This is a genomic window from Microbacterium karelineae, from assembly GCF_009745985.1.
Classification (GTDB): domain Bacteria; phylum Actinomycetota; class Actinomycetes; order Actinomycetales; family Microbacteriaceae; genus Microbacterium; species Microbacterium karelineae.
Genome location: NZ_WFIX01000177.1, coordinates 222,043 through 278,117, shown reverse-complemented (window position 1 = coordinate 278,117; position 56,075 = coordinate 222,043). Strand labels below are relative to the sequence as shown.

Sequence of the window (56,075 nt, the reverse complement as noted above, 5' to 3'; positions counted from 1 at the left end):
TTCCGGCGCGATCACCGGCGGCTCGTCGCGATCGCCGAGCACCGGCGGCAGCCCGCCTCGGTCGCCCGGCCCGTAGATCGGCACCGGCGCCGACGGATCCGTGATCCCGTTCCACATGCCGTTGATGATCAGCGACCCGAACTCCGACAGGTGATCGGAGTGCATGTGGGTGAGGAAAACGCCCGCCAGGCCCGAGAGGGGGCGCGCGGCGGGCCCGGTGGAGGTGCTCAGCTGCGCGGCCGCGACCTGGCCGAGGGCGCCGTGTCCGAGGTCGACGAGGTAGAACGCGTCGCCCACCACGACCGCTGAGGAGATCCCGGCGCGGTCGCCGTAGACGGTGGGACCGCCGGCGGTGCCGAGGAGGACGAGCGTCGCGCCGTCGTCGCGGGGGCGTCTGGTGGGTCGGGTCGCCGGCTGCGCGGCCGCGCCGGTGGTGGCCGCGGTCGCGAGACCGGCCAGGGTCGTGACGCCGGCGGCCTTCATGAGCTGCCGGCGCGAGAGACCGGCGGGGGTCGGAGCATGATCGTGCATGGCTGTTCCTCTCGTCATTGAGATCGAGCCGCGTTCACGGCTGCGGGGGTCAGCGTGTCGGGTGCGGACCATTCTCAGGGAACCTGAGAATGAAATCAAGGTTCGTCGCGGGATTCGTCACCGTGTGAACGCGCTGCGGCCCGTGAGGGCGCGCCCGACGATCAGGGTGTTGATCTCGCGCGTCCCCTCGAAGGTGTACATCGCCTCGGCGTCCGCGAAGAAGCGGATGGCGTCGTTCTCGAGGAGGATGCCGTTGCCTCCCATCGCCTCTCGGGCGAGCGCGACCGACTCGCGCAGGCGATCGGCGGCGATGAGCTTGACGAGGCTCGCCGACACGTCGTCGTCGATCGGGTGCGTCGTCGTGCGCACCGCGAGGGCGAGGGTCTGGGCGATGTTCGCGACGATTCGCACGAGCTTGTCCTGGACGAGCTGGAACCCCGCGATGGGGCGGCCGAACTGCTCGCGTTCGTCCGCGTATGCGGCGGCCGCCGCGTATGCGCCGAGCTGCATCCCGGCCGCGCTCCACGCGATGTCTCCGCGCAGGGCGCGGAACGCGCGCGTGATGTCGGCGAATCTCTCGATGCGGGGGAGTCGGCGCCCCTCCGCGACGAGCACGTCGTCGAACGACGCATCGGCGTTGTGCACCATGCGCGTGGCGCCCTTGCGCGCGATGACCCGCCGCGTGACGCCGCGCGCGTCGGCGGGCACGACGAACGCGAGGATGCGGTCGCCGTCCGCCTCGCGCGCGACGACGACGAGGTTGTCCGAGATGGTGGCGTTGCCGATCCAGCGCTTGCGTCCCGTGATCCGCCATCCGTCGGCGGTCCGACGGGCGGTCGTCTCCATGCCGCCGGCCACATCGGATCCGTGGTCGGGTTCGCTGAGCGCGAAGCATCCCGTGAAGGTGAAGTCGAGGATCCCCGGATCCCACGCGGCGATCTGCTCCGGGCTGCCGCCCGCGTGCACGAGGGTGCGGAACATGCCGACCTGACCGCCGAACGTGATCGACATCGCGAGATCGAGACGGCTCAGCTCGACGGTCACGAAGCCGCGGTACAGGCGGCTCGGTCTGCCGTCGTCGCCGAGGACAGCCGGGTCGTCGAGGAGCCGCAGATCGGCGAGGGGGCGGCGGAAGTCGGCGAGCGAGTCGCCGCGCTCCCACCGGTCGACGAGGACAGGGCGCACCTCGGACTCGAGGAAGGCGCGGAGCTCGGCGAGCTTCGCGCGCTCGGCGCGCGTGAGGTCGCGGGCGAACGCGAGCAGGTCGCCCGGGTAGTCGGGCCCGACGCCCGTCACGATGGTCGCTCCCGATCGCGCACGACATCGTTCCGCAGCCGGCCGATGTCGACCTTCCCGGTCGGCGTGCGGTTCATCGCCGGGCGGAACAGGATGTGGCGCGGGCGCTTGTATCCCGCGAGCTGCGTGCCGACGTGCGCCATCAGCTCGTCAGAGGTGACGTCTCCGCTCGCCTCGACCACGGCCGTCACGATCTCGCCGAATCGCGGGTCCGGCGCGCCCAGCACGACGGCATCGGCGACGGCGGGGTGGCTGAGCAGTGCCTCCTCGACCTCGAGGGGGTACACCTTCTCGCCGCCCGTGTTGATCACACCGCTCCCGCGCCCGAGGAACTCGATGTGGCGATCGTCCTCGACGCGCACCCAGTCCCCCGGCACGACGTGGCGCACGCCGCCGATCACGGGGAAGGTCGCGCGGGTCTTCTCCTCGTCGCCGTGGTAGCCGAGCGGGAGCGCCCCACGCTGTGCGAGCACGCCGAGCGCGCCGGGACGATCCTGCACCTCGTTCATCTCGTCGTCGAGCACGACCGCTGTCGGGTACAGTCGCGGCCTCCCGGGGAGGTCGTCGACGCCGGTCGTCGTCGTGACGGCGAAGCCGCCGCCCTCCGTCGAGGCGAGCAGGTCGAAGATCGTGAGCTCGCCGAGCAGGTGCAGGCGCCTCTTCGTCTCGGGGCTGAACCGCATCCCGGAGCTCATGACGCTCGTCACCGTCCTCAGGCCGGCGCCGATCGCCTCGGCGGCGTCCGCGAGGGGGATCGCGACGGCGTCGCCCGCGACGATGATCCGCGTCGCCGCCTGGTCGTTCGCGAAGCGCACGACGGCGTCGGCGTCGAACCGCGGCGACGACGTGATCAGGACCGTGCCGCCGAGCGTGAGTGTGCTCATCGACGTCGTCAGCGCGGTGCCGTGCATGAACGGCGCGATCGGCAGGTTCACCATGCGGGGCGTCGCGGGGTCCGTCGCGATCGCGGCCGCGTCGGCGGCCGTCCTCGGCCACGGCAGGTCCGCGAGCGAGTACGTCGAGACCATCTGCACCTCGAACATGTCCTGCTCGTCCCAGCGCACGGCCTTCGGGCGCCCCGTGGTGCCGCCCGTGTAGATCCAGAGCTCGCCGTGGTCCGGCACGCGCTCGGGGAGGGGCGCCTCGCCGGTGACCGCGTCTGCCCACGGGATCGCCCCGGCACGCGCGGCGGGCGGGGCCTCGTCGGCGACGGCCACGAGCAGCGGATCCCCGGACGCCTGCGCGACGGCGTCGTGCGCGACGTCGGCGAGCGAGGTCGGGTAGATGAGCGCGGCGGCGCCCGAATCGTCCAGAAGCGCCGCGGCCTCGCCGGCGCGGAACCGGAAGTTCAGGGGGACGGGCGTGATGCCCGTCGCGAGGCAGGCCAGCAGGGTGATGAGGAACTCGGGCCGGTTGTACAGCAGCATCGCGACGGCGTCGCCACGGCGGACGCCCCGGTCCGCGAGGGTCGCGGCGAGCGCGCCCGCCTCACGCACGAAGCGCGCGTACGTCCAGGTCGTGCCCCCGATCTCGCGGATCGCGATGCGATCCGGTGCGGCGTCCGCGACGGCCCGCCACACATCGGCGTAGTGCCCGCGCATCGGTCAGGCACCCTGCGGCCCGGACGCCTGCGCCAGGTCCGCGAGCTCGTCTCGCCACGAGGCGTCGATCTGCGCGGGCGTCCAGCCGCCTTCGCGGTCGAGCGTGCGCAGCACATGCGGGTGGGCGTACAGGGTCAGGCGGTCGCCGCCGATGCCGATCGCCTGGCCCGTGACCGACTGCGCCCGCTCGGACGCGAGCCAGACGATGAGCCCCGCGACGTCGTCGGGTGCGCCGAGCGCGTGGTCGCGGCGGTATTCGGTGGGGATGCCTCTGCCGGCCACGTAGTCGTCATAGACCTGCGTGTACGCAGGGATCGTCGCCGTCATGGGCGACAGGGCGGTGGGGATCACGGCGTTGGCGGTGATCCCTGCGCGGGCGAGCTCGAGCGACCACGTGCGTGCCATGGCGACGAGGCCGGCCTTCGCGGCCGCGTAGTTCGTCTGCCCGAAGCTGCCGAACTGGCCGGCGGGGGAACCGATCAGGACGATGCGCCCCGCGACGTCGTTCTCGCGCATCCAGCGCGCGGCGGCGCGGCCGCACGTGAACGAGCCGCGGAGGTGCGTCTCGATGACGGCGTCGAAGTCGTCGTCGCCCATCTTCCACAGCACGCGATCGCGCAGCACGCCCGCGTTCGCCACGACGGCGTCGAGGCGGCCGAACTCGGACACCGCGGCCTCGACGAGCGCATCGGCGGTCGATGTCGGACCGACGGGCGCGACGACGGCGGTCGCGCGACCGCCCTGCTCGACGATCTCCGCCACGGTCTGCGCCGCGCTGTCCCCATCGACGTCGTTGACGACGACGGCGGCGCCGGCGGCGGCCAGCGCGAGCGCGTAGGCCTTCCCGAGGCTGCGGCCGGATCCCGTCACGACGGCGACGCGGCCGTCGAGTCGGATGTCGGCGCTCACCGGTAGTACCTCAGCACGAGCTCGGCCGCGCACGCGGGCTTGTCGGATCCCTCGACCTCGAAGGTCACGGCGTTCACGATCTGGTAGCCGCCCGTCACCTCCGTCACCTCGGTCACCTCTCCGCGCACGCGGATCCGGGATCCCACGGGGACGGGCGCGGGGAAGCGCACCCTGTTCATGCCGTAGTTGATGCCCATGCCGACGCCCGTGACATGGAACACCTCGCGCATGAGGGGGACGACGAGGCTCAGCGTCAGCAGCCCGTGCGCGATGCGGGTGCCGAACGGAGTCGCCGCCGCGAACTCCGCGTCGATGTGGATGGGGTTGTCGTCTCCCGACACCTTCGCGTAGAGGTCCACCTCCTCCTGCGTCACCTCGTGCCAGCCGGAGGGGCCGAAGCTCCGCCCGGCCAGCTCGGGCAGGTCGTCGATCGTCACGGAGACTGCCGTGGCTGTCATCGTTCTCCTCTTTCGCCTCGTCGCGATGGGGCTTCATCGCCCTCAATCTCAGGCTACCTGAAATAGAAATCGATGACAATGCTCCGGCTCGGAGGGCGCCTAGGATGAGCGCGTGACCGCAGAGCGTACGGACCGATCGCGCGACCGCGTGCAGAGCATCGAGCGGGGGATCGCGGTGCTGCGCGTATTCGACCGCGGCCAGGCCCTCCTGTCCTCGGGTGAGATCGCGGCGCGCTCCGGGCTGCCGCGCCCCGTCGTGCGGCGGATCCTGATCACCTACGAGCACCTCGGATACGTGCGCGGCGACCGCGGGCTGTGGCGCCTGACCCCGCGCATCCTCGAACTCGGCGCCGCGTACTTCGCCGACTCGTCCCTGCCCGAGATCGCCCGCAGCGCGATGGACGACGTCGTGCGCCGCCTCGGCGAGACGTGCAGCCTCGGGGTGCTCAGCGGGGCCGACGTGATCCACGTGGCGCGATCCGAGGATCACCGACCCCTCCCCGGATCCGTGCGCGTCGGCATGCGCCTGCCCGCGTCGGCGACGGCGGCGGGGAAGGTCCTCCTCTCGCAGCTGTCCGACGCCGAGCTCGATGCCGTGGTCGGCGAGATCGACTGGGAAGCGCACACGCCGTCGACGCTCACGGGAGAGCATCAGCTGCGGCGCCGGCTCGACGCCGTGCGTGCGCGGGGATTCGATGTGTCGATCGAGGAGCTGAACCCGGGCATGGTCGCCGCGGCCGTGCCGGTGCGCGCCGCGGGCGACGTCATCGGCGCCCTCGGGGTGTCGTCGACGACGGTGCGGCAGGACGAGGCCTCGCTGACGCGCGATGTCATCCCTGTGCTGCGAGCGGAGGCGGAGCGCATCGCGGGCGCATATATGGCGGCGAACCCGCAGCTCTACCGCGGGTGAGGAGGCTCAGAAGAGGATGCCGCCCCGGATGTTCCGGCCCTCGATCATGTCGCGGTACCCCTCGTTGATGTCGTCGAGCGCGTACATGCGCGTGATCAGCTCGTCGAGCTTGAGCATGCCCGCCTCGTACATCTGCAGCTGGCGCGCGACGTCGGCCTGCGGGTTCGCGTGCCCGTAGATCGTCCCCTGGATGCGCTTCTGGTACCGGGTGAGCTCGAGCGGGCTGATCGGCATGCTCGTCTCGCTGTCGGGGGCGATCCCTGTGACCACGGCGACGCCGCCCTTCCGGATCGCGGCGACGGCCTGCGCGACGTGCTCGCCGGAAACCACGCCGACCGTGACGATCGCTCGGTCGGCGCCCTGCCCGTTCGTGATGGATCGCGCGAAGTCGGCGGCGTCGTCCATGTCCGAGAAGGCGTGCGTCGCGCCGAGGGAGAGCGCGGCATCGCGCTTGAACTCCACGGGGTCGACGGCGATCACCGCGACGGCGCCGGCATGGTGGGCGCCCTGGACGGCGTTGATGCCGACGCCCCCGACGCCCATGACGATGACGACGTCTCCCGGCTCGGTCTCCGCCGCGTAGACGGCGCTGCCCCAGCCGGTGCCGACGCCGCATCCGAGCAGCCACACCTTCTCGAGGTCGACGTGCGCCGGGAGGCGGATGGCGGAGTCGACCGAGACGAGGGTGTGCTCCGAGAAGGAGCCGACCTGGCACATCTGACCGACGTCGGTGCCGTCCGGCAGTGCGAAGCGGAAGCTCCCCTCGTCGTCGAAGCGGTGCCCCGCCAGCAGGTACCGCCCGCGATCGCAGAGGTTCGTCATGCCGCCCGCGCACCAGCGGCACGAACCGCAGCTGGGGATCCAGGTGAACACGACGGCGTCGCCGACCGACCAGCCCGGGGTGTTCGGTCCGACCGCCTGCACGACGCCCGTGCCCTCGTGGCCGCACACCATCGGCAGGTGGCCGGCCACGCTGTCTCCGGTCATCATGTGGTGATCCGAGTGGCACATGCCCGCGGCGACCATCGTCACGCGGATCTCGTTCGGGCGCGGATCATCGACGACGACGTCGGCGATCTCGAACTCTCCCGGTGCGGCGCGGACGATGGCCGCGCGAGACGTGATGGGCATCGGTTCTCCTCAGGTCAGCGGAACACGGACGTGCTCTCGCGGTAGTTCTCGATCGCATCGGGCCCGAACTCGCGCCCGAGACCGGAGTCCTTGACGCCGCCGAACGGTGAGCCGAGGTCCGGACGATAGCCGTTCACGCCGATCGAGCCCGTGTGCACGCGCCGGGCGACGGCCAGGGCACGTTCCTCGTCGGCTCCGTAGACGGCGCCCGCCAGCCCGTATCCGGTCGCGTTCGCGATCCGCACGCCCTCGTCGAGGTCGCGATACGGGTGCACCGTGACGGCGGGGCCGAAGATCTCCTCCTGCGCGATCGGGCTGTCGGGGGCGGCGCCCGTGATCACGCGCGGGGTGAAGAAACAGCCGCCGGTCGGGGCCGGAGTCTCACGCGTGTGGACCGCGGCGCCGGCGGCCGCGGCGGCGCCGACCATCTCCGTCACGCGCGCGAGGGCGCGTTCGGAGACGAGCGGGCCGACCTCGGTGCGCGGATCCTTCGGGTCTCCCATGCGCAGATCGCGCGCGAGGTCGACGAGCGCGTCGACGACCCGCGGATACCGCGACTCGGGAACGAGGATGCGCGAGAGCGCGACGCAGTTCTGGCCCGTGTTGCCGAACGACGCGGTGCGCAGGCTGCCGACGACGACGTCGAGGTCGGCGTCGTCGAGAAGGATCGCGGCGGACTTCCCGCCGAGCTCGAGCGTCGCGGGGATGAGCCGCGCGCCGGCGACGGATGCGATGTCCCTGCCGGCCGCGGTGGATCCTGTGAACGCCACCTTGTCGACGCCGGGGTGCGAGACGAGCGCGCGCCCCGTCTCGGCGCCACCCGTGACGATGTTGATGACGCCGGGAGGGAGCCCGATCGCCCGGGCGGCGTCGGCGAGCGAGAAGATGTCGAGGGGCGACTCGGGCGCCGGTTTGATCACGACGACGCAGCCGGCCGCGAGCGCGGGCCCGAGCTTCAGGGTCGTCGACGACTGCGGGTGGTTCCACGGGACGATGAGGGCGGCGACGCCGAGCGGGCGGCGCAGATGCAGCGAGCTGCCCTCGCGGTCGACGTTGACCCGCTCCTCCTCACCCGAGAGCGTGCGGGCGAGTCGCGCGTAGTAGCGCAGGTGCTGCACGGGCCGGATCCCGTTCATGTAGCCCGCGACCGTGGCGGGCTGCCCGATCTCGTCGGTCACGAGGGCCGCGCTGTGGGCGGCGTTCCGCTCGATCTCGTCTGCGAGCCGGTCGATCCAGTCGCCGCGCTCGCCCGGCGGCAGGCGCGGCCAGGGCCCGTCGTCGAACGCCGCGCGCGCCGCCCGGACGGCGCGGTCGACGTCCGCGCGCCCGCACGCGGGGGCGCGGCCGAGGACTGAGCGGTCGAACGGGTTGCGCACGGTGAGCGCGTCGTCGCCGTTCGCGCGGACGAGCTCGCCGCCGGCGAAGAGGGTCTCCCGGATCGTCATCGAGTCAGGCACGCGGCGAGGCTAACACCGAGACCGGATCCCAGGGAACACATTGCGACAAAGCGACCGCTATGCGTACACTCCGGGTGGCGATGCGGCCCGTCACACGGAGACGACGAGGAAGCCATGACCGAACTGCGCAGCAACTTCTCCGACACCTCGGCGCTCGGAGTCGCGCGCCGCGCACAATGGAACGCGCTCGGCATCCGCGCCGACGAGCTGACGAAGCCGAAGGTCGCGATCGTGAACACCTCGTCCGAGCTCGCCGTCTGCTTCGCGCACCTCGACGACATCGTGCCGGTCCTCAAGGACGAGCTGCGCGCGCTCGGCATCCTCCCCTTCGAGATCCGCACCACGGCGCCGAGCGACTTCATCACCAGCGCCGGGCGCGCGGGACGCTACATCCTGCCCAGTCGCGACCTCATCGTCGACGACATCGAGGCCGTCGTCGAGGGCGCGAGGCTCGACGGGATGATCTGCCTCAGCTCGTGCGACAAGACGACCCCGGCCCATCTCATGGCCGCAGGGCGCCTCGACATCCCCACCGTGATCGTCCCCTGCGGATACCAGCACAGCGGCCTCGCCGAGGGGCGCGAGGCCGACGTCGAGGAGGTGTTCCTGCAGGCCGCGCAGGCCGCCGTCACGGGCGCGCCCGCCGACGACCTCCCCGATCTCGCGGACGACGCGATCCACGGGCCGGGGGTCTGCGCAGGCCTCGCGACGGCGAACTCGATGCACATCGCGGCCGAGGCGCTCGGCATGGCCGTGCCGGGATCCGCCCCCGTGCGGGCGAACGGGCCGCGGATGTGGGACGCCGTGCGTCGCTCGGCCGCGGCGCTCGCGGACATGATCGCCCGCGGCGCGCGCCCGCGCGACATCATCACGGCCGATGCCGTGCGCGACGCGGCACGCGTCATGCTCGCGATCGGCGGATCCATGAACACCATCAAGCACCTCCAGGCGATCGCGCACGAGGCGCACGTCGAGGTCGACGTGTGGGAGGAGTTCCGCACGCTCGGGCGGCAGACGCCCCTCCTGTGCGCCGTGCGCCCCAACGGGCCGTGGCTGACAGAGCAGTTCGAGGACGCCGGGGGCGCCGCCGCGATCGTGCGGGAGCTCATGCCGCTCCTCCACGGGGATCGTCCGACGATCACAGGGCGCACCCTCGCGGAGAACGCCGCGGCGGCGAATCCCGCCGACGGCGAGGTCATCCGCACGATCGACGATCCGTTCGGCACGGATCCCGCCATCACGGTGCTCCGCGGATCCCTCGCCCCTGGGGGAGCGGTCGCCAAGCGCCCCGTCCCCGACACGGGCGAGAAGCGGTTCCGGGGGCCGGCGCGCGTCTTCACGAGCCGCGAGGACGCGATCGCCGGCATCTCGGACGGGCGGCTGCGCCCCGGCGACGTCGCCGTGATCCGGGGCATAGGCGTCGTCGGCGGCCCCGGGCTCGGTCTCACCTCGGCGTTCGTGTTCGCGCTGCACGCCCGCGGACTCGCCGACAGCGTCGCGCTCGTGACCGACGGACAGTTCAGCGGACTCGTCAACCAGGGCGTCACGATCGGCGAGGTGTCGCCCGAGGCCGCGGCGGACGGCCCGCTCGGGCGCGTGCGCGACGGGGATCCGATCGCGATCGACCTCGCGGAGGGGACCGTCGACCTGCTCGTCCCCGACGACGAGCTGGCGGCGCGGCCGCCGTACGAACCGCCCGCCGATGCCGACACGGGCGGCGGATACCTGGATCAGTACCGCGCGCTGGTCCAGCCGCTCGCCTGCGGCGCCGTCCTCTGCGCGCGGGCGGCCGGGACGTGCGACCGCGACGCCGCGGCGGAGAGGCGGATCGCGTGAGTACGGGCACCGTGCGGCTTCCGGCGCGGGATGTGCCGGTCATCGGCGAATACGATGTCGTCGTCATCGGCGGCGGGCCGGCCGGGATCATGGCCGCGACGGCGGCGGCGCGTGCGGGCAGCGCGACCCTGCTCATCGAGCGGTACGGCTTCCTCGGGGGCGCGGGGACGATGGGCGGGCTCAGCACGTTCTGCGGTCTGCACGCCCGCGTCGGCGGCGGCGACGTGCGCGTGATCCGCGGGTATGCGGACGAGCTGCTCGAGCGGCTCGACGATCTCGACGGGCTCAACGCGCCCCACCTCTCGGTCGCCGACCGGATCATGGCGCAGGCGTTCGACATCTCCGCCTACAAGATGGCGGCCGACGACCTCGTCGTCTCGAGCGGGGCGGAGCTGCTGTTCCACGCCAGCGTGCAGGGCGTCGTCGCGGGCGACCGCGGGATCGAGGGCGTCGTCGTGGAGTCGAAGTCGGGCGCCGGTGTGGTGCGCGGGCGATTCTTCGTCGACGCGTCGGGCGACGCCGACGTCGCCGCACTGGCCGGCGCGCCCTACGAGCGCTCGCCCCACCTGCTGTACCCCTCGCTCATGTTCCGGATCAACGGCGTGCGGCCCGACGAGGCGGGCGACGCCTGGGTCACCATCCGCGGGCTCATGGAGGACGCCGAAGCCGCGGGAACCCACCGCTTCCCCCGCAGGAAGCCCATCGTGCGGCCCCAGCGCAACCCGCTCGAGTGGCGATCGAACCTCACGCAGCTGTCGAACGAGGACGGATCCGCCATCGACGGCACCGACGTGCGACAGCTCACCCGCGGCGAGATCCAGGGGCGGCGCCAGGTGCGGGAGACCTTCGCCTTCATCCGCGAGCGCACGCCCGGATTCCAGGACGCGTACGTCGTCGACATCGCGCCGCAGATCGGGATCAGGGAGACCCGCCGCATCGTGGGTCCGTACCAGCTGACCGAAGACGACGTCCTGGGCTGCGCTGACTTCGACGACGCTGTCGGCGTCAACGGCTGGCCCGTCGAGGCGCATGTGCGGGGCGACGTCGAGTTCCGCTTCGCCGCAGAGGGATCGCGTGGCTTCAACCAGCTGCCGTACCGGATGCTCGTGCCGCTGCGCGTCGACAACCTCCTCGTCGCGGGGCGCTGCGCGTCGATGACGCAGCGCGGGCAGTCCTCCGGCAGGGTCACGGGCCCCTGCTTCGCGATGGGCCAGGCGGCCGGGACGGCCGCGCACCTCGCGCTCGCCGGCGGCACGACCGCGTCCGGAGTGGACGTCGCCGAGCTTCAGCGCCGCCTTGCCTCCGACGGCGCCTACCTCGGCGTCGGGCCCGCGCCCGCGCCGTAGCGCCGCCCCCTGCCCTCGGGATGCCATAGCCTGAACGGGCACGAGGGGGCGGCATGGATCACACGAACTTCACCTACGTCATCAAGCAGATCGAGCTCGCGCTGCGTCCGATGATCGAGAGCGCATGCGCGTCGGCGGGGATGACGACGGCGCAGTTCACGGCGCTCACCGTTCTCGAGCGCCGCCCCGGCATCACGAGCTCGGAGCTCGCGCGGCGTTCGTTCGTACGCGCGCAGACGATGGCGCAGACCATGGATCCCCTGCTCGAGGCGGGGCTCGTGCGGCGCGAGCGCGACCCGGCTCATGCCCGCCGCCTGCTGCTGTCGCTCACAGACGAAGGGCGGGCCGCGATCGCGCGCGCTCAGCCCCCCGTCGACGCCCTCGAGGAGCTCATCCGGAGCAGCTTCTCGGAGAAGGAGAGCGCGGAGTTCGCCGACTATCTGCGCCGCGTGCGGCACGCGCTCGCCGAGGGGACGCCGCACCCGGTCGCCACCGGATCTGTGAGCGAGAGCGCCTCTCACGGGTGAGCATCCGCAGGGACGCTCACCCGCGAGGAGGATGCTCGCTCGCCGGCGGGGTCAGAGCTTCCCGGTCGACCGCCAGCCGCCCTGGTAGGTCTCGCGCGCGACTGTCGCGTACGGCACAGGGCTGACGATCGCGCGGACCTTCAGCTGCGTGTGGGGCTCGACCGTCGTCTTGCCGGATCCGCCGTCGGGCTCGCCCCAGACGACCGTCACCTCGGCGCCCTCCGGCACGTCGCGGTCGACCGTCGCGAGCGACAGCCCGCGCTTCTCGTTCGCCGTCACGCCCGTGAACAGCGACAGCCCGATGTTCTTCCCGTCCGCGTCGAGCACGGCGTCGAAGTTGCTCGATCCGTAGTTCGCGTTCGGCAGATCGAAGAACTGGTAGCCGTCGCCGTCGCGGTCGAGCACGGAGGTGAGGATCTTCCCGAGGTCCTCGTCGTTCCAGGCGAGGGTGACCTTTCGGCGCTGCTGCTCCGGGTCGATCTTCTCGAGCGCCTCGCGGCCGATGAAGTCGTGATCGAACTTCACGAAGGATCCGTAGCCCAGCTCCCACGGATTGAGGTAGTAGTCCTCGATGTTCTCGGAGACGAACGACCCCGCGACGGCGTTGATGGCCTCGTAGCTGTTCGCCGGCAGCCACTCGCGATACGCGCGCTCGGCCTCGCTCGAGTAGATGGCGGGCAGCGGCGAGGGGATCCATCCGGACTCGAGCGTGTTGGACGAGTAGGCGCGGGATCCGCAGGGCTCGATGCCGAACTCGGCTCCGGCGGCGAGGATCGCGTCGCGGATCCGGCCGTGGTCCTCGTACGGGCCCCACAGCTCGAGGCCCGGGGCGCCTGCCATGCCGTGGCGGAGGGTCCCCACGACGGTGCCGTCGATCTCGAGCTCGCCCAGGCGGAAGAACTTCACCTTCTCGAGCGTGCCGCCGTTGAGCTTCTCGATGATGTCCCACGCGCGCGGGCCCTGGATCTGGAACCGCCAGTACTCGCGCGTCACGGCCGCGCCGTACGGACGCGAGGGGGAGCGGTCGTCGTAGCGCCACTCGACGTCGTAGCCGCCCGTCTCGGCGTGGAACTGCAGCCAGTTCGCGCCGGGCGCGCGCCCGACGTAGACGTAGTGGCCCTCGGTCTCGTGGAAGAGGATCCCGTCGCCGATGACGCCGCCGTTCGACGCGGTCGGGACGAACTGCTTCGCCATCCCGACGGGGAAGTTCGCGAAGCTGTTGATGCCCGTCTCGCTCAGCAGGCGCAGCGCGTCGGGGCCGGAGACGAAGAAGTTCACCATGTGGTGCGTCTGGTCGTAGAGGACGGCCGCGTCGCGCCAGGCCTTCTGCTCGCGCCGCCAGTTGGTGAACTCCGTCGGGACGACGGGGTAGATGTACGTGCCGAGCTGCGAGTTCCGCAGCAGGTCCACGGTGTTGCCGCTGCGGTCGAGCAGCTGCTGCAGGGTGTCGGCCATGGGGGCTCCTTGACGTCGTTGTCTGATGACGAGCGTAGCGCTCGATCACCTATGTGGATAGGTAATGCGGTCGTCACCAGAATTGTAGACAAAATCTTGACCAATGCAAGGGGGAGCTGTTTTACTCGGGGCATGTCCGACGCAGAACCCTCCCTCCTCGTCGTCAGCGCGCACGCCGGCGACTTCGTCTGGCGCGCCGGCGGGGCCGTCGCCGCGGCCGCGATGCGCGGCGAGAAGGCCACGGTCGTGTGCCTCTCGTACGGCGAGCGCGGCGAGTCCGCGAGCCAGTGGCTCGCCGGGAAGTCGCTCGACGAGATCAAGGCGGTCCGGCGTGCCGAGGCCACCGCGGCCGCGGAGGCGCTGGGCGCCGAGATCGAGTTCCTCGACGCAGGCGACTACCCGCTCGTCGAGTCCCACGAGACCGTGCAGCGGCTCGTCGACGTCATGCGGCGCGTGCAGCCGACGGTCGTCCTGACGCACCCGCTCGCGGATCCCTACAACGGCGACCATCCCGCCGCCGCACGCATGGCGCTGCAGGCGCGCGTGCTCGCGCAGGCGATCGGCGTCGCGAACTCCGACGGCAGCTACCCGGCCCAGGGCGACATCATCGGCGCCCCTCCCGTGTTCTTCTTCGAACCCCACCAGCCCGAGCAGTGCGACTTCACGCCGAACGTGCTCCTCGACATCACCGATGCCTTCCCGAAGAAGCGCCAGGCGATGGAGTGCCTGCCCGCTCAGACTCATATGTGGGAGTACTACACGCAGCTCGCGATCCGCCGCGGCGTGCAGCTGCGCCGCAACGCCGGCCCGAACCTCGGCCTGCCCCACGACACGATGGGTGAGGCATACGAGCGGTACTACCCGCAGGTGACGACGGAGCTCGCCTGATGATCGGCACGCGCGGCGTCGTCGTCACCGACATCCGGCGCCCGGATCCGGCGGCCGTCGACCGCCTCGCCGCATTCGGCGTCGCGACCTGTCACGAGGCCATGGGCCGCCGCGGGCTCGCGGGGTCGTCGATCCGGCCCGTTCAGCAGGGCGCGCGCGTCGCCGGATCCGCCGTCACGGTCCTCAGCTGGCCGGGCGACAACCTCATGATCCACGCCGCGATCGAGCAGTGCCGCGCGGGTGACCTCCTCGTCGTCGCCACGACGTCGCCCTCGACCGATGGCGCCTTCGGCGACCTGTTCGCGACGGCCCTGCAGCAGCGCGGCGTGCGCGGCATCGTCACGACGACCGGCGTGCGCGACATCGCCGACCTGCGCGAGATGGGCTTTCCGGCCTGGTCATCCGCCGTGCACGCGCAGGGCACAGTGAAGGCGACGGCAGGATCCGTGAACGTGCCCGTCGTCGCCGAGGAGATGCTCGTGCGCCCCGGCGACGTCGTCGTCGCCGACGACGACGGCGTGTGCTGCGTGCCGATCGACGAGGTGGAGGCCACGATCGCGGCCGCCGATGCGCGCGAGGCGAAGGAGGCCGCCGACCGCGCGGCCTACGGATCCGGCGCCGAGCTGAGCCTCGACCGCAAGGGGCTGCGCCCGCTGCTCGACGAGCTGGGCGTCCGATACATGACGCAGTCAGAATTCGAGGCGCACCGTGCGTGAGGGCCGGTTTCCGGCGGCGATCGAGCAGATCGACTGCATTGTGTTCGGGGAGGTGTCGTGAACGGCGTCCCCTGCATGCTCATGCGCGGCGGCACGTCCAAGGGGGCGTACTTCCTCGAGGACGACCTGCCCGCGGATCCCGCCGAGCGCGACGACCTGCTGCTGCGCGTGATGGGCACGCCGGACCCGCGCCAGATCGACGGGCTCGGCGGTGCCCACCCCCTCACCTCGAAGGTCGGCATCGTCTCGCCGTCGGCGGACGGCGACACCGACGTCGACTACCTGTTCCTGCAGCTCGGCGTCGACGAGGCGTTCGTCACCGACCGGCAGAACTGCGGGAACATCCTCGCCGGCGTCGCGCCCTTCGCGATCGAGCGCGGCCTCGTCCCGGCCGCGGATCCGACGACGCCCGTGCGGATCCGCATGCGCAACACGGGATCCGTCTGCACGGCGACCGTCGCGACGCCCGGCGCCCGCGTCGACTACGACGGCGACCTCGCGATCGACGGCGTACCGGGCACGGCCGCCGCGATCCCCCTCGACTTCGAGGGCGTCGCGGGATCCTCGACGGGTGCGCTCTTCCCGACGGGGAACCTCGCCGACGTGTTCGACGGCGTCCCGGCCACGTGCGTCGACGCTGGCATGCCGACCGTCATCCTGCGCGCCTCCGACCTCGGGGTGACGGGCCGCGAGAGCCCCGAGGAGCTCGAGGTCGACACGGCGCTCACCGAGCGCATCGAGCGGATCCGCCTCGCCGCGGGGCATGCGATGGGCCTCGGCGACGTGGCGGGCGCGACGACGCCGAAGATGGTGCTCGCGTCCGCCCCCGTCATGGGTGGCGTCGTCGCGACCCGCAGCTTCATCCCGCACCGCGTGCACACCTCGATCGGCGTGCTCGGCGCCATCTCGGCCGCCGCGGGGATGATCCCCGCGGGTACGGTCGCCCACGACCTCGTCGCGTTCCCCGCGCCCGGGGATCCGTTCGCGATCGAGCACCCCACGGGGCGCTTCGCGGTCGACGTCGACGTCGCACCCGCGCCGGACGGGTGGGCGGTCACCCGCGCCGCCGCGCTGCGCACCGCCCGCAAGATCTTCGACGGCGCGATCTTCCCGCGCCCCCGCACCTGAGTCAGAGTCAGAGAGGACCCCACCATGACCGACTACACCTCCTTCGACGTCGCCCACATCGGCAGCGTCGAACTGTTCACCCCGACGCTCGAGGAGAGCCTGTTCTTCTTCCGCGACCTGCTCGCGATGCGCGTCGTCGCGGAGCGCGGCGACAGCGTCTACCTGCGCACGTGGGACGAGTACGAGCTCTATACGATCAAGCTCACCGCGCGCGATGCCGCGGGCGTGGGCCGCACCACATTCCGCGCCTCCAGCCAGGAGGCCCTCGAACGCCGCGTCGCCGCGATCGAGCAGACGGGCCTCGGCGTGGGCTGGGCCGACGGCGAGGTCGGCCAGGGCCCGACGTATCTGTTCCGCGACCCCGACGGTCATGACCTCGGCATCTACTACGAGACCGAGCGCTACGTCGCCGGCGACGACGACCGACCGGCACTCAAGAACCAGGCCTCGCGCTTCCCTGGCCGCGGCGTCAACGCCCGCCGCCTCGACCACATCAACTACCTCGGCAAGGATGTCGAGGCGAACGGCGCCTTCCTCCGCGACGCGCTCGGCATGCGCGAGAGCGAGCGGATCCGGCTCGACAACGGGAAGTTCGCCGCGTGGTGGTTCCACTTCGGGCTCAAGTCGTACGACGTCGTCTACAGCGACGACTGGACGAAGCACGGCAACCGACTGCACCACATCGCCTTCGCGCCCGACACTCGCGAGGACATCCTCAAGGCCGCCGACATCTTCCTCGAGAACGGCATCCACATCGAGTCCGGCCCGCACAAGCACGCCATCAACCAGACGTTCTTCCTCTACGTGTGGGAGCCGGGCGGCAACCGCATCGAGTTCGCCAATGCCGGCGCGCGCCTGCTGCTCGATCCCGACCAGCCCGTCGTCGAATGGTCGGAGGAGGAGCGCAAGAAGGGTCAGGCCTGGGGGATGAAGACGATCGAGACGTTCCACACCCACGGAACACCGGTCGTGTGACGCTCGCCGCCGCGCGGCGGTGTGGTCCTCACATCGACGCGTCGTACTCCGCGCGCGCTCGTTCGATGTCGGGAACGTGGTCTTCCGCCCACTCCTTGATCCTTGCGAGCACGCCGCGCAGGGACCCTCCCAGAGGCGTCAGAGCGTAGTCGACGCGCGGCGGAACGGACGCCGTCACGGTTCGGGAGACGAGGCCGTCGCGTTCGAGATTCCGCAGCGTCTGAGTGAGCATCTTCTGGCTCGCGCCCGCGATCTCCCGTGCGAGTTCGGAGTAGCGCCTCGGCCCGTCGGTGAGCGCGCTGAGCGTCAGCCCCGCCCACTTGTTCGAGATGCGATCGAAGACGAGGGCGCTCGGGCACCCCTCCAGGTACGCGTCGTAGTCGCGCTTCGCCTCCGCGGGTCGATCTCGAGCCGTCATCGTCGCCATGACCCACCTCCGGGTGCGTATCCCACTGTCGAGTGCCGTCTTCCGCCGCCTGCACGAACATCGGATGCTCGTGATGCATTCCGAACGGCATCGAAAGAGGAGGAAGAATGCGCGCACTGCAGTCTCACGAAGGGCGTGACGGGGCCGTCCTCGCCGAGGTCGAGAAGCCCGAGGTGGGGGTCGACGACATCCGGATCCGCGTCGCCGCCGCGACCGTCAATCCGGTCGACGTGTCGGGGGAATCCGGCGGCATGCGCGAGGCCTTCGGGCTGCCCGCGGTGCACGGGCTCGGGTGGGATCTCGCCGGCGAGGTCGTCGCACGGGGTGCCGACGTCACGACGTTCGACATCGGGGATCTCGTGGCGGCGCTGCACGACGATCCGTCGCGCCCGATGGGCGCCCACGCCGACGAGGTCGTCGTGCCGGCGTCGGCAGCCGCCAGGGTTCCGAGCGGCGTCTCGCTCGACGACGCGGCGTCGACGACCCTCAACGCGCTCACCGCGGCCCAGGCGCTCGACCTGCTCGGTGCGCCGGACGGTCGGGAACTGCTCGTGACCGGCGCGGCCGGATCGCTCGGAGGATTCGCCGTCGCGCTCGCCGCGCACGCGGGCTGGCGCGTGACGGGGCTCGCGCGGGCCGCCGACGAGGACTTCGTCCGGCGCGCGGGCGCCACGACCTTCGCGACCGAGATCGAGGAGCGTTCGGTCGATGCCGTCCTCGACGCGGCTGCGCTGCAGGACGGAGCGCTCCCCGCGATACGCGACGGCGGTGCGTTCGTCGGCGTGCTGCCGCCGATGCCGGTGTCGCCCGAGCGCGGCATCGACGTTGCGACCGTCGACGTCCGTGCAGACGGTGCGCGCCTCGCGGACCTTCTCGCACGCCTCGCGGACGGCACCCTCGTGGCCCGGATCGCCGGAGCCGTTCCGCTCACCGACGCGCCGCGTGCGTACGCCGCCGTCGCGAGTGGCGGCCAGCGGGGCCGATGGGTGCTGGTGCCGTGATCGACTGCGTGGTGGAATGTCCGGTCGCGTGGCAGCGCGGCCGCACCAACATGATGCAGTCGAATCTGTGGAGATCGGGGCCGAAGCCCGCCCGGCTCGGCGTGTCGGCGGTGGATTGACTGCGATGTGTTGGGGGGGGGCGTGCGTGGGTGCGCGCCCCCGGCCTCAGCGCAGCTCGGAGACGAGGACGGCGCTCGTGCCGTCCTCGAGCGCGTCGAAGACGTGCGGCACGTCACCGGGGTAGGAGAGGTAGTCGCCCGGCGCCAGCTCGACGGTCGCGTCGACAGGGCCGACGGACGCGCGGCCCGTCATGAGGATCATGTGCTCGGTCGTGCCCGGGTGGTGCGGATCCGAGCGGCGCGGTGCGCCGGGATCCGCCTGGATGATGTAGATGTCGCGGCGCGCGCCGGGAGGGCTCGCCGACAGCAGCGTCGCCGCATAGTCCGCGGCGGACGAGGGGACGCCGCCGCGGTCGGCTGCGCGCACGAGCGTCGGCGCGCTGGTCGGCTCGTCGACGAGCACAGCGAAGGGCACGCCGAGCGCGACGCCGAGGGCCCAGAGCGTCTCGACGCTGGGATTGCCGGCGCCGTTCTCGAGCTGCGAAACCGTGGCCTTCGAGACCTTCGCGCGGCGGGCGAGCTCCGAGACGGAGATCCCGGCCGTCTCGCGTTCGCGCCGGAGCGTGCGCGCGATGCGCGATCCGAGATCCTCCATACGTTTATTCTTGCAAACGCTCGTTCGTGTTGACGTACATTGACCCGGCGGTCAGAATGATGAACGTGCGTTCATCAGAGCAAACGATCCTGCGGGAGCGACCGGAGTCCCCGGCGGAGCGCCGCGCGTGGCGGGACGGCGCGGCCGTTGCCGTCGCCACGAGCGCGTACGGCGTCTCGTTCGGCGCGCTCGCCGTCGCCGCCGGACTCGACGTGTGGCAGGCGTGCGTCCTCAGCCTGCTGATGTTCACGGGCGGATCCCAGTTCGCGTTCATCGGCGTGATCGCATCGGGTGGCCTCGCGGCCGCGCCCGCGGCCATCGCGTCGGCCGCCCTGCTCGGGGCGCGCAACGTCGTCTATGCCGTGCGGATGAACCCGATCATCGGGCGCTCGTGGTGGCATCGGATCACGGGCGCGCACATCACGGTCGACGAGTCCACCGCCGTCTCCCTCGCTCAGGCGGATCCGCGGGCGCGCCGCGTCGGCTTCTGGGTGACGGGCGTCGGGATCTTCGTCGGCTGGAACGCGGCCACCCTCGCGGGCGCGCTCCTGGGCGACGTTCTGGGCGACGTCCGCGCCTACGGCCTCGACGCCGCCGCGGCCGCCGCGTTCCTCGCCCTGCTCTGGCCGCGCCTGAGGTCGCGCCAGGCGGTCGCGACGGGCGTCGCCGCGGCCGTCGTCGCGGCAGCCGCGACCCCGTGGCTCATGCCGGGGATCCCCGTCCTCCTCGCCGCGGCCGTCGCGATCGTCGTCGGGTGGTTCAACTGGTGGGGCGGCGACGCGAGAACGGAGGCGCCCCGATGACGATGTGGCTCGCGGTGATCGTCGCCGCGCTCGCCTGCACGGCGCTCAAGCAGATCGGGTATCTCGTGCCCGCACGCTGGCTCGAGGGCGTGCGCACCACGCGCACGACCGACCTGCTCACGGTTGCGCTCCTCGGCGCGCTCGTTGCGGTGCAGACGGTCGGATCCGGCATGGCCGTCGTCCTCGACGCGCGGCTCGCCGGTCTCGCGGCAGCGGCCGTCCTGCTGAGCATGCGGGCGCCGTTCCTCGTCGTCGTGCTCGCCGCGGCCGTCGTCGCGGCGACCCTCCGCGCCCTCGGCCTCGCGGCGTGAGCGCGCGCTGCCGCCCGTTGCCCGTCGTACGCGAAAGCACACGTCCTGCTCGAGAGCACATGACATGACCTGTGCTCTCGAGCAATGTGTATACGTTCGCGGGCGGGGTGGGGCGATTACGCGCGCCGGCGGCGGAGGGCGACCGCGATGACGACGCCGGTCAGCGCCGCGAGCACGGCGTCGGCGGCGATCGCGATCTGCAGCCCCGACAGGAGCCCGGCCGCCGCCCCCGCCGTGGCGATCGCCGACATGACGGGGGTGCCGAGGGCGATGCCGACCTGCTGGCTCATGGTCACGAGCCCTGTGGCGAGGCCCTGCTGCTCGTCGGGCACGCCCGCCGTCGACGTCACGACGTAGCCGACGATCGCGACGAGGTTCGCGACGCCGCCGATGAACGTGACGATCAGCAGGGGAAGGAGCCAGTCGCGGCTCTCGCCCGCGAAGGTGAGGGGAAGGGTCGCCGCGGCCTGGAGGAGCAGGCCGATCACGATCGCTGCCCTCGCCCCCGTGCGAGCGATGATCCGCGGCGCGACGAGGCCGCCGAGGATCGTGCCGACGCCCAGCACTCCGAGGATGAGGCCGGCCGACACGGCGCTGAACCCCAGGATCTCCTGCAGGTAGAGGGTCAGCAGGAACACGAGAGACGTCTCGGTCGCGAAGGCGAGAAGGCCCGCGACGTTGCCCCAGGCGACGGTCGGGCGCGCGAGCAGCACGGGCGCGACGAGCGGCTGCGTCACGCGAGCCTCGATCGCCCAGAACGCCGCGAACAGGACGGCGGCGGCGACCATCGGCCCCCAGGATCCGGGATCCGCCCAGCCCGCGTGTCCCGCCCGGTCGATCCCGAACACGAGCGCGACGAGGGCGACCGTCACCGTGACCGCCCCGGGGGTGTCGAGGCGCGGGCGGGACCGGCCGCGGGTCTCCCGGAGAACGAACGGCGCGATCGCGAGAACGGCGACGGCGATCACGACGTTGATGAAGAACGCCCACCGCCAGCTGACGACCCCCGTGAGGATCCCGCCGGCCACGGCGCCCGTCGTGAACCCCGCCGCCATGAGCGCGCCGTTCAGACCGAGCACGCGAGCGCGCGGCGGCCCCTCCGGGAACATCGTCGTCAACAGCGACAGGGCCGCAGGCGTCACGATCGCCGTCGCGATCCCCTGGCCGACGCGCGCGGCGATCAGCGGTGCGGGATCCTGCGCGAGCCCGCCGGCGAGGGACGCGGCGCCGAGGAGGACGATCCCGATGAGGAACATCCGCCGGCGTCCGAACAGGTCGGACACGCGGCCGAAGAAGAGCGTGAACCCGGCGGCGCAGAGGGCGAAGGAGGTGACGATCCACTGCAGGGATCCCGTCGCGAAGCCGAGCTCACGGCCGACATGCGGCAGCGCCACGCCCAGGATCGAGAAGTCGACCGCGAGCGTGAAGTTCGCCGTCAGGAGCACCGCGACGGCGAGTCGCTGCGCGCCCGTGAACGTCGCGGATCCGGTCGAGGTGCGGGGGAGGGCATCTGTGTCGGTCATGCTGCTCACCCTCGTGCGACCGTGCCGCGGCAGCCAGCCCCCGCTCGTGGGCAGCACCGACAGGGCCAGGCTGGGGGTCCCGATCCGCGCGAGAATGGAGGCATGAGCGATGCATGGGACGTGGACGACCGACCGGTCACCGAACTGGGCGAGTTCCTGCGCTCGCGCCGCGACCGGCTGTCGCCCGACGCGGTGGGTGTGCGCAGCTACGGCCGTCGCCGCGTTCCCGGCCTGCGCCGCGAGGAGCTCGCCCAGCTCGCCGGCGTCTCGGTCACGTACCTGACGCGTCTCGAACAGGGCCAGTCGCAGAACGCGTCCGACGCCGTGATCGGCGCCCTCGCCCGCGCGCTGCGGCTCGACGGCGACGAGGTCGCCCACCTGTTCGCCCTCGCGCACCCCGCGCCCGCCGCACGCCGACGCCGTGAAGCCGACGAGGCCCCGAAGCCGGGCGCCGTGCGGCTGCTGCACGCCATGACCGAGGTGCCGGCCGTCCTCCTCGGGCGCTGCGGCGACGTGCTCGCCTGGAACCGGCTCGGCCACCTCCTCCTCGCCGGCCACCTCGACGCCGAGGCGCCCGAGTGCGACGACGAGCGGCCGAACCTGATCCGCATGCTGTTCCTCGACGCGCACACGCGCGAGCTGCACGCCGAGTGGGAGGACGAGGCCGAGCTCGCCGTCGCGTCGCTGCGCTACGTCGCGGCGCAGTTCGCCGACGACCGCCGACTCGCCGAGATCGTCGGCGAGCTCAGCCTGCACAGCCGCGATTTCGCGCGGCTCTGGGCCGGCCACGCGGTCCGGCTCTGCACGAGCGGCACCAAGCGGCTGCGCCACCCCGAGGTCGGCGCGCTCACCCTCTCATACGAGGTGCTGCACCTGCCCGAGGGCGACGGACAGCGGATCCTGACGTACACGGCGACGGAGGGTGCCCCGTCCGGCGCGGCCCTCCGTCTGCTCACGGCGGCGTGACGCGCCTGGTCATGTGAACGGGCTCAGACGAGCAGCTGGTGCTCCGCGAGCTCGCGATACAGCGGCACCTCGTCGACGAGCTCCGCGTGCGTGCCCTGGCCGACGACCGTGCCGCGATCGAGGACGATGATCCGGTCGCTGTCAACGACCGTCGACAGGCGGTGCGCGATCACGATGAGCGTTCGACCGGCCGCCACGGCATCGATCGCCTCGCGCATGCGCCGTTCGTTCACGCCGTCGAGCGACGACGTCGACTCGTCGAGAAGCAGGATCGGGGGAGCGGACAGCAGCGCACGCGCGATCGCGAGTCGCTGGCGCTCGCCGCCGGACAGCATGACGCCGTCCTCGCCGACGGGCGTATCGATCCCGAGGGGCGAACGGTCGACGACGCTGCCGAGATTCACGGCCCGCAGCGCGCGATCGCAGTCCTCGTCCGACGCATCGGGCGACGCGAGCCGCAGATTGTCGGCGAGGGATCCCGCGAGCGTCGGCGCATCCTGCTCCACATAGCCGAACTGCGCACGCAGCGCGTCGCGGGGCAGATCCCGGATGTCTCGACCGTGCAACCGGATCGATCCGCCCGTCGCGTCATAGAACCGCTCGATGAGCGAGAGGATCGTCGACTTGCCGGCTCCCGACGGGCCGACGAGCGCCACGCGGGATCCGACCGGCACCTCGAAGCTGACGCCGTTCAGCACATCGTCCGTCGTCGGGATGTCGTCGATCTCGGCCTCCAGGTGCGCATCGCCCGCCGACTCGCGCACCTCTCGCATCGCCCGCCGCCGCGCCTCCACGACGTTCTCGGGGTAGCGGAAGCGGACGTTCTCGAACGCGATCGCGGGGGTGGGGGTGTCGTTCGTCGTCTGGTCGCTGCGTGAGTCAGGCGTGTTCTGTCCGCTGCGCGAGTCGGAGGCGCCAGGCCGCGATCCCGCGCGCTCGTCCCTCGCGCGCCCGCCAGACCCGAGCCAGCGGCCGTGCGCCCCCGACTCGCTCCGCTCGTGGGCCGCGTCGCCTTCTCGTGTGTGGGGAGTGTGGGGAGTGTCGGGCGAGGTCGCCGCGTCCTCCGCGTCCTCCTCGGGCAGGTCGAGGATCTCCTGGATCCGGCCGAGGGCGCCGAGCGCCTGGCCGACGCTCGTGAGGGCGCCGAACGCGGAGGCGAGGGGCATGATCATGAGGAACAGGAACATCGCGAACGTCACGAGATCCGCGACCGACACCCCGCCGGTGGCGACCCGCATGCCGCCGACGCCGAGCACCACGAGCAGCGACACCTGCACGGCGACGCCCGCGACGGGCACGACGAGCGCCGAGGCGCGTGCGACGTCGAGCCCTGCGCGGAAGGCGCCCTCGGCCGTCTCCCCGACGGCCCTCTCCTCGCGATCCGTCGCGCCCGCGGCGCGCACCGTGCGGATGGATCCGATGACCCGCTCGACGCCGCTCGCCAGCTCGCCGACGCGCTCCTGCTGGCGGGCGGTCGCGCCGCGGATCCGGCCGGAGAGGGCGACGACGGCGAGCACGGCGAGCGCGAGCACGCCCGTGATCGTGAGCAGCAGGATCGGGTCGATGACGAGCATCGCGATGAGCGCGCCCGCGAAGATCAGCACGTTCCCGACGCTGTCGGCGAGCCCCTGCGTGAGCACGGCGTAGAGCATCGTCGTGTCGGTGCCGACGCGGCTCACGAGGTCTCCCGTGCGGCGGGCGTCGAACTCGCTGACGGGCAGGTGCAGGATCCGTCGGATCAGCTGCAGACGGCTCGAATAGACGACGGCCGTGCCTGTGCGCTGCAGCAGATAGTGCTGATACGTGCTCACGACCGACGAGACGACGACGAACCCGACGAGACCCCAGACGAGCCATCCCAGCGGATCCTGCGCCTGGACGCGCTCGATCACCTGCCCGATCATGAGCGGCTGCACGAGGGTGAAGATCGCCCCGAGGACCGACAGGATCGCGACGAGCACGATCACACCGCGGTTCTCGAAGATGTACGGCAGCAGCTGGCGGAACGAGGCGCGTGGGCCGTCGTCCGGCCGGGGGCGCGCGAGGAGGGGGCGGCGGCGAGGTTCGGACATCGTCTCCATTCTTCCCCTGTTCCCCGAGAGTGCGCACACACAGCACGGCGCCCCGACCTCGAGGGAGGTCGGGGCGCCGTGATCGGGGCGTCAGGCCGCGTCGATGTCGACGTCCTTCGTCTCCTTGCTGAGGATCAGCGCGACGAGCGTGAGCACCGCGGCGCCCGCCAGGTAGACGCCGACGAGCCAGGGGCTGCCGCCGCCGATGCTCCAGAGCCACACGGCGACGATCGGCGCGAGCGCGGCGCCGAGGATCGACGACACGTTGTAGGCGACGGCGGACCCGGTGTACCGCACGTTCGTCGGGAACAGCTCGGGCAGCAGCGCGCCCATGGGGCCGAAGGACATGCCCATGAGGAGGAAGCCGAACACGAGGAACGCCTGCACGAGCGCGCCCGTGAACATCGCGCTGTCGCGCGGTGTGAGGAAGACCGTGTAGATCAGCCCGAACACGACGATCGCGGCCGTCACCCAGATGAGCAGGCGGCGCCGGCCGATCGCGTCGGCGAGCGGGCCCGAGATGAGCGTGAAGATGCCGAAGAACACGACGCCGATGATCTGCATGAGCACGAAATCGGTGCGGCCGAATCCGAGGCCGGGGGTGTCCGCGTCGACGGGGGTGGTGCCGAACGAGAGCGTGAAGCTCGTCATGAGATAGAAGAGCACGTACGTCGCGAGCATGATGAACGTGCCGAGGATCAGCTGCCACCAGTGCTTCTGGAAGACGTAGCCGAGCGGCACCTTCTTGATCTCGCCCTTCTTCTCCGCCTTCTGGAAGGCGTCGGACTCGACGAGCTTGAGGCGCACCCACAGGCCGACGATGACCATAACGGCCGAGAAGAGGAAGGGGATCCGCCATCCCCACGCGAGGAATGCGTCGCTGGCCACGCCGCCCTCGCCTGGCAGACCGAAGTTGATCACGAGGAAGAGGGCGTTCGCGATGATGAAGCCGATGGGTGCGCCGAGCTGCGGGAAGGTGCCGTAGAGGGCGCGCTTCCCGGCGGGGGCGTTCTCGGTCGCCACGAGAGCCGCGCCCGACCACTCGCCTCCGAGGGCGAAGCCCTGCGCGAGGCGGCAGATGAGCAGCAGCAGGGCCGCCCAGGCGCCGATCTCGTTGTGCGTCGGCAGCAGTCCGATGACGAACGTCGCGATGCCCATCGTCAGCAGCGAGGCGACGAGAGTGCCCTTGCGGCCGAACTTGTCGCCGAAGTGGCCGAAGACCACGGCGCCGACCGGGCGGGCGACCATCGCGGCGCCGAAGACGCCGAACGACGCGAGGAGCGCGGTCGTGTCGTTGCCGGTCGGGAAGAAGAGGACCGGGAAGACGAGCGCCGCCGCGGTCGCGTACGCGTAGAAGTCGTAGAACTCGATCGTCGTGCCGACGAGGCTCGCCGTGATGACGCGCGAGCGCGAGTTGAGGGGTTTCGAGGGCGCCTGCGGCGCGGTCGGGGAGATCGTGGTCGTCGTCATGCCATGCCTGTGTCGTATCGCGGTGAGGGCCGGATCGGCCGGGAGTCGGGCGATGCGGTCGAGAGGCCGCGGAATCGCCGAACGCGCCGAGAGGATCATCGACGCGTGGCGGACAACGATACCCCAGGAAGTGGGCAGAATGCCCCCGGGAACGCGCGCGGCGCGTGTCTCCGCCCGATGGGGCGGGGACACGCGCCGCGCGCGTTGAGCAGGATGCTCAGTCGATGGGGTCGCGTGTGCGCATCACCACAGGACTGCGATGCTCGCATTGAGCAGCGTGAGGATCCCGGTGAGCCAGAAGATCGCGGCCGGAACGGATCCCGTGCGCTTCTGGCGGCCGCCGCCGATCCCCAGCAGGGCGCCGACGGCGATCACCACGACGAGCTTCGTGCCGATCTTCGCGTAGTTCATGTCGCCGTCCACGCCCCACGGGGCGGCGAGCGCGAGCCCCGCGACGAGGGCGATCGCGAGCCCCCAGTGCATGAGCTTCGTGATCTCGCGTCGTCCGCTCGTCGCCTCGACGATCCAGGCGCCGAACAGCGTGGCGAAGCCGATGAGGTGGATGACGATGACGATGCTGCGCAGGATCTCCATGACTTCTACTCTACGTAGAAAGATCGCGGAGGGCGAGGGCCGCGCGCACGGCCGCATCGGCCGCCTCGAAGCCCTTGTCCTCCTTCGACCCCACGAGGCCCGCGCGGTCGAGGCCCTGCTGCTCGTCGTCGATCGTCAGCACGCCGAAGCCGACCGGCTTGCCCGCGTCGAGCGCGACCCGCGTCAGGCCATCGGTCGTCGCCGATGCGATGTACTCGAAGTGCGGGGTGCCGCCGCGGATGATGACGCCCAGCGTCACGACCGCATCGGCGCCCTCGGCGAGGGCGCGCTGTGCGACGACCGCGAGCTCGAAGGCGCCCGCGACCCGCACGACGCGGTAGTCGGCGTTCGCCTGTTCGAGCATGCGCTCGGATCCCGCAAGCAGCGCGTCCGCGATGCGCGCGTGCCATGTGCCGGCGACCACGACCACGCGCAATCCCGTCGCGTCGATGCCGCCCTGCTGCGGCTGTCCCGTTCCTGCCACGTCCTATGCTCCCTCGTGCATGCGCGCGACCGCTTCCTGCAGCTCGGTCTCGCCGATGATGTGGCCCATCCGGTCGCGCTTGGTCTCCAGATACTGGTGGTTGTTGGGTCCGACCCCCACGATCAGGGGCACCTGCTCGACGACGTCGATGCCGAACTCGCGCAGCTGCGCGACCTTGTCGGTGTTGTTCGTGAGCAGCTTCAGCTGGTGCACGCCGAGGTCCGCGAGGATCGACGCGGCGGCCGCGTAGTCGCGGGCATCCGCCGGCAGGCCGAGCTCCGTGTTCGCGTCGAGGGTGTCGAAGCCGCGCTCCTGCAGCGCATACGCCCGCAGCTTGTTGATGAGGCCGATCCCGCGCCCCTCGTGGCCGCGCATGTAGACGACGACGCCGCCGCGCTCGGCGATCGTCGCGAGCGCCGCGTCGAGCTGGGGACCGCACTCGCACTTCAGGGATCCCAGCGCCTCACCCGTCAGGCACTCCGAGTGCACGCGCACGACCGGAGCGTCATCGGACAGATCCCCGGACACGATCGCGAGGTGATCCGTGCCGGTGACGCGGTCGCGGTACGCGAGGAACCGCATGTCCCCGTGTCGCGTGGGGACGGTCGTGTCGGCGCGCAGGCTCACGGACCGCGTGGCCGGGGGCGTCTGCTCGTCCTGCCGCGGATCCGCCGCGTCGAGGTGCGCCGCCAGCTGCTCGATCGTGACGACGGGGACGCCGTCCCTGCGCCCCATCTCGAGCAGGCCGGGAAGGCGCATCATCTCGCCGTCCTCGGCGATGACCTCGCCGATGACGCCGACGGGCGCGAGGCCCGCGAGGCGCATGAGGTCGACCGCGGCCTCGGTGTGCCCCGCGCGCTCGCGGACGCCGCCGGGCATCGCGCGCAGCGGCAGGATGTGCCCGGGACGGATCACGCTCGCCGGGGTCGAGGTGGGATCCGCGAGCACGTTGAGCGTGCGTGCGCGGTCGCTGGCGCTGATGCCCGTCGTGACGCCGTCCGCGGCGTCGACGGAGACGGTGTACGCCGTCCCCCGTGCGTCCTCGTTGCGCGCGACCATGGGCGGCAGGTCGAGGCGGTCGGCCCAGTCGTGCGGCATCGGCGCGCACAGGTAGCCGGAGGTGTACCGGACCATCCACGCGATCTGCTCGTGCGTCGCGAGCTCGGCCGACAGGATCACGTCGCCCTCGTTCTCGCGGTTCTCGTCGTCGGCGACGAGCACGGGGCGGCCGGCGCGCAGCGCGGCGATCGCCTCGTCGATCGTCGACAGGGGGGACAGTGCGGGGTCGGTCATCGTGCGGATCCTTCGGGGGCGGAGGTCGCGAACGCCGTCAGGCGCTCGACGTGTCGGGCGAGGATGTCGGTCTCGACGTTGACGCGGTCGCCGACGCGCCGCTCGCCGAATGTCGTGGCGCGCAGCGTCTCGGGGATGAGCGACACCTCGAGCCACGCGACCTCGGCGGTCGGCTCGCTCACGGCGCTGACCGTGAGGGACGTGCCGTCGAGGGTGACGGATCCCTTGTCGACGACGAGCGGCGCGAGGCGGGTGGGGATCTCGACCCGAACGACCTGCCACTCGTCGCCGGGGCGCACGTCGATCACGGTCCCGGTGCCGTCGATATGGCCCTGGACGATGTGTCCGCCGAGGCGGCCGCCGGAGGCGAGCGCGCGCTCGATGTTGACGGTGGTGCCCACGCCCGCGCCCGAGAGGGTCGACATGTCGAGCGTCTGCTTCATCACATCGGCGGTGAAGGCCTCATCGGTCCAGTCGACGACCGTGAGGCACACGCCCGACACGGCGATCGAATCGCCGTGTCGCACGCCTTCGACGGCCGTCGGCGCGTGCACCGTGAGGCGCAGGCCGTCGCCCGAGGGCTCGACGGCCGTGATCCGGCCGATCTCCTCGATGATTCCCGTGAACATCAGTGGCTGTCTCCTTCTCGGGGCGTGGGGTGTGCGGTGCGCGTGCGAACAGATCCGTCGTCGGCCGTGAGCGGACCGTCGGGGGCGCGCGCCGCGTCGCGACCGCTGGGCGCATCCCCTGAGCTGTCGGTGGTCGGACGGCGGGGCACCGCGGCCTGCGGCACCGCGACGACCAGCAGGTCGTCGCCGAGCCGCTCGATCGTCTCGATCTCGAGGCGCCGCTGGTCGGCGATCGCGCCGACGCCGATGTCCGCGAGCGCGCTGCGCGGCCCGCCGAGCAGCGTCGGGGCGATGTACGCGAGGATCCGGTCCGCGAGGCCGTGCGCGAGGAACGCGCTCGCGAGCGTCGGCCCGCCCTCGACGAAGACGCGGTGCAGGCCCCGCTCGGCGAGATCGTCGAGCACGGCGTCGAGATCCCGCGTCGCGTAGACGAGGGGAGCGTGTGGGTGCTCGTGGATCCGGGCGTCCTCGGGGACCGCGGTCGCGCCGATGACGACCGGCACGGGCTGGTCCGGAAGCAGCGCGTCGCCGTCCCGCGCCGTGAGCGCGGGGTCATCGGCCACCAGCGTGCCGGTGCCGACGACGATCGCGTCGGCCTCCGAGCGGCGACGGTGCACGTCGGCGCGCGCGGCGGGTCCCGTGATCCACTGGCTGGATCCGTCTGCCGCCGCGGCACGGCCGTCGAGGCTCTGCGCCCACTTGATCGTGACGAACGGGCGCCCGAGCCGGCGGGCGGTGAGCCACGGATCGAGGAGAGCGCGCGCGTCGGCCTCGAGCACGCCGCCCTCGACATCGATCCCGGAAGAGCGCAGGCGGGCGCCCCCGCCGCCCTCGTGCTCGCCCGGATCGTCGAGTGCGTAGACGACGCGCGCCACACCGGCTTCGATGAGCGCCTCGGCGCAGGGGCCGGTGCGACCCCGGTGGTTGCAGGGCTCGAGGGTCACGACGGCGGTCGCGCCGCGCGCGTCCTCCGCGGGCAGGTGCGAGAGCGCGTCGACCTCGGCATGGGCCGTGCCCGCCCCGTGGTGCCAGCCCTCGGCGATGATCTGGCCGGACGGATCGAGGATCACAGCGCCGACCTGGGGATTGCGACTGCGACGTCCCCGTGCGGCGAGCTCCAGCGCGCGACGCATCGCGGCGATCTCGACGTCCGTGGCCATCCGGATCCCTTTCCATCATGGTGGCACCGGGGATCACGGAACGGGCCCACAGAGGACCTGCCGTGCTGCCTTCCATCCGGACTCGCAGGCTGCGCCTGCATCACCGTCGGTCCCGGAATCTCACCGGATCAACCCCTCGGGGAGGGGGTCGCGGACTATACCGCCGGTTCGGATTCTCACCGACCCCGGAGCACGTGTGCCTCACAGTCTAACGTCGCGCCCGCGGGGTTATTCCCGGGTGGGGGCACACGCGATGGCACGAGATGCACAACGACGCCAATTCTGTGCGGACTTGGCCGGAAACGGGTTCCTCCCGGGGTGCGCGTCGAGAATTGGCGTCGTTGTGCAGGTGGGACCCCGGTGACGGGGCCGGTCCCACCCAGGTTGAGGAGCAGAGCCCGGCCGATCAGCGTGCTCACAATCGCCGATTCGCCATCGTTGTCCACAGCAGCCCCGGAAATCCGCGGGTGCGCGGCCGCACCGCATGCGCGGATCCGGCAGGGTCAGCCCATGACGACAGCGAACGAGTTCCGCATCGCCTCATACGGCGACCTACGTGCGGAAGGGATGACGCGAGACGGCATCCGTCGCGCCGTGTCGGAAGGGCACCTCTTCCATGCCCGGCGCGACAACTATGTGCTGGGCTCGGCGAGCGACACGATCAAGTCGGCCGTCCGCGTCGGCGGGCGCGCCGACTGCGTGTCCCTCATGCGCGAATGCAGCGTCTTCGTGCTGCGGGACGACGGTCGCACGCACGTGCAGATCGAGCGGGGGCACCACTGGCTGCGCTCGCCGCAGTCCCGGTCGGTCCGTCTCGCCGTCGACGGTCGCCGTGTCGTCACGCACTGGCGGTTCGACGGGGCAGCGGCCGACTCGGCGATCTCGAGCATCCCCGCGGCCGTGGCGCAGGCCGTCCTCTGCCAGGATCCCCGCGCGGCGATCGCGACGCTCGACAGCGCGCTCAACAAGAAGGTGCTCGCGCCGGACCAGCTCGGCGAGGTGTTCGAGCTCCTTCCTCGTCGGCTGCAGCGACTGCGTCGCTACGTCGATCCGCGTGCGGAGGCCGGTGCCGAGACATTCGCGCGGCTGGCAGCCCGCACCCTGGGCGTGACGGTCGAGCTGCAGGTGGAGATCGAGGGGGTCGGGCGCGTGGATCTGCTGCTCGACGGCTGGATCATCGTCGAGTGCGACAGTCGGGAGTTCCACGGTGGGTGGGAGATGCAGCAGCGCGATCGCGAACGGGATCTCGCGGCGGCGGCGCGGGGATATGCCACGCTCCGCCCGACCGCGACGATGATGTTCGACCGACCATCGGTGTTCGTGGAGGCCGCGCGCGGTCTGCTCCGCCGGTGAGCTGATCCTGCACAACGACGCCAATTCTGTGCGGACCTCGTCGACACACCGGTGCGAGCGGCGGGACTGCGCAGAATTGGCGTCGTCGTGCATCCGACCCGCCGCCCTCCGCTGGCAGCATGACGCTCGATCGCCGCACTCCGCTCGACACTGCTCGCCTGCGATTCCGCGAGATGGAGGAGGGGGACTTCGACCAGATGGCGGCGCTGCTGGGCGACCCCGAGATGATGCGGTTCTATCCCGCGCCGAAGTCGCAGAAGGAGGCGGCCGAGTGGATCCGCCGCTCGCGCGAGCGCTACGCGGCGCACGGCTTCGGGCTGTGGATCATCGAGACGCACGACGGCGAGTTCGTCGGGGACTGCGGGCTGACGTGGCAGACGTCGAACGGCCGGGACGTGCTCGAGGTCGGCTACCACGTGCGCGCGGATCTGCAGGGGCGGGGGTACGCCACGGAGGCGGCGCAGGCGTGCGTCGAGGAGGCGCGCCGGAGGCTCGCCCCGACCGAGCTGACGGCCATCATCCACCCGGAGAACACCGCGTCGCGTCGCGTCGCCGAGAAGCTCGGCATGACCCATACCGAGGATGACCACGGCCACGACTGGATCGTCCGCACCGTCATGTCGATGCGGTTGCGCTGACGCACCGACACAACGACGCCAATTCTGGGCCGGGGACGTGCCGACACCGGCGTGTCGGGCAGGTCCGCACAGAATTGGCGTCGTTGTGCATCCAGCAGTCGGCAGATGTGCTGCGGACGACACGACGGCGGGACGTCGGCGTGCCCCGGTCTACAGCCCCCAGCTGACCTCGGTGAGGGGGTCGGTCGACAGCAGGCCCGCGATCCAGCCGTCGACTCGGCCGGAGGCGCCGGGGCCGTGGCCGGGCAGACCTTGCCGGCGCACGCCCTCGAACCGGAAGCCGAGCTTCTGTGCGACGCGCGCCGACGCGAGGTTGCCGACGACGGCGTGCCACTCCAGGCGCTCGATCCGCATGGGACCGAACGCGAAGTCGACGACGGCACGGGCCGCCTCCGTCGTGTAGCCCCGGCCGCGGCCCGCGGGCGCCGTCCAGTACCCGAGCTCGGCCGCGCCGTTCTTGATCCCGTGCAGGCCCATCGCGCCGACGAGCTCGTCGCCCGCGCGCACGACCCACACGTGCTCGGCGCCCGATTCCCACCACTCTGCGGCGAGCCGGACGAATGACTCGGCGTCCTCGCGCGTGTACGGCGACGGCACGGTCGTGTATCGCTGGATCAGCGGATCCTGGCACGCCTCGAAGATCCCGTCCACGTCGTCGGCGACGGGGAGGGAGAGGAACAGTCGGGGCGTGGTGAGGGCGGCGGGCTCACCCACGGCGCAGCAGGCCGACGCGCTCGTACACGGTCGCGAGGGTCTGCTCGGCGGCCTCTGACGCGCGCTCCGCATTCGCGGAGAGCACGCGGTCGAGCTCGGCGGGATCCTCGAGCAGCTCGAGCGCGCGCGCCCGCACGGGCTCGAACTCGGCGACGATCACGTCGCGCAGGCCCTTCTTGAAGTCGCCGTAGCCGCGCCCCGCGTACTCGTCCTCGATCGACGAGATCTCCCGGCCTGTGAGCGCCGCGTAGATCGTGAGCAGGTTCGAGACCCCGGGCTTCTCGGCGCGGTCGTAGCGCACGACGCCTTCGCTGTCGGTCACGGCGCGCATGACCTTCTTCGCCGTCGCGTTGATGTCGTCGAGCAGATAGAGCACGCCCGCCTGCGATTCGGCCGACTTCGACATCTTCGAGGTCGGGTCCTGCAGGTCGTAGATGCGGGCGGTCTCGCCCTGGATCACGGGCGTCGGCACGACGAACGTCTCGCCGAAGCGCGAGTTGAAGCGCTCCGCGAGGTTGCGGGTGAGCTCGACATGCTGCTTCTGGTCGTCGCCGACGGGCACGGCCTCCGCCTGGAACAGGAGGATGTCGGCCGCCATGAGGACCGGGTAGGTGAACAGCCCGACGCTCGCCTGGTCGGCGCCGTATCGCTGCGACTTGTCCTTGAACTGCGTCATGCGCCCGGCCTCGCCGAAGCCCGTGATCGTGGAGAGGATCCACGCCAGCTCGGCGTGCGCCGGGACCTGCGACTGCACGTAGAGCGTCGACCGCGACGGCTCGACGCCCGCCGCGATGTACTGCGCGGCTGTGCGCCGCGTCTTCTCACGCAGCTGGGCGGGATCCTGCGGCACCGTGATGGCGTGCAGGTCGACGACGGTGAAGAACGCGTCGTAGTCGTCCTGCATACCGCGCCACTGCATCAGCGCCCCGATGTAGTTGCCGATCTGGAGCGAATCGGCCGAGGGCTGCATACCGGAGAAGAGGCGTGGCTTTGTCACCGCACCATCCTACGGTGCCGCGCGGTCAGCTCTCGGGCGAGCGCTCGTCGAGCGGCGAGTGCGTCTCGATGGCGACGATTCCGTTCTCGGTGCGGCCGCGCCGCACGTGCACGACCGCGAAGGATCCGGTGCGCAGCGACGACGCGTCGCGCAGCTCCCGCGTCGATCGCGTTCCCGTCGCCTGTGCGACGGTCTCCATGATCGCCGGGATCACGGGGGAGTGGGAGCAGAGCACGGCGCCCTTGGCCTTGCGGATCCGCTTGTCGACGATCGACGCCACGTCGTCGTCGCCCTGTTCCCACGCCGCCTGGCTGAGGGCGTCGACCACGCACGTGCGCTTGCCGATCTCCTGGGACAGCGGCATGACGGTCTCCTGGCAGCGCACGGCGGACGACGCGACGATCCTCTCGACGCCGAACGCGCGCAGGGGGCCGACCGCTGCGCGCGCCTGCTCGGCGCCGCGCGGCGTGAGGGGCCGAACGCTGTCTGGGCCGTCAACCGACGAGCCGGGGGCGGCCTGCCCGTGCCGCATGAGCACGACGGCGAACGTGCCGAGGCCATCGGCGGCGACGAGCTGCTCGAATGCGCGCAGCACCTCGCGGTCCACGGGGTAGCTGAGCTTGCCCCGCGCGTCGTCGATCCCCATCCACTCGAGGTCGGCGATCTCCTTGTTCGGGCGGAATGTCGAGGCGCTCACGGCGTCGGGCGTCGCCTCGACGGCCCAGTAGTGCACGACCTTCTCGCGGCCCGAGGGCATGTGATACTGCACGCGGCTCAGCGCCGGTCCGAGATGCCCGCGGATCCCGGTCTCCTCCTCGAGCTCGCGTACGGCCGTCTCGGGGAGCGTCTCTCCCGGGTCGACCTTGCCCTTCGGGAACGACCAGTCGCGGAACTTCTCGCGGTGCACGAGGAGCACCTGCAGCTCGTCGTCGGAGAACCGCCACATGACGCCGCCCGCGGCGAGGACCAGCGGCCTGCTGCGCGTCTGGGAGCGGCTGAGGACCGCCCCCGTCTTCGCCGCCACCTCAGCGCCTCGTCTGCCGCGACCGTCGCCGACGCTGGATCTGCGACATCGTCTTGTCCTGCACATCGGTGAGGGGGGCGCCCTCCGCGTCGACGTGATGTCGGATCCACGCGCCGTTCTCGCCGAGATGCCACGTGGCAGAGGTGTCGTCCATCGCGAGGTCGAAGAACTGGACGAGCTCCGCGACCTGCTGCGGCTTGGTGATCTCGACGAGGGCCTCGACCCGGCGGTCGAGGTTGCGATGCATCATGTCGGCGCTGCCGATGAACGTCTCGGGTGATCCGCCGTTCTCGAACGCGAAGATGCGTGAATGCTCGAGGTATCGCCCGAGCACGCTGCGCACGCGGATGTTGTCGCTCACGCCCGGCAGGTCGACGCGGAGGCTGCAGATCCCGCGCACCCAGACGTCGACCTTCGCGCCGGCCATCGACGCGCGGTAGAGGGCGTCGATGATCTCCTCGTCGACCATCGAGTTGACCTTGATCCGCACATGCGCCGGGCGTCCGGCGCCCGCGTGCTGCCGCTCGCGGTCGATCATCCGCAGCAGCCCCTTGCGCAGGTGCAGCGGCGCCGTGAGCAGGCGCGAGAACTTCTTCTCGATCGCGTAGCCGCTCAGCTCGTTGAACAGGCGTGTCACATCGCGCCCGACGACCGGGTCGCAGGTGAACAGCCCGAAGTCCTCGTAGAGGCGGCTGGTCTTGGGGTTGTAGTTGCCCGTGCCGACGTGCGTGTAGTGGCGCAGCTGGCCGTTCTCCTCGCGCACGACCGACGCGATCTTGCAGTGGGTCTTGAGCCCCACGAGGCCGTAGACGACGTGCACGCCCGACTTCTCGAGGATCCGTGCCCACTCGATGTTGTTCGCCTCGTCGAAGCGCGCCTTCACCTCGACGAGCGCGAGCACCTGCTTCCCGTTCTCGGCGGCGTCGATGAGCGCCTGCACGACCGGGCTGTCGCCGGATGTGCGGTAGAGCGTCTGCTTGATCGCGAGCACCTGCGGGTCGCGCGCCGCCTGCTCGAGGAAGGCCTGCACGCTCGTCGCGAACGACTCGTAGGGGTGGTGCACGAGCACGTCGCCCTTGCGGATCGCGCCGAAGATGTCGGCCTTCGCGTGCTTCGAGTCGGTGTCGGTGGGCTGGAACGCGAGGGCCGTGACCGGCACATGCTTCGTGAACTTCAGGTCGGGCCGGTCGACCTTGCCGAGCTGAAACAGCGCCCGCAGGTCGAGGGGGGCGGGCAGGCGGTAGACCTCCTGCTCCGAGATGTCGAGCTCGTCGAGCAGCAGCCCGAGGGTGACGTCGTCCATGTCCTCGGTGATCTCGAGGCGGATCGGCGGCCCGAAGCGGCGCCGCAGGAGCTCCTGCTCGAGGGCCTGGATGAGGTTCTCCGACTCGTCCTCCTCGATCACCATGTCCTCGTTCCGCGTGAGGCGGAACGCGTGGTGCTCGAGGATCTCCATACCGGGGAACAGCTCGCCGAGGTTCTCCGCGACGAGGCGTTCGAGCGGCAGGTATCGCACTCGGTCGCCCGACGGATCCTCCTCGGGCACCCGCACGAGCCGGGGGAGCATGGGCGGCACCTTGATGCGCGCGAACTCCTCGCGGCCCGTGCGCGAGTGGCGGATCCGCACGGCGAGGTTCAGCGAGAGCCCGGAGATGTAGGGGAAGGGGTGCGCCGGGTCGACGGCGAGCGGCATGAGCACGGGGAAGACCTGCTGCTGGAAGTACTCGTACAGCCCGCCGCGCTCGGCGTCGGACAGCTCGTCCCAGCCGACGAACTCGACGCCCTCCTCGGCGAGCGCGGGCCGCAGCTTGTCCTGCCAGGCGGCGGCGTGGCGCGCCTGCAGCTCGTGTGCGTCGCGACTGATGCCCTCGAGCACGCGGTGCGGCGTCGTCCCGACGTTCGTCGGGACGGCGAGCCCCGTGACGATGCGCCGCTTCAGGCCCGCGACGCGCACCATGAAGAACTCGTCGAGGTTGCTGGCGAAGATCGCGATGAAGTTCGCGCGCTCGAGCAGCGGCACGTTCGGATCCTCGGCGAGCTCGAGCACGCGCTGGTTGAATGCGAGCCAGCTCAGCTCGCGATCCGAGAAGCGGTGGTCGGGGAGGTCGGATCCGTCGACCTCGATGAGCTCATCGAAGTCGTCGTCCTCCGCGTCTCCCAGGCCGGTGTCGACGATCGTGGGGTCGGTCATGCTCTCCATCCTGACAGCGCCATGAGACGCGGAGGTGAACGAAACGAGGCGGGCGGTGTGCCTCAGGAACGCCGTGTCGTCCCGGGGGCCGACGACGGATCCGCGGAGGGCAGGGGCGGTGCCTTGCCGTCGTCGGACACGTTGAAGCGGTACCCGACGTTGCGCACGGTGCCGATGAGGTGGTCGAGGTCGCCGAGCTTGGCGCGCAGGCGGCGCACGTGCACGTCGACCGTGCGGGTGCCGCCGAAGTAGTCGTATCCCCACACCTCGCTCAGCAGCTGCTCGCGCGTGAAGACCCGCGAGGGGTGCGTCGCGAAGAAGTGCAGCAGCTGGAACTCCTTGTAGGTGAGGTCGAGCGGCTTGCCGCGCACCTTCGCCGAGTAGGACGCCTCGTCGATCGAGATGCCTGACGTCTGAACGCGGGTCGTCTCCGGCTCCTCGTCCTTGCGGCCGAGCGCGAGGCGCAGGCGCGCGTCGACCTCCGCGGGGCCGGCGTTCGTCAGGACGACGTCGTCGATTCCCCACTCGGGCGAGACGGCGGTCAGGCCGCCCTCTGTCGTGACGAGGATCAGGGGCGCGTCGAGCCCCGTCGTGGTGAGGATCCGACACAGCGACTTCGCGTTCGCGAGGTCGCCGCGCGCGTCGACGAGGATCACGTCGGCGCTCGGTGCGTTCACGAGCTGCGCGGGCGCGGCGGGGATCTGCTTCACGCGGTGGCTGAGCAGCTCGAGCGCGGGCAGGACGGGCCCGGCGTCGGGGGATGAGCTGAGAACGAGCAGTTGGGCCACGGGCACTTCCTCTCGGGCCGATACGGGGGCGCCGACCCTTGTGGTGTGTCCCAATGATAGAGGAACGCTGAGAGGGTGCTGGACGCACGCTCGCTCTCGCCGCGCACGGCGGCGGGTCGGCGCGCGTCGGGCAGAATGGACGGACGGCCCGGAGAATCGGGCCGGGGCCAGGGAGGAGTCGCATGTCGCAATCGGGACAGTCGGCGCCGCGCTCCGGATCCGGGATCATCGGCCGGATCGCGCGCAGTCAGGGACTCCTGCTCCCCTGGACCATCGCGTTCCTGTTCGCCGTCGTCGTGACGAGCTTCGCGCCGATCGACGCGCGATGGGGGTGGATCTCGCCGACCGCGGGCGTGTGCGTCATCGTGGCGCTGGTCGTGCAGATCATCATCGGCCGGGCCGATGGCTTCATCCTGCGCACGGCGACGGCGGCCCTCGGATCCGTCCTGATCGTCGGGATCGTCTCGCTCGTCGGCGCCCTGTTCACGGCGGTCGCGGCGGGGCTGTCGCTCTTCCCCGACGTCATCGGCTGAGGTCACGACATCCGCGCGCGTCGCGGTAGGGTGGGGGCATGCTCGAATTCCTCGCCGACGTCGACGTGTTCGCCCTCGAGATGTTCTTCGTGGGCCTGCTGGGCCTCGCGAGCCTCGCGATCGCGTTCGTCTCGGGCTCCGTCCTGGTCAACCTCTTCCGCGGCCAGAAGTAGCGCGCCGCGCCGCGCCGGCCGCCCGTGATCGGCGCCCGGCGCGTCCACTGTGTCCGACCGGCGGATACGCTGGGATCACCATGATCGAGATCCCGACAGACATCCCCGCCGACCTCGTCCCGCTCTCGTGGCTCATCGGCGTCTGGGAGGGCACGGGCGTCATCGACTATCGGGTCGGGGACACTCACTACGAGGGCGAGTTCTCGCATCGGGTGAGCTTCAGCCACGACGGCGGCCCCTTCCTGAACTACTCGGCGACGGCGACGCTGCTCGCGGCGGGGGATCGCCCGGCACAGTGTCTCGTGTCGGAGACGGGCTTCTGGCGGCTCTCGCGCGACGCGACGGATGAGGCGCCGGGACCGGGCCTCCTGCCGGCCCTCGCCGCCGAGACCCCGCGCACGGCGGAGGACGTCGAGCGACAGCGCCGCACGGACGGCGGCGGGTTCCCGATCGAGGCCGTCCTGTCGCACTCGGACGGCGTGCAGGAGCTGTACATCGGCGAGGTGAACGGCCCGCGCATCGACCTCGGCACCGACGCGGTCGTGCGGTCGGCCGGCGCGAAGCCCTATACGGCCGCCACCCGCATGTACGGCCTCGTCGAGGGTCACCTCCTGTGGGCCTGGGACATCGCGGCGCTCGGGCGAGGACTCGCCTCGCACGCGTCCGCCCGACTGGAGAAGGTGCAGTGATGACGGATCCCTTCACGAGCAGGCCCGGCGTCGTCGCGGACGACGACGGCGTGATCCTGCACACCGGCGCCCCCGCGATCGAGCAGCGTCGTCTGGAGGACGGCGCCGCGATCGCGCCGCGCGCCGATCGCGCGGTCGTGGCGGTGTCGGGCGACGATCGCCGGAGCTGGCTCGACTCGATCACATCGCAGGCGGTCGGATCCCTGCAGCCGGGCGAGAGCACCGAGCTGCTCGTGCTGGATCCGCACGGCCGCGTCGAGCATGCGGCGGCCGTCATCGCGGACGGATCCACGCTCTGGCTGATCGTCGACCGCGGCGACGCGGCGCCGCTCGCGAGGTGGCTCACCATGATGCGCTTCCGCGCGCAGGTCGAGATCGCCGTGCGCGACGACCTCGGCGTGGTCGGGGCGATGCGCGGCGGCGACGCCGCCGATCGCCTCGCGGCCGCGGCGATCTCCCCGGACGGCGCTCCGGTCGTGTGGGTGGATCCGTGGCCGGACGTCACGGCGGGCGGATGGCAGTACGCCGATGCGGCCGAGCACCCCGGCGCCGGCTACCGCTGGATCGAGGGGGTCGTCGACGCGGAGGGCGCGGCGTCGCTCGCCGAGCTCGACATCGCCGGATCCCTCGCGGTCGATGCGCTCCGCATCGCAGCGTGGCGCCCCCGCTGGGCGACCGAGGTCGACGAGCGCCTGATCCCGCACGAGGCCGACTGGCTGCGCACCGCTGTGCACCTGAACAAGGGCTGCTACCGCGGGCAGGAGACGGTCGCGAAGGTCCACAACCTCGGGCACCCGCCGCGCCGCCTCGTGATGCTGCACCTCGACGGATCCGACTCCGTCCTCCCCGAGAAGGGCGATGTCGTGCTCGTCGGCGACGACGAGGCCGGCGCCGTCACCTCGGCCGCGCGCCATCACGACCTGGGGCCGATCGCGCTCGCGCTCGTCGCCCGCCGCACGCCGGGCGACGTCGATCTCGTCGTCGCACACGGCGAGGCGCGCATCGCCGCGTCTCAGGAGATCATCGTCCCGGCCGATGCCGGTCGCACGGCCGAGGTCCCGCGCCTGACGCGCCTCTCGCGGCGGAAGCAGGCGCAGGCTCCGGCCGCTCCGATGGAGGCGAACGGGAATGTCTGAGGTCGGCAGCAGGATGGGGGCGTGACCACCCAGGCGCTGCAGCCCCCGAACCTCCCGGCAGTCGATGCCGCCTCGCGCGAGGTCGGTTGGCGGCGGCTGCGCACGCCGATCAGCGCCTTCGCGATCGCGGGCCTCACGATCGCGATGATCGCGCAGGCGCTGGCGACGGTCGTGTCGGGCGAGCTGGCGACGTCGCCCACGCTGTCAGGCGTCGCGATGCTCGGCGCGCTCATCGTCGGGGGCGCCGTCGTGCAGGTGGTCGCGCAGGTCGGCTGGGCGTCCGTCATCGACCGCGCGGCGGGGCGCCTGCGGCGCGATCTGCTCGATGCGGCCCTGTCGCAGCCCCTCCGTACGCTCGGCGAACAGGCCGTCGGCGAGGTGCTCGACAGGGTCGACGACGACACGAACTCGATCAACAACCTCATGCGCCAGCAGTGGTGGGCGATGATGGGCACCGCTCTCGGCGCGGTGCCGATGTGGGTGGTGGCGGGCGCCATGTGGTGGCCCGCGTGGATCCTCATGCCCGCGCTCGTCGCGCTCAACATCCTGTTCGTGCGCCCGCTGTTCGCGGAGATCGCGCGCCGCAAGGTGGTGAACGAGCAGGCGTGGACCGATCACGCCGCGGCCTTCGAGGAGGCCGTCGCGGCGCGCAGCGATCTGCGCACGAGCCTCGGGCAGGCGTTCGCGATGCGCCGCGTGACGGAGCGCGCGGCCGAGACGAACCGCAGCTTCGGCCGCATGGTGCGCACGGAGGCCACGCTGATCCTGCGCTCGCAGGCGGTGCTGCAGGCGCTGCTCGCCGCCGTCCTCGTGTCGGGCGTGGCACTGGTGACGACGGGCGGCCTCGCGCTCGGGCAGCTCGTCACGCTGTTCCTCGCGACGACCATGCTGGTCGGGCGCGTGGCCGAGCTCATCAATCAGCTCCCGCAGCTGCAGGAGGGGCTGGGCGCGATCGCCCGTGTGCGGCAGATGATGCAGACCGAACCCGAGCCGCGCGGCGGCATCGAGCCGCCCGAGGAGGCGAACGGGCTGGACATCTCCGGGCTCGACTTCTCGTACGACGAGGGGTCGTTCGCGCTGCGCGATGTCACGCTCTCCGTTCCGCCCGGTGAGACGATCGCGCTCGTCGGGCGCACGGGCTCGGGCAAGTCGACGCTCGCCTCGCTGATCCCGCGGGCGGTCGAGCCGCCGCGCGGGACGGTGTTCCTCGGCGGCGTCGACGTATGCGTTATCGATCTCGAGCGGCTGCGCGGCGCGATCGGGGTCGTCACCCAGCGCACCGAACTGCTCGCGGGAACCCTGGCCGAGAACATCGCGCTCTTCGCCCCCGTCCCGCGCGAGCGGGTGCAGGGCGCGGTGCGCGCGCTCGGCCTCGAGGAGTGGGCGGCGACCCTCCCCGACGGCATCGACACCCTGCTCGGGCCGGGAGGCACCTCGCTGTCCGCCGGCGAGGAGCAGCTCATCGCCTTCGCGAGGCTCCTCGTGCGCGATGTGTCCGTCGTCGTCCTCGACGAGGCGACGGCGCGCATGGATCCCGTCACGGAGGCGCGCGTCGTGCGCGCGTCCGAGCGCCTGCTGGCGGGGCGCACCGGCGTGCTGATCGCGCACCGGCTGTCGACCATCGAGCGCGCCGACCACGTCGCGGTGCTCGATCACGGTCGGGTGATCCAGAACGGCGAATACGGCGAGCTCGCGGCGCGGCCGGGCCCGTTCCGCGACCTGCTCGAGGCCGGCAGGGCGCATCACGGGATCGTGGACGATCCGACCGATGGCGAACAGGACGCGCCGGCGCACCCCGTGCCCGGCGAACCGGTCGCGATGGGCGACACCGGCGAGCCCGACGAGGATTCCGAGCCCCGGAGCGGTCAGGCGATCGGAGGCAGGCGCCGCGGCACCCCGCCGAAGCGGTCGGCCCTCCCCGACGGGCCGCGCCTCGCCCGCAGCGTCATCAGCGCCTTCCGCCATCGTCCCGCGTGGGGTCTCCTCGGCCTGTCGATGTTCTTCCTCATGGCCGTCCTGTCGGCGCAGGGCGTCGTCACCAGCTGGCTGTGGGGGCGCATCGTCGATGCGCTCGAGTCCGGCGAGGGCGACATCTGGCTGACGACGGGCATCCTGGTCGCGATCATCGTCCTGGTGATGCCGGCGGTGTTCGCGTGGGGCGTCGCGATCTACCCGCGCTGGTGGGCGTCGTGCCTGACGCGCCACCGGACGCGCGTGCTCGCCGGGCAGATCGGCGAGCCTCGGCTCGACCCGACCCCGCCGGGCGAGGTCGTCGCGCGGGCGATGGACGGCGATCGCATCCAGGACTACGCCGACCGCTGGGGCGACCTCGTCTCGGCGACGGTCGTCATCCTCCTCTCGGTCCTCCTCTCCGGCTCCCTCGTCGCGGGCGCGGTCCTCGCGGGCGTCCTCGTGATCTCCGCGCTGGCCTCCGCCATCGGGCGCCCTGCGGCCGGTTGCTCGGCGAAGCGCGCGGCGGACGCACGTGTGGTCTTCGGTCGGTCGCTCGTCTCCGCGCTCGACGCCGCCCGTACGGTGAAGCTCGCGGCGCGCGTGGCGCCCGTGCGCGCCCATCTGCACGAGGTCGACGAGCGACGCGTGCGCTCGCAGATCGTCGAGCACAGGGTGCAGGCCGTTCTCGACGGCGTTCCCGGGATCGTCATCGCCTCCGGCGTCACCTTCGCCTGGGCGGCTTACTTCACGGACGCCTGGTCGCTCGCGACGACGATCATGGTGGCGAACGCCGTCCTGGGCTTCGGCTGGTACGGCCTCTGCGCCGGCTCCGTCGTGACGAAGGCACCGGGGACCCGCGCGTGGCAGCTCGCGACGTCGCGGCTGGCGGGTGGGACGGACATCTTCGCACCCGTGCCCGGCATCGACGAGGTCACGGGCGCGGCGCCCGAGCCGGGCGCCGCGCGGCACGACGAGCTGAGGACGCTCGAGCTGCGCGGCCTGACGGCGATCCACGACGACGGCACGATCGGCGTCGAGGACGTGAACCTCACAGTCCGTCGGGGCGAGGTCGTCCTCCTCATCGGCGGCATCGGCTCCGGAAAGTCGAGCCTGCTCGCGAGCCTCGCCGGCCTCATGCCGCGCACGGGCGAGATCGCCTGGAACGGGGTGCGCATCGAACAGGAGACCTTCCTGCGGCCGCGCCACGTGGCCCACGTCTCGCAGGTCCCGCGGATCCTCTCCGGGACGTTCGACGAGAACATCCGTCTCGATCATCCGCGCGAGATCGCCGGCCCGATCGACGTGTCCCGCATGGGGCCCGACATCGACGCGGCGGGCGGGCCGGAGGCCGCGGTCGGACACCGCGGGGTGCGGCTGTCGGGCGGCCAGGTGCAGCGCCTCGCGCTCGCGAGGGCGCTCGCCACCGATTCCGAGGTGATCCTCGCCGACGATGTGTCGAGCGCCCTCGATGCGGCGACGGAGCTCGAGCTGTGGGCGGCGCTGCGCGAGAAGGGCATGACGGTCATCGGCTCGACGTCCAAGCGCGCCGCGCTCGCCCGAGCCGACTGCGTGGTCGTCCTGCAGGACGGCCGGGTCGCCGACACGGGCCCTTGGCGCGATCTCGCGTCGAGGTGGTCTCATCTCGCGGGGTGAGGCGGCCGCGCGGCTAACCTCGTAGGGTGCCCGAGACCGATCCGCTGACGTCCCTCGTTCCGACGCGCTGGCATGCGGGGTATCGCCCGCGCGCGGGGCTGCTGCGGCTGCGCGACTCGTGGGTGGCGCTCGTGCAGATCGTGCTGGCGGCGGCGGCCGCCTTCGGGATCGCGCACCTGCTGATCGGGCACACGATGCCTCTGCTGGCCGTCACCGTGACGATCTCGAGCCTCGGCCTCTCGCGCGACGCACGCCCGTCCCAGGTGCTGCAGACCGTCGCGGGCATGCTCACGGGCATCGCGATCTCGGAGCTCGGGCTCCTCTTCCTCGTGCCGGGCTGGTGGGAGCTGGCGGTCGTGCTCGCCGTCACGCTCGTCATCGCGCGCTTCATCTCGCCCTCGCCGCAGTTCCCGATCGCGGCGGCGATCCAGACGGCCATCGCGTTCATGCTGCCGCTCGGCCAGTTCACGGGCATGCGGATCCTCGACGGCGCGATCGGCGGCGCGCTGGCGCTGTTCGTGACCGCGCTCCTGCCGCGCAATCCGATGCGGGCGATCCTCCGCGATGCGCGGAGCGTCTTCTCCGACGTCGACCGCACGATCGCCCGCATCGCGCAGGGCCTGCGTCGGGGCGACCGGCTGCGTTCCGAACGCGCGCTCCAGAAGGCGCGCGAACTGCAGGGGCCGCTCGCCGCGTGGGCGACGTCGCTCGAGTCGGGGCAGGCCATCTCGCGCGTCTCGCCGTTCCTGCGCTCGCGGCGGATGGAGCTGGCGCGTCTGCGCCGGATGCACGACGCGATGGATCTGGCGACGCGCAACCTGCGCGTCGTCGCGCGCCGCGCCCACTACGCGGTCGAGGACGGCGAGGCGCGCCACGAGGTCGCGGCCGTGATCGAGGGCATACAGCAGGCGACGACGCTCCTCGCGGCCGCAGTCGACGATGTGTCGCAGGAGCGTCCCGCCCAGGAGGCGCTCCGGGCGATCGCGGCCACGCTCGATCCCGCCGCGCTCCTGCCGCGAGCCCGTGTCGGCGACCAGAGCGTCCTGACGTCGCTGCGCCCCCTCGTCGTCGACCTCCTCGTCGCGGCGGGGGAGCCGCGCGGCGACGCCGCGCACGAGGTTCCCCGGGTGTGAGGCCGCGGGCCGGCCCCAGTAGGCTGGGGGCCATGACGCACACCCTGATCCTGCTCCGCCACGGGCAGAGCGACTGGAACGAGAAGAACCTGTTCACCGGCTGGGTCGATGTGCGGCTCACCGAGAAGGGACGCGGCGAGGCGCAGCGCGGCGGCGAGCTCCTGCGCGAGCAGGGCGTGCTGCCCGACATCGTCCACACGTCCGTGCTGAGCCGCGCGATCCAGACCGCGAACATCGCGCTCGAGGCGGCTGACCGGCTGTGGACCCCGACGAAGCGCTCGTGGCGCCTCAACGAGCGCCACTACGGCGCCCTGCAGGGCAAGGACAAGGCACAGACCCTCGAGGAGTTCGGCGAGGAGAAGTTCATGGAGTGGCGTCGATCGTTCGACGTGCCGCCGCCCGAGATCGCCGCCGACGATGAGTTCGCCCAGACGGACGACCCGCGCTACGTCGGCATCGACGGCGAGATGCCGCGCACCGAGTCGCTCAAGCTCGTCATCGATCGCATGCTGCCGTACTGGGAGGACGAGATCGTCCCCGATCTGAAGGCCGGCAACACGGTTCTCGTGGCCGCGCACGGCAACTCGCTGCGCGCGCTCGTGAAGCACCTCGACGGCATCAGCGACGACGACATCGCGGGCCTCAACATCCCGACCGGCATCCCGCTCGTCTACGAGCTCGACGACGAGATGCGCCCGACCGGCGCCGGTCGCTACCTCGACCCGGAGGCCGCCGCCGCCGGCGCCGCCGCTGTCGCCTCGCAGGGCAAGAAGTAACCCGCACCGCACGCCGAAGGGGCTCGGAGGATCCGCGGATCCTCCGAGCCCCTTCGGCGTGTCACGTCAGCCGTTCGGAAGCGAGTCGACGGCGTCGATGGCCGATTCGTCCCCGGCGCCTGACCAGTCGCCCGTCGCGAGGTACACGACCTTCTTGGCGACGGAGACCGCGTGGTCGGCGAAGCGCTCGTGGTAGCGGCTCGCGAGCGTCGCGTCGATGACAGCGGGGATCTCGCCCGTGAAGGTCTCGCCGAGCACGCGCTCGTACACGGAGGCGTGCAGCTCGTCGATGTCATCGTCGGTGTCGCGGATCTTCGTCGCGTGCTTCAGGTCCTGCGTGCGGAGGAGGTCCGTGAGCGTGCGCGCGACCTCCACGTCGAGCTCGCCCATCCGCGTGAACGTGCTGCGCAGCCCCTTCGGGATGGCGCGCTCGGGGTAGCGGGCGCGGACGAGCTGGGCGATGTGCTCGGCCAGGTCGCCCATGCGCTCGAGCGACGCGCTCGCGCGCAGCGCGGTGACGATGACGCGCAGGTCGTGCGCGACGGGCTGCTGCATCGCGAGAGTCTCGATCGCGATCTCATCCGTCGTGAGGACGAGCTCGTCGATCTTCTCGTCGTTGGCGATCACCTCCTCCGCGAGGGCGACATCGCCCGAGGCGAAGGCCTGCGTCGCCTTCTCGATCGCCTCGGTGACGAGCTCGGAGATCTCAGTGAGACGGTTCTGGATGTCTTCGAGGGTGTCGTGGAACACTTCCCGCATGATGGGAGGCCTTTCCGGTCGTGGTGGGTCCTGCTGCGCTCGGCGTGGTCGCGCCCAGCGTCGCGCACGGCGGCGGCGATTGTGTCGAGCGAAGGTTAACGGCTGGTGGAACCCTCGTGAACACTCGCACGCTCACCCCCGTCCTGCTGTGGGAGCGGTGCACACGCGAGCGTGGGATGACTTTACCCTGTAGTCATGCCCGCAGCCCTGCTCGCCCTTCTCGTGGGGGTGCTCATCGGAGTCGGGGTGACGGTCGTGATCGTCGCCGCGATACGCGCCCGCACCCGCGCCGAGCAGGCGGCCCATCCCCGCGTGCCCGACGCGGTGACCGCGATCCTCGACGTTCTGGACGACGCCGCGATCGTCACCGACTCGTCGGGCACCGTCGTCGCCACGTCGCCGTCGTCGACGTGGCTCGGCGCGGCGCCGGGGGAGCGGCTCGAGCAGGACGAGCTGCGCGAGCTCATGAAGGAGGCGCGACACGCGGGGCTCTCCGAATCCCGCACGATGCGGATCCGCGCGGGCCGCGTCTCGCGCGAGGCGCGCCTTGTGATCGCGCGCTCCGCGCAGATCGGACGAGGGTTCATCCTCGTCTTCGTGCGCGACATCTCCGAACAGGAGCGCCTGCAGCAGATGCGGCAGGACTTCATCCAGAACACGAGCCACGAGCTGAAGACCCCGGTCGGCGCGATCGCCCTGCTGGCTGAGGCGCTCGAGATGGCCGCGGACGATCCCGATCAGGTCCGCCGCTTCTCCGAGCGGATGTCCGCCGAGGCGGACCGCCTCGGGCAGCTCACGGGGCGCATCATGAACCTCTCGCGACTGCAGGCGGCCGACGAGCTCATCGACGTCGGCGACGTCGCGGTCGACGAGGTCGTGCAGTCGGCCGTCGACGCGCACCAGGTGACGGCGACGGGCGCGGAGGTCGAGCTCATCACGGGCGGCGATCGCGGCTGCTATGTGCACGGCGATGCGCGCGTTCTGGTCGAGGCCGTCGGCAACCTCGTGTCCAACGCGATCGCATACTCCCCGAAGGGATCCCACGTCGGCGTGGGCGTGCGCGAGGTCGACGGCGCCGTCGAGATCGCCGTGACGGACCAGGGGATCGGCATCGCCGAACAGGATCAGAACCGCATCTTCGAGCGGTTCTACCGCGCGGACCAGGCGCGCTCGAGACACACGGGAGGGACGGGCCTCGGCCTGTCGATCGTGAAGCACGCGATCCAGCGACATGGCGGCGAGGTGCGACTGTGGTCGCGCGAAGGCCAGGGGTCGACGTTCACGATCCGCCTTCCCGTCGCGGATCCACCGACGGGTGCGATACACACGAAGAAGCAGAAGAAGCGCGCGGCGAAGCGAGCCGTGCTGAGGAAGGAAGAGAACGCATGACGCGTGTCCTGCTCGTGGAAGACGAACCCGATCTCGCGGATCCGCTCGCGTACCTGCTGCAGCGGGAGGGATACGAGGTCGAGATCGCCGACGACGGCGAGAAGGCGCTGCGTCTGTTCCGCGAGCACGGCGCCGACGTCATCCTGCTCGACCTCATGCTCCCGGGGATCCCCGGGACCGAGGTGTGCCGCCAGGTGCGCACGGGGTCGCAGGTGCCGATCGTGATGCTGACCGCGAAGGACAGCGAGGTGGACATCGTCGTGGGGCTCGAGCTGGGCGCCGACGACTATGTCACGAAGCCGTACTCCTCGCGCGAGCTGCTGGCGCGCATGCGGGCGGTGCTGCGGCGCTCGGCCACGGCCGACGAGGACCTCGATGAGCACGTGCTCGAGGGCGGGCGTGTCACGCTCGACATCGACCGGCACACGGTCGCTGTCGACGGCGAGCAGATCAACATGCCGCTGAAGGAGTTCGAGCTGCTCGAGCTGCTCATGCGCAACACGGGGCGCGTGCTCACGCGCGGCCAGCTCATCGATCGCGTGTGGGGATCCGACTACTTCGGCGACACGAAGACGCTCGACGTGCACATCAAGCGGATTCGCTCGCGCATCGAGGAGACGCCGTCGAAGCCGCGCATGCTCGTCACCGTGCGCGGGCTCGGGTATCGCTTCGAGGGCTGACAGGCTTCGAGGGCCGATCCCCGGCCCCGACGCGGAAGTCCCCCGGTCGCCGAGAGGCGCCGGGGGACTTCCGCGTCGGGGAGGTGGGGCTCAGTGGCCTTCGGACTCGCCGTCCTCTCCTCCGGAGTACTCGTAGTGCTCGCAGTGCTCGGCGTCGGCCGAGGAGTCGTTCGGGGCGAGGGCGGCGTACTCGGTCAGGCAGTTGTTCAGGACGGGGACCTCGATCTCGACGCCCTGCGCCTCGCCCGCCTGCAGGTACATGCTGAGGGTCGAGCCGGGGATCGTGTCGAGGCCCGCGAGCAGCTCGGGTTCGGCGCCGGCGCCGAGGCTCAGCGTCTCGCCGGCGGGGACCGCGATCGTCGCGTCGCCGGTCTCCCAGTCGAGCGCGAGGGTCTGCTCGGCGTCGGTCTCGTTGATCAGCACGGCGATGAAGTTGCCGTCGGCGCCGTCGTGGTCGGCCACGACGAGGGCGTTGCGCACCTCGAGGCCGGGACCGTCGCTCGCGGGGAGGTTGACGCCATCGGAGGCCGTGTACTCGAACGTCGTGGCCTGGACCGTCATCGCGCCGCAGCCGGTGGCGGTGAGAAGCACGATGCCGGTGGCGGCGAGGGACGCGATGGTGCGCGATTTCACGGATCCTCCAGGTGGTGCGGACGCCGCGCATGCTGCGGGCTGGGATCCATCCTATCCGGTGCGTCCGGGTGCTCCCTCGCGCGCGCGTACAGGCGGGAGCAGAGCGGTCGGCTGGGACTGGGGCGGGATCCTAGCGCATAAAACGCTGTGGTAAACTCGGTAAGGCTGGGAAGGACGTAATCCATATGCTTTTTGAGGTTGGCGAGACTGTCGTTTACCCCCATCACGGGGCCGCAACCATCACCGAAGTCAAGACACGAGTCATCAAGGGTGAGGAGAAGACCTACCTCAAGCTCAGCGTCACGCAGGGAGACCTGGTGATCGAGGTTCCTGCCGACAACGTCGATCTGGTCGGCGTCCGCGACGTCATCGACGAGGGCGGCCTCAACGAGGTCCTCGAAGTGCTGAAGGCACCGTTCACGGAAGAGCCGACGAACTGGTCCCGCCGCTACAAGGCGAACCTCGAGAAGCTCGCCTCGGGCGATGTGATCAAGGTCAGTGAGGTCGTGCGCGACCTGTGGCGTCGTGATCAGGACCGCGGACTGTCCGCGGGCGAGAAGCGCATGCTCGCGAAGGCACGCCAGGTCCTCGAGTCCGAGCTGGCGCTCGCGAAGAAGGTCAGCGAGGAAGAGGCCGCGCGGATCCTCGATGAGGCGCTCGCGAGCACCTGAGCTCAGGCGAAGCATTCCGACCGCCCCCGCACCCAGTGCTGTTTCACCCGAAACAGGGTGCGGGGCGGTTAGTTTTATCAGCGTGACCACCACGCGAATCGACACCGCGATCATCGTCGTCGCCGCGGGCAGCGGCATGCGCCTCGGCGCGGGGAGCCCGAAGGCATTCGTCGGCATCGACGACCACACGATCCTCCGCCACTGCCTGCGGGGCGTGTTCGGCGCCGCCCCGGCGCAGGTCGTCGTCGTCGCACCCGCGGGCCGCGTGGGGGAGGCCCTCGCTGAGGCCCACGAACAGGCGGGCGACCGCCGCGACCTCGTGACGGTCGTCGAAGGCGGGCGGACGCGGCAGGAGTCGGTCGCGGCGGGGCTCGGCCGCGTCTGGGCCGATGTCGACGTCGTGCTCGTCCATGACGCGGCGCGCGCCCTCACGCCCGCCGATGTCATCGACCGCGTCGTCGGAGTCGTGCGCGAGACAGGCCACGGCGTGATCCCGGCGCTCGACGTGATCGACACGATCAAACGCGTCGACGGCGACGCGATCATCGGGGTCGTCGAGCGGGCGGAGCTCGCGGCGGCCCAGACGCCGCAGGGGTTCCGTCGGGACGTCCTCGTCGCCGCGTACGAGAGGGCCACGCGCGAGTTCACCGACGACGCGGCGCTCGTCGCCGAGGCGGGGCACGACATCCTGCGGACCGAGGGCTCGGCCCTCGGGTTCAAGATCACGACGCCCGCCGACCTCGCGCAGGCGCGACGGATCGTCGCGGAGGCGCCGATCGCGCCCGTGCGCCCAGCGGGCATCGTCCGCGGCGCCCCGCGCGTAGGCGTCGGCACGGACGTGCACGCCTTCGGCGGCGACGGATCGCTGTGGCTCGCCGGCCTCGAATGGACCGGGGAGCCCGCGCTCTCCGGCCATTCGGACGGCGATGCCGTCGCGCACGCGATCGTCGACGCGCTCCTGAACGCCGCGGGCCTCGGCGACATCGGCACGCACTTCGGCACCGACCGGCCCGAGTTCGCGGGCGCCCATGCCGACGCGTTCCTCGCCGAGACGGCACGGATCCTCTCCGATGCGGGCTGGCTGATCGGCAACGTGTCGGTGCAGGTGCAGGCGCAGCGCCCGAAGTTCGCGCCGCGACGCGTCGAGGCGGAGTCGGCGCTGTCGGCGGCGCTCGGCGGCGCGGCGGTGTCGGTGTCGGCGACGACCACCGACGGGCTGGGCTTCCCCGGTCGCGCCGAGGGCGTGCAGGCGTTCGCCGTCGCCGTCGTCCTCCCCGCGTGAGCGTGGGACGCGGATAGGCTGGATCCGTGACCCTGAGGCTGTACGACACCCGCGCGCAGGCGCTTCGCGACTTCGTCCCGCTCGACGAGCAGAACGTCACGATGTACGTCTGCGGGCCGACGGTGCAGTCCGGCCCGCACATCGGGCACCTGCGCGGGGCGCTCGCCTTCGATCTCCTGCGCCGCTGGCTCGCCCATCGGTTCGGCCGCGTCACCTTCGTGCGCAACGTCACCGACATCGACGACAAGGTCCTGCAGAACGCCTCAGCCGACGAGCCGTGGTGGGCGCTGGCCTACCGCATGGAGCGCGAGTTCACGGCGGCCTACGACGCGGTCGGCAATCTACCACCTACGTACGAGCCGCGTGCGACGGCGTCGATCGCGCAGATGCAGGAGCTGATCCAGCGCCTCATCGAACGCGGGCACGCCTATGCCTCCGGCGGCGACGTCTACTTCGACGTGCGCTCCTGGGCCGAGTACGGGTCCCTCACAAGGCAGTCACTCGATGCCATGGAGGGTGACGATTCGGCGGATCCGCGCGGCAAGCGCGACCCACATGACTTCGCGCTCTGGAAGGCGGCGAAGGCCGACGAGCCCGAGAGTGCCGTCTGGCGGTCGCCGTGGGGAGCCGGACGACCAGGCTGGCACATCGAGTGCTCCGCCATGTCGCGTCGTTATCTCGGCGACGCGTTCGACATCCACGGCGGCGGGCTCGATCTGCGCTTCCCGCACCACGAGAACGAGCTCGCCCAGTCGACGGCGGCTGGCGACGCCTACGCCCGGTACTGGGTGCATAACGGACTCGTCACGGTCGACGGGCAGAAGATGTCGAAGTCGATCGGCAACGTCACGCTCGCGCACGACGTTCTCGCGCGCCGCGCGCCGCGCGTCGTCCGCTACGCGCTCGCCGCGGCCCACTACCGGTCGAACCTCGACGTCTCCGACCGCGCCTTCGACGAGGCGCAATCGGCGCTCGACCGCATCGACGGCTTCCGCGAGCGGGCGGCGCGCGTGACCGCGGGATTCCCGGAACGCGTGGAGGAGTACTTTCTGACGTCGCGCGACGACGATTCCGTGTCGATCTCGTGGCAGGACGCGGATGACGCCGTGAATGCGCCGAACAGAATGCCCGCGGCGTTCGAACGCGCGATGGACGACGACCTGGGGGTGCCGCAGGCGCTCGCCGTATTGCACGAGACGGTCCGCGCGGGGAACGCCGCACTGGACGCCGGTGATGAGACCGGTGCGTACCGCGCCCTCTCAGGCGTGTCGGGCATGATGGGCGTTCTCGGTCTCGACGTGTTCGCGGGCGACCCCGCGGGGCGCTCCGCGGCAGACGGGGCGCTCCAGACGATCGTGGACACCCTCATCGCGCAGCGCGCTGACGCACGCGCCGAGAAGGACTGGGCGGCCGCCGACCGGATTCGCGATCTCTTCGCGGACGCCGGCGTCGCACTCGAAGACACACCCGATGGAACGGTTTGGAGCATCGATGGCTAAGCCAGGACGGCCCGGCGCGAGCAAGGGCAAGAAGGGCGCGACCAAGGGCTCGGGCGGCAAGGGAAAGAAGTCCCTCACCGGCCGCGGGCCCACGCCGAAGGCGGAGGATCGCGTCTATCACAAGGCGCACAAGCGCAAGCAGCTCGCCGAGCGCTCGGCCGCGAAGCGGCCGCAGCAGCGATCGTCGACGCCCCGTCGGCGCCCGAACGACGACAACGAGTACGTCACGGGGCGCAACAGCGTCCTCGAGGCGCTGCGCACGCGGATCCCCGCCACGACGCTTTATATCGCCCAGCGCGTCGAGATGGACGATCGCGTGAAGGAGATGCTGGCGATCGCGCACAAGCGGGAGCTGCCGATCCTCGAGGTCACGCGCCCCGAGCTCGACCGCATGGCGGGCTTCGACGGTGTGCATCAGGGTGTCGCGCTCAAGGTGCCGCCGTACGAGTACGCGCACCCGCAGGACCTCCTCGAGCAGGTCATCTCGCGGGGGGAGACCCCGCTCCTCGTCGCGCTCGACGGCGTGACGGATCCGCGGAACCTCGGCGCGATCATCCGATCGACGGCGGCGTTCGGCGGGCAGGGCCTCATCATCCCGCAGCGTCGCTCGGCGGGCGTGAACTCGGCCGCCTGGAAGACCAGTGCGGGCGCCGCGGCGCGGATCCCCGTCGCCATGGCGCCGAACCTCACGAACGTGCTGAAGGATCTGAAGAAGCAGGGCGTGTTCGTGCTGGGCCTCGACGGAGGCGGCGACGTGTCGATGCCGGATGTCGAGCTGGCCGACCGACCCCTCGTCATCGTGATCGGCAGCGAGGGCGACGGCCTGTCGCGGCTCGTCACCGAGACGTGCGACCAGATCGTGTCGATCCCGATCTCGCAGCAGGCCGAGTCCCTCAACGCGGGCATCGCGGCGAGCGTCGCGCTCTACCAGGTGTCGACCCTCCGCGCGCAGATCTCGGAGTAGCAGGCGCAAAAGAGAAGGCGCCCCGTCCGGAGGACGGGGCGCCTTCTTCGCGTCTCGGATCAGGCGCCGGAGACGATCGCCTTCTCGATGAGGCGCTCGCCGGTCTCGGCGTCGAACGCGTGGATGTGGTCGGGCGTCGGCGCGAGGGTCACGACCTCACCGGCCATCGGGTGATCGCGGCCGTCGACGCGCGTGACGAACTCGACGCTCTCGCCGTCGATCTCGGTGCTGCCGTAGAGGTAGCCGTCGGCGCCGAGCTCCTCGACGAGGTCGACCTTCACCTGGATGCCGCCCTCGCTGTCGGGGACGACACGGAAGTCCTCGGGGCGGATGCCCACGGTGACGCGGCTGCCGTGCGCGCGGTCGATGGCGCGGCGCTCGATGCCCACGACGCGCGTGCCGACCTGCACGCCGCCCTCGACGATCTCGGCGGGGAAGAGGTTCATGGCGGGCGAGCCGATGAAGCCGGCGACGAAGTTGTTCTGGGGCTTCTCGTAGAGGTCGCGCGGCGTGCCGACCTGCTGCAGGAGGCCGTCCTTGAGGACCGCGATGCGGTCGCCCATGGTGAGGGCCTCGGTCTGGTCGTGCGTCACGTAGACGGTCGTGACGCCGAGGCGGCGCTGCAGCGATGCGATCTGCGTACGCGTCTGCACGCGGAGCTTGGCGTCGAGGTTCGACAGCGGCTCGTCCATGAGGAACACCTGCGGCTCGCGCACGATCGCGCGGCCCATGGCGACGCGCTGACGCTGACCGCCCGAGAGGGCCTTCGGCTTGCGGTCGAGGTAGGGCACCAGGTCGAGGAGCTTGGCGGCCTCTTCGACGCGCTTGCGGCGGTCGTCCTTGTTGATGCCGGCGATCTTGAGGGCGAAGCCCATGTTGTCGGCCACCGTCATGTGCGGGTACAGCGCGTAGTTCTGGAACACCATCGCGATGTCGCGGTCCTTCGGCGGGACGTCCGTGACGTCGCGGTCGCCGATGAGGATGCGGCCGTCGTTGACCTCTTCGAGGCCAGCGAGCATGCGCAGCGAGGTGGACTTTCCGCAGCCGGAGGGGCCGACGAGGACGAGGAACTCTCCGTCGCCGATCTCGAGGTCGAGCTTGTCGACTGCCGGGCGCTCACCGCCGGGGTAGACGCGGCTGGCGGCATCGTATGTCACAGTGGCCATGACTTTTCTCCTTCACCGGCAGGTACGTGCCGGACGATCCGTTGTGAATGAGCGACGGGCTCTCGCTCGCCGCACGCCCACCATTGGGCGCACGCACAGTATGTCACGACTCGACGGATCGTGTCGGCGACACCTGTGTCGCAGCCGGCGGATCCGCCCCGCGATCGCGCGATGTCTGGCCCTTTCTCAGCGCGCCTCACTATGATCGGCGGGTTGCAGTCCGCACCCGACGGACACGAGGAGGCGCAGCCGATGACGAACGACGACCCGTCGACGACCGAGGCCGACAGCGCGCGCCGCGATGCGGTGCGGGCGAAGGCCAAGAGCGTCAAGGCGCGGATCGCCCGGCGCAAGTACGCGCGCCGCGCCGCGATCACGATCGTCATCGTCGCGGCCGTCGTGGCCGCCGGCTGGTGGGTCTGGCGCTCCGTCGAGCCCGAGCTCGCGCGCGAGGTCGTCGTCCCGGAGAACCTCACGGACGGCGCGATCGACGTGATCTCGCTGATGCCGGAGGACGAACGGCCGGAGCTGGCGGAGGATCCGATCGCGATCGACGTGTACGTCGACTACATGTCGCCCGAGGCGGGGACGATCGAGACCTCGCTCGCGCCCTCGATGTACGAGCTCGTCGCCGACGGCGTCGTGACGCTCGCGTACCACCCGGTCTCGC

At 71.3% G+C, this 56,075-nt stretch carries 54 protein-coding genes and 1 riboswitch (2 of these 55 only partly in view); of the genes, 28 read left to right on the top strand and 26 right to left on the bottom strand.

What is annotated here, in order from left to right:
* The 5 genes from GB932_RS07565 to GB932_RS07545 form a co-directional block, all read right to left on the bottom strand.
* A protein-coding gene (locus GB932_RS07565) for an MBL fold metallo-hydrolase (protein WP_197517374.1) crosses the window boundary here: on the bottom strand, nt 1-531 show its 5' end (the start). The gene continues 633 nt to the left of window position 1, outside the view; 531 of the gene's 1,164 nt are visible here — the first part of the coding sequence; the start codon lies at nt 529-531; its stop codon lies off the left edge, out of view.
* A gap of 117 nt (nt 532-648) precedes the next feature.
* Nucleotides 649-1,827, bottom strand: a complete 1,179-nt coding sequence (locus tag GB932_RS07560) for an acyl-CoA dehydrogenase family protein (protein ID WP_156760067.1) — start codon at nt 1,825-1,827, stop codon at nt 649-651.
* The gene (locus GB932_RS07555) at nt 1,824-3,428 is read right to left on the bottom strand and encodes an AMP-binding protein (protein WP_156760066.1); all 1,605 of its coding nucleotides are present in this window, start codon (nt 3,426-3,428) and stop codon (nt 1,824-1,826) included. The genes GB932_RS07560 and GB932_RS07555 overlap by 4 nt, the downstream gene beginning before the upstream one ends.
* A 3-nt stretch (nt 3,429-3,431) precedes the next feature.
* Nucleotides 3,432-4,337, bottom strand: a complete 906-nt coding sequence (locus GB932_RS07550; protein WP_231916060.1) for an SDR family oxidoreductase — start codon at nt 4,335-4,337, stop codon at nt 3,432-3,434.
* Nucleotides 4,334-4,795: a MaoC family dehydratase gene (locus GB932_RS07545; protein ID WP_156760065.1), complete on the bottom strand. Its 462-nt coding sequence runs from the start codon at nt 4,793-4,795 to the stop codon at nt 4,334-4,336. Before GB932_RS07545 ends, GB932_RS07550 begins: the two co-directional genes overlap by 4 nt.
* A gap of 112 nt (nt 4,796-4,907) precedes the next feature.
* On the opposite strand from GB932_RS07545, the gene GB932_RS07540 reads away from it, so the two are divergent.
* Nucleotides 4,908-5,705, top strand: a complete 798-nt coding sequence (locus GB932_RS07540) for an IclR family transcriptional regulator domain-containing protein (RefSeq protein WP_156760064.1) — start codon at nt 4,908-4,910, stop codon at nt 5,703-5,705.
* A 6-nt stretch (nt 5,706-5,711) separates the two neighbouring features.
* On the opposite strand, the gene GB932_RS07535 is transcribed toward GB932_RS07540, so the two are convergent.
* Together GB932_RS07535 and GB932_RS07530 are read right to left on the bottom strand one after the other, a co-directional pair.
* The gene (locus tag GB932_RS07535; RefSeq protein WP_197517373.1) at nt 5,712-6,836 is read right to left on the bottom strand and encodes an NDMA-dependent alcohol dehydrogenase; all 1,125 of its coding nucleotides are present in this window, start codon (nt 6,834-6,836) and stop codon (nt 5,712-5,714) included.
* Nucleotides 6,837-6,850: 14 nt separating this feature from the next.
* Entirely contained in the window at nt 6,851-8,293 is a 1,443-nt protein-coding gene (locus tag GB932_RS07530) for an aldehyde dehydrogenase family protein (protein ID WP_156760063.1), read from the bottom strand.
* A gap of 114 nt (nt 8,294-8,407) precedes the next feature.
* Between GB932_RS07530 and GB932_RS07525 the strand changes: the two genes are divergently transcribed.
* Genes GB932_RS07525 through GB932_RS07515 form a run of 3 tightly spaced genes read left to right on the top strand, consistent with a single transcriptional unit; the run spans nt 8,408 to nt 12,002 of the window.
* The gene (locus tag GB932_RS07525; RefSeq protein WP_156760062.1) at nt 8,408-10,129 is read left to right on the top strand and encodes a dihydroxy-acid dehydratase domain-containing protein; all 1,722 of its coding nucleotides are present in this window, start codon (nt 8,408-8,410) and stop codon (nt 10,127-10,129) included.
* On the top strand, nt 10,126-11,475 hold the full coding sequence (locus GB932_RS07520; RefSeq protein WP_197517372.1) for an FAD-dependent oxidoreductase: 1,350 nt from the start codon (nt 10,126-10,128) through the stop codon (nt 11,473-11,475). Before GB932_RS07525 ends, GB932_RS07520 begins: the two co-directional genes overlap by 4 nt.
* A gap of 53 nt (nt 11,476-11,528) precedes the next feature.
* Nucleotides 11,529-12,002, top strand: a complete 474-nt coding sequence (locus tag GB932_RS07515) for a MarR family winged helix-turn-helix transcriptional regulator (protein ID WP_156760061.1) — start codon at nt 11,529-11,531, stop codon at nt 12,000-12,002.
* Nucleotides 12,003-12,053: 51 nt separating this feature from the next.
* Here the strand turns inward: GB932_RS07515 and ligM are convergent, their stop codons facing one another.
* On the bottom strand, nt 12,054-13,457 hold the full coding sequence (gene ligM, locus GB932_RS07510) for a vanillate/3-O-methylgallate O-demethylase (RefSeq protein ID WP_156760060.1): 1,404 nt from the start codon (nt 13,455-13,457) through the stop codon (nt 12,054-12,056).
* Nucleotides 13,458-13,589: 132 nt separating this feature from the next.
* Here ligM and GB932_RS07505 point away from each other — a divergent pair, with 132 nt between their 5' ends.
* Genes GB932_RS07505 through GB932_RS07490 form a run of 4 tightly spaced genes read left to right on the top strand, consistent with a single transcriptional unit; the run spans nt 13,590 to nt 17,164 of the window.
* Nucleotides 13,590-14,345, top strand: a complete 756-nt coding sequence (locus GB932_RS07505; protein WP_156760059.1) for a PIG-L deacetylase family protein — start codon at nt 13,590-13,592, stop codon at nt 14,343-14,345.
* Nucleotides 14,345-15,061 carry a 4-carboxy-4-hydroxy-2-oxoadipate aldolase/oxaloacetate decarboxylase gene (locus GB932_RS07500; protein WP_156760058.1) on the top strand — a complete coding sequence of 239 codons (717 nt, stop codon included), beginning with the start codon at nt 14,345-14,347 and terminating at the stop codon, nt 15,059-15,061. The genes GB932_RS07505 and GB932_RS07500 overlap by 1 nt, the downstream gene beginning before the upstream one ends.
* Nucleotides 15,062-15,118: 57 nt before the next feature.
* Complete coding sequence (locus GB932_RS07495; protein WP_231916059.1) at nt 15,119-16,189, top strand: 4-oxalomesaconate tautomerase; 1,071 nt, start codon at nt 15,119-15,121, stop codon at nt 16,187-16,189.
* Nucleotides 16,190-16,213: 24 nt separating this feature from the next.
* Nucleotides 16,214-17,164 (top strand): VOC family protein, encoded by a 951-nt coding sequence (locus GB932_RS07490; RefSeq protein ID WP_156760057.1) that lies wholly within the window; start codon nt 16,214-16,216, stop codon nt 17,162-17,164.
* Between the two features lie 28 nt (nt 17,165-17,192).
* Here the strand turns inward: GB932_RS07490 and GB932_RS07485 are convergent, their stop codons facing one another.
* Nucleotides 17,193-17,591: a winged helix-turn-helix transcriptional regulator gene (locus GB932_RS07485; RefSeq protein WP_156760056.1), complete on the bottom strand. Its 399-nt coding sequence runs from the start codon at nt 17,589-17,591 to the stop codon at nt 17,193-17,195.
* 107 nt (nt 17,592-17,698) lie between these two features.
* On the opposite strand from GB932_RS07485, the gene GB932_RS07480 reads away from it, so the two are divergent.
* Nucleotides 17,699-18,592 (top strand): NADP-dependent oxidoreductase, encoded by an 894-nt coding sequence (locus GB932_RS07480; protein WP_156760055.1) that lies wholly within the window; start codon nt 17,699-17,701, stop codon nt 18,590-18,592.
* A gap of 165 nt (nt 18,593-18,757) precedes the next feature.
* Here GB932_RS07480 and GB932_RS07475 read toward each other — a convergent pair whose 3' ends face one another.
* Nucleotides 18,758-19,306: a helix-turn-helix domain-containing protein gene (locus GB932_RS07475; protein ID WP_156760054.1), complete on the bottom strand. Its 549-nt coding sequence runs from the start codon at nt 19,304-19,306 to the stop codon at nt 18,758-18,760.
* 59 nt (nt 19,307-19,365) lie between these two features.
* Between GB932_RS07475 and GB932_RS07470 the strand changes: the two genes are divergently transcribed.
* Nucleotides 19,366-20,109, top strand: a complete 744-nt coding sequence (locus GB932_RS07470; RefSeq protein WP_156760119.1) for an AzlC family ABC transporter permease — start codon at nt 19,366-19,368, stop codon at nt 20,107-20,109.
* Complete coding sequence (locus GB932_RS07465; RefSeq protein WP_156760053.1) at nt 20,106-20,420, top strand: AzlD domain-containing protein; 315 nt, start codon at nt 20,106-20,108, stop codon at nt 20,418-20,420. Before GB932_RS07470 ends, GB932_RS07465 begins: the two co-directional genes overlap by 4 nt.
* Before the next feature lie 116 nt (nt 20,421-20,536).
* Here the strand turns inward: GB932_RS07465 and GB932_RS07460 are convergent, their stop codons facing one another.
* Nucleotides 20,537-21,943, bottom strand: a complete 1,407-nt coding sequence (locus tag GB932_RS07460) for an MFS transporter (protein ID WP_156760052.1) — start codon at nt 21,941-21,943, stop codon at nt 20,537-20,539.
* 102 nt (nt 21,944-22,045) lie between these two features.
* Between GB932_RS07460 and GB932_RS07455 the strand changes: the two genes are divergently transcribed.
* Entirely contained in the window at nt 22,046-22,909 is an 864-nt protein-coding gene (locus GB932_RS07455) for a helix-turn-helix transcriptional regulator (RefSeq protein WP_156760051.1), read from the top strand.
* A gap of 23 nt (nt 22,910-22,932) precedes the next feature.
* On the opposite strand, the gene GB932_RS07450 is transcribed toward GB932_RS07455, so the two are convergent.
* The 7 genes from GB932_RS07450 to ribD all read right to left on the bottom strand — a co-directional run bounded on the left by GB932_RS07450 (nt 22,933) and on the right by ribD (nt 30,611).
* Nucleotides 22,933-24,990: an ABC transporter ATP-binding protein gene (locus GB932_RS07450; protein ID WP_156760050.1), complete on the bottom strand. Its 2,058-nt coding sequence runs from the start codon at nt 24,988-24,990 to the stop codon at nt 22,933-22,935.
* Between the two features lie 81 nt (nt 24,991-25,071).
* Nucleotides 25,072-26,451 carry an MFS transporter gene (locus GB932_RS07445; protein WP_156760049.1) on the bottom strand — a complete coding sequence of 460 codons (1,380 nt, stop codon included), beginning with the start codon at nt 26,449-26,451 and terminating at the stop codon, nt 25,072-25,074.
* Between the two features lie 243 nt (nt 26,452-26,694).
* A complete protein-coding gene (locus GB932_RS07440; RefSeq protein ID WP_156760048.1) occupies nt 26,695-27,045 on the bottom strand; it encodes a Fe-S protein in 351 nt (116 codons plus the stop codon).
* A 10-nt stretch (nt 27,046-27,055) separates the two neighbouring features.
* On the bottom strand, nt 27,056-27,529 hold the full coding sequence (ribH, locus tag GB932_RS07435) for a 6,7-dimethyl-8-ribityllumazine synthase (protein WP_156760047.1): 474 nt from the start codon (nt 27,527-27,529) through the stop codon (nt 27,056-27,058).
* A gap of 3 nt (nt 27,530-27,532) precedes the next feature.
* The gene (gene ribA, locus GB932_RS07430; RefSeq protein ID WP_156760046.1) at nt 27,533-28,822 is read right to left on the bottom strand and encodes a GTP cyclohydrolase II; all 1,290 of its coding nucleotides are present in this window, start codon (nt 28,820-28,822) and stop codon (nt 27,533-27,535) included.
* Entirely contained in the window at nt 28,819-29,451 is a 633-nt protein-coding gene (locus GB932_RS07425) for a riboflavin synthase (RefSeq protein WP_156760045.1), read from the bottom strand. Before GB932_RS07425 ends, ribA begins: the two co-directional genes overlap by 4 nt.
* A complete protein-coding gene (gene ribD / locus GB932_RS07420; RefSeq protein WP_156760044.1) occupies nt 29,451-30,611 on the bottom strand; it encodes a bifunctional diaminohydroxyphosphoribosylaminopyrimidine deaminase/5-amino-6-(5-phosphoribosylamino)uracil reductase RibD in 1,161 nt (386 codons plus the stop codon). Before ribD ends, GB932_RS07425 begins: the two co-directional genes overlap by 1 nt.
* Nucleotides 30,612-30,669: 58 nt before the next feature.
* A riboswitch (FMN riboswitch) is annotated at nt 30,670-30,809 on the bottom strand.
* Nucleotides 30,810-31,121: 312 nt separating this feature from the next.
* Here ribD and GB932_RS07415 point away from each other — a divergent pair.
* Nucleotides 31,122-31,964, top strand: coding sequence for a putative endonuclease domain-containing protein (locus GB932_RS07415; RefSeq protein ID WP_156760043.1), 843 nt, complete (start codon nt 31,122-31,124; stop codon nt 31,962-31,964).
* A 119-nt stretch (nt 31,965-32,083) separates the two neighbouring features.
* Nucleotides 32,084-32,602 (top strand): GNAT family N-acetyltransferase, encoded by a 519-nt coding sequence (locus GB932_RS07410; protein WP_156760042.1) that lies wholly within the window; start codon nt 32,084-32,086, stop codon nt 32,600-32,602.
* 150 nt (nt 32,603-32,752) lie between these two features.
* Here the strand turns inward: GB932_RS07410 and GB932_RS07405 are convergent, their stop codons facing one another.
* The 5 genes from GB932_RS07405 to GB932_RS07385 form a co-directional block, all read right to left on the bottom strand.
* The gene (locus GB932_RS07405) at nt 32,753-33,316 is read right to left on the bottom strand and encodes a GNAT family N-acetyltransferase (protein ID WP_231916058.1); all 564 of its coding nucleotides are present in this window, start codon (nt 33,314-33,316) and stop codon (nt 32,753-32,755) included.
* The gene (gene trpS / locus GB932_RS07400) at nt 33,309-34,313 is read right to left on the bottom strand and encodes a tryptophan--tRNA ligase (protein ID WP_156760040.1); all 1,005 of its coding nucleotides are present in this window, start codon (nt 34,311-34,313) and stop codon (nt 33,309-33,311) included. The genes GB932_RS07405 and trpS overlap by 8 nt, the downstream gene beginning before the upstream one ends.
* A 25-nt stretch (nt 34,314-34,338) precedes the next feature.
* Complete coding sequence (locus tag GB932_RS07395; RefSeq protein WP_231916057.1) at nt 34,339-35,337, bottom strand: NUDIX hydrolase; 999 nt, start codon at nt 35,335-35,337, stop codon at nt 34,339-34,341.
* 1 nt (nt 35,338) lies between these two features.
* Nucleotides 35,339-37,528, bottom strand: a complete 2,190-nt coding sequence (locus GB932_RS07390) for an RNA degradosome polyphosphate kinase (RefSeq protein ID WP_156760038.1) — start codon at nt 37,526-37,528, stop codon at nt 35,339-35,341.
* Nucleotides 37,529-37,590: 62 nt separating this feature from the next.
* A complete protein-coding gene (locus GB932_RS07385; protein ID WP_156760037.1) occupies nt 37,591-38,316 on the bottom strand; it encodes a winged helix-turn-helix domain-containing protein in 726 nt (241 codons plus the stop codon).
* Between the two features lie 182 nt (nt 38,317-38,498).
* Here GB932_RS07385 and GB932_RS07380 point away from each other — a divergent pair, with 182 nt between their 5' ends.
* The 7 genes from GB932_RS07380 (at nt 38,499) to GB932_RS07355 (ending at nt 46,362) form a co-directional block, all read left to right on the top strand.
* Nucleotides 38,499-38,849, top strand: a complete 351-nt coding sequence (locus GB932_RS07380; RefSeq protein ID WP_156760036.1) for a hypothetical protein — start codon at nt 38,499-38,501, stop codon at nt 38,847-38,849.
* A gap of 38 nt (nt 38,850-38,887) precedes the next feature.
* Nucleotides 38,888-39,022: a hypothetical protein gene (locus GB932_RS19595; RefSeq protein WP_306769939.1), complete on the top strand. Its 135-nt coding sequence runs from the start codon at nt 38,888-38,890 to the stop codon at nt 39,020-39,022.
* 80 nt (nt 39,023-39,102) lie between these two features.
* Complete coding sequence (locus tag GB932_RS07375; protein ID WP_156760035.1) at nt 39,103-39,711, top strand: nitrobindin family protein; 609 nt, start codon at nt 39,103-39,105, stop codon at nt 39,709-39,711.
* A complete protein-coding gene (gene ygfZ / locus GB932_RS07370; protein WP_156760034.1) occupies nt 39,711-40,847 on the top strand; it encodes a CAF17-like 4Fe-4S cluster assembly/insertion protein YgfZ in 1,137 nt (378 codons plus the stop codon). The genes GB932_RS07375 and ygfZ overlap by 1 nt, the downstream gene beginning before the upstream one ends.
* 21 nt (nt 40,848-40,868) lie before the next feature.
* Nucleotides 40,869-44,453: an ATP-binding cassette domain-containing protein gene (locus GB932_RS07365; protein ID WP_231916056.1), complete on the top strand. Its 3,585-nt coding sequence runs from the start codon at nt 40,869-40,871 to the stop codon at nt 44,451-44,453.
* Nucleotides 44,454-44,479: 26 nt separating this feature from the next.
* Complete coding sequence (locus tag GB932_RS07360) at nt 44,480-45,586, top strand: FUSC family protein (protein ID WP_197517370.1); 1,107 nt, start codon at nt 44,480-44,482, stop codon at nt 45,584-45,586.
* A 32-nt stretch (nt 45,587-45,618) separates the two neighbouring features.
* On the top strand, nt 45,619-46,362 hold the full coding sequence (locus GB932_RS07355; protein ID WP_156760033.1) for a phosphoglyceromutase: 744 nt from the start codon (nt 45,619-45,621) through the stop codon (nt 46,360-46,362).
* A 66-nt stretch (nt 46,363-46,428) separates the two neighbouring features.
* Here GB932_RS07355 and phoU read toward each other — a convergent pair whose 3' ends face one another.
* The gene (phoU, locus tag GB932_RS07350) at nt 46,429-47,121 is read right to left on the bottom strand and encodes a phosphate signaling complex protein PhoU (RefSeq protein ID WP_156760032.1); all 693 of its coding nucleotides are present in this window, start codon (nt 47,119-47,121) and stop codon (nt 46,429-46,431) included.
* A gap of 195 nt (nt 47,122-47,316) precedes the next feature.
* Between phoU and GB932_RS07345 the strand changes: the two genes are divergently transcribed.
* Together GB932_RS07345 and GB932_RS07340 are read left to right on the top strand one after the other, a co-directional pair.
* Nucleotides 47,317-48,510 (top strand): sensor histidine kinase, encoded by a 1,194-nt coding sequence (locus GB932_RS07345; RefSeq protein ID WP_156760031.1) that lies wholly within the window; start codon nt 47,317-47,319, stop codon nt 48,508-48,510.
* On the top strand, nt 48,507-49,190 hold the full coding sequence (locus GB932_RS07340; protein WP_156760030.1) for a response regulator: 684 nt from the start codon (nt 48,507-48,509) through the stop codon (nt 49,188-49,190). Before GB932_RS07345 ends, GB932_RS07340 begins: the two co-directional genes overlap by 4 nt.
* Before the next feature lie 90 nt (nt 49,191-49,280).
* Here GB932_RS07340 and GB932_RS07335 read toward each other — a convergent pair whose 3' ends face one another.
* Nucleotides 49,281-49,823 (bottom strand): DNA modification methylase, encoded by a 543-nt coding sequence (locus tag GB932_RS07335; RefSeq protein WP_197517369.1) that lies wholly within the window; start codon nt 49,821-49,823, stop codon nt 49,281-49,283.
* A 185-nt stretch (nt 49,824-50,008) separates the two neighbouring features.
* Between GB932_RS07335 and GB932_RS07330 the strand changes: the two genes are divergently transcribed.
* The 4 genes from GB932_RS07330 (at nt 50,009) to rlmB (ending at nt 54,239) form a co-directional block, all read left to right on the top strand.
* On the top strand, nt 50,009-50,494 hold the full coding sequence (locus tag GB932_RS07330) for a CarD family transcriptional regulator (protein ID WP_156760029.1): 486 nt from the start codon (nt 50,009-50,011) through the stop codon (nt 50,492-50,494).
* Between the two features lie 82 nt (nt 50,495-50,576).
* Nucleotides 50,577-51,776, top strand: coding sequence for a 2-C-methyl-D-erythritol 4-phosphate cytidylyltransferase (ispD, locus tag GB932_RS07325; RefSeq protein ID WP_438616703.1), 1,200 nt, complete (start codon nt 50,577-50,579; stop codon nt 51,774-51,776).
* A gap of 26 nt (nt 51,777-51,802) precedes the next feature.
* Nucleotides 51,803-53,275 carry a cysteine--tRNA ligase gene (gene cysS / locus GB932_RS07320; protein ID WP_156760027.1) on the top strand — a complete coding sequence of 491 codons (1,473 nt, stop codon included), beginning with the start codon at nt 51,803-51,805 and terminating at the stop codon, nt 53,273-53,275.
* Entirely contained in the window at nt 53,268-54,239 is a 972-nt protein-coding gene (rlmB, locus tag GB932_RS07315) for a 23S rRNA (guanosine(2251)-2'-O)-methyltransferase RlmB (RefSeq protein WP_156760026.1), read from the top strand. The genes cysS and rlmB overlap by 8 nt, the downstream gene beginning before the upstream one ends.
* Before the next feature lie 59 nt (nt 54,240-54,298).
* Here the strand turns inward: rlmB and GB932_RS07310 are convergent, their stop codons facing one another.
* Nucleotides 54,299-55,405: an ABC transporter ATP-binding protein gene (locus GB932_RS07310; protein WP_156760025.1), complete on the bottom strand. Its 1,107-nt coding sequence runs from the start codon at nt 55,403-55,405 to the stop codon at nt 54,299-54,301.
* A 213-nt stretch (nt 55,406-55,618) separates the two neighbouring features.
* On the opposite strand from GB932_RS07310, the gene GB932_RS07305 reads away from it, so the two are divergent.
* Nucleotides 55,619-56,075: the 5' portion of a DsbA family protein gene (locus GB932_RS07305; RefSeq protein ID WP_197517368.1), read on the top strand. It continues 455 nt past the right edge of the window; the window shows 457 of its 912 coding nt (coding positions 1-457); the start codon lies at nt 55,619-55,621; the stop codon falls past the right edge of the window.

Bases quoted from the DNA above. Each gene is read 5' to 3' on its own strand.
- GB932_RS07555 (WP_156760066.1), bottom strand. From the start codon at position 3,428: ATGCGCGGGCACTACGCCGATGTGTGGCGGGCCGTCGCGGACGCCGCA.
- GB932_RS07545 (WP_156760065.1), bottom strand. From the start codon at position 4,795: ATGACAGCCACGGCAGTCTCCGTGACGATCGACGACCTGCCCGAGCTG.
- GB932_RS07535 (WP_197517373.1), bottom strand. From the start codon at position 6,836: ATGCCCATCACGTCTCGCGCGGCCATCGTCCGCGCCGCACCGGGAGAG.
- GB932_RS07525 (WP_156760062.1), top strand. From the start codon at position 8,408: ATGACCGAACTGCGCAGCAACTTCTCCGACACCTCGGCGCTCGGAGTC.
- GB932_RS07515 (WP_156760061.1), top strand. From the start codon at position 11,529: ATGGATCACACGAACTTCACCTACGTCATCAAGCAGATCGAGCTCGCG.
- ligM (WP_156760060.1), bottom strand. From the start codon at position 13,457: ATGGCCGACACCCTGCAGCAGCTGCTCGACCGCAGCGGCAACACCGTG.
- GB932_RS07505 (WP_156760059.1), top strand. From the start codon at position 13,590: ATGTCCGACGCAGAACCCTCCCTCCTCGTCGTCAGCGCGCACGCCGGC.
- GB932_RS07500 (WP_156760058.1), top strand. From the start codon at position 14,345: ATGATCGGCACGCGCGGCGTCGTCGTCACCGACATCCGGCGCCCGGAT.
- GB932_RS07490 (WP_156760057.1), top strand. From the start codon at position 16,214: ATGACCGACTACACCTCCTTCGACGTCGCCCACATCGGCAGCGTCGAA.
- GB932_RS07485 (WP_156760056.1), bottom strand. From the start codon at position 17,591: ATGGCGACGATGACGGCTCGAGATCGACCCGCGGAGGCGAAGCGCGAC.
- GB932_RS07480 (WP_156760055.1), top strand. From the start codon at position 17,699: ATGCGCGCACTGCAGTCTCACGAAGGGCGTGACGGGGCCGTCCTCGCC.
- GB932_RS07475 (WP_156760054.1), bottom strand. From the start codon at position 19,306: ATGGAGGATCTCGGATCGCGCATCGCGCGCACGCTCCGGCGCGAACGC.
- GB932_RS07470 (WP_156760119.1), top strand. From the start codon at position 19,366: ATGAACGTGCGTTCATCAGAGCAAACGATCCTGCGGGAGCGACCGGAG.
- GB932_RS07465 (WP_156760053.1), top strand. From the start codon at position 20,106: ATGACGATGTGGCTCGCGGTGATCGTCGCCGCGCTCGCCTGCACGGCG.
- GB932_RS07460 (WP_156760052.1), bottom strand. From the start codon at position 21,943: ATGACCGACACAGATGCCCTCCCCCGCACCTCGACCGGATCCGCGACG.
- GB932_RS07455 (WP_156760051.1), top strand. From the start codon at position 22,046: ATGAGCGATGCATGGGACGTGGACGACCGACCGGTCACCGAACTGGGC.
- GB932_RS07450 (WP_156760050.1), bottom strand. From the start codon at position 24,990: ATGGAGACGATGTCCGAACCTCGCCGCCGCCCCCTCCTCGCGCGCCCC.
- GB932_RS07445 (WP_156760049.1), bottom strand. From the start codon at position 26,451: ATGACGACGACCACGATCTCCCCGACCGCGCCGCAGGCGCCCTCGAAA.
- GB932_RS07440 (WP_156760048.1), bottom strand. From the start codon at position 27,045: ATGGAGATCCTGCGCAGCATCGTCATCGTCATCCACCTCATCGGCTTC.
- ribA (WP_156760046.1), bottom strand. From the start codon at position 28,822: ATGACCGACCCCGCACTGTCCCCCCTGTCGACGATCGACGAGGCGATC.
- GB932_RS07425 (WP_156760045.1), bottom strand. From the start codon at position 29,451: ATGTTCACGGGAATCATCGAGGAGATCGGCCGGATCACGGCCGTCGAG.
- ribD (WP_156760044.1), bottom strand. From the start codon at position 30,611: ATGGCCACGGACGTCGAGATCGCCGCGATGCGTCGCGCGCTGGAGCTC.
- GB932_RS07415 (WP_156760043.1), top strand. From the start codon at position 31,122: ATGACGACAGCGAACGAGTTCCGCATCGCCTCATACGGCGACCTACGT.
- GB932_RS07410 (WP_156760042.1), top strand. From the start codon at position 32,084: ATGACGCTCGATCGCCGCACTCCGCTCGACACTGCTCGCCTGCGATTC.
- GB932_RS07390 (WP_156760038.1), bottom strand. From the start codon at position 37,528: ATGACCGACCCCACGATCGTCGACACCGGCCTGGGAGACGCGGAGGAC.
- GB932_RS07380 (WP_156760036.1), top strand. From the start codon at position 38,499: ATGTCGCAATCGGGACAGTCGGCGCCGCGCTCCGGATCCGGGATCATC.
- GB932_RS19595 (WP_306769939.1), top strand. From the start codon at position 38,888: ATGCTCGAATTCCTCGCCGACGTCGACGTGTTCGCCCTCGAGATGTTC.
- GB932_RS07375 (WP_156760035.1), top strand. From the start codon at position 39,103: ATGATCGAGATCCCGACAGACATCCCCGCCGACCTCGTCCCGCTCTCG.
- ygfZ (WP_156760034.1), top strand. From the start codon at position 39,711: ATGACGGATCCCTTCACGAGCAGGCCCGGCGTCGTCGCGGACGACGAC.
- GB932_RS07355 (WP_156760033.1), top strand. From the start codon at position 45,619: ATGACGCACACCCTGATCCTGCTCCGCCACGGGCAGAGCGACTGGAAC.
- phoU (WP_156760032.1), bottom strand. From the start codon at position 47,121: ATGCGGGAAGTGTTCCACGACACCCTCGAAGACATCCAGAACCGTCTC.
- GB932_RS07345 (WP_156760031.1), top strand. From the start codon at position 47,317: ATGCCCGCAGCCCTGCTCGCCCTTCTCGTGGGGGTGCTCATCGGAGTC.
- GB932_RS07340 (WP_156760030.1), top strand. From the start codon at position 48,507: ATGACGCGTGTCCTGCTCGTGGAAGACGAACCCGATCTCGCGGATCCG.
- GB932_RS07330 (WP_156760029.1), top strand. From the start codon at position 50,009: ATGCTTTTTGAGGTTGGCGAGACTGTCGTTTACCCCCATCACGGGGCC.
- rlmB (WP_156760026.1), top strand. From the start codon at position 53,268: ATGGCTAAGCCAGGACGGCCCGGCGCGAGCAAGGGCAAGAAGGGCGCG.
- GB932_RS07310 (WP_156760025.1), bottom strand. From the start codon at position 55,405: ATGGCCACTGTGACATACGATGCCGCCAGCCGCGTCTACCCCGGCGGT.